The organism is Schaalia canis (assembly GCF_003858455.1).
Taxonomy (GTDB): domain Bacteria; phylum Actinomycetota; class Actinomycetes; order Actinomycetales; family Actinomycetaceae; genus Pauljensenia; species Pauljensenia canis.
Genome location: NZ_RQZF01000001.1, coordinates 115,343 through 173,013 on the forward strand (window position 1 = coordinate 115,343; position 57,671 = coordinate 173,013).

46 protein-coding genes and 1 tRNA gene (1 of these 47 cut by a window edge) are annotated in these 57,671 nt (G+C 56.6%); 13 read left to right on the forward strand and 34 right to left on the reverse strand.

Features of this window, described 5'->3' with window-relative positions; genetic code table 11:
* The first annotated feature begins 86 nt into the window (after nucleotides 1-86).
* The 3 genes from EII11_RS00505 (at nucleotide 87) to EII11_RS00515 (ending at nucleotide 4,136) form a co-directional block, all read left to right on the forward strand.
* The gene (locus EII11_RS00505; protein ID WP_124867533.1) at nucleotides 87-1,664 is read left to right on the forward strand and encodes a UDP-N-acetylmuramoyl-L-alanyl-D-glutamate--2,6-diaminopimelate ligase; all 1,578 of its coding nucleotides are present in this window, start codon (nucleotides 87-89) and stop codon (nucleotides 1,662-1,664) included.
* Between the two features lie 212 nt (nucleotides 1,665-1,876).
* On the forward strand, nucleotides 1,877-3,301 hold the full coding sequence (gene der, locus EII11_RS00510; protein ID WP_124868224.1) for a ribosome biogenesis GTPase Der: 1,425 nt from the start codon (nucleotides 1,877-1,879) through the stop codon (nucleotides 3,299-3,301).
* Between the two features lie 508 nt (nucleotides 3,302-3,809).
* Nucleotides 3,810-4,136, forward strand: a complete 327-nt coding sequence (locus EII11_RS00515; protein ID WP_124867535.1) for a TfoX/Sxy family protein — start codon at nucleotides 3,810-3,812, stop codon at nucleotides 4,134-4,136.
* 16 nt (nucleotides 4,137-4,152) lie between these two features.
* Here EII11_RS00515 and EII11_RS00520 read toward each other — a convergent pair whose 3' ends face one another.
* The 10 genes from EII11_RS00520 to xerD all read right to left on the reverse strand — a co-directional run bounded on the left by EII11_RS00520 (nucleotide 4,153) and on the right by xerD (nucleotide 12,383).
* Nucleotides 4,153-5,010: a class I SAM-dependent methyltransferase gene (locus EII11_RS00520; RefSeq protein WP_124868226.1), complete on the reverse strand. Its 858-nt coding sequence runs from the start codon at nucleotides 5,008-5,010 to the stop codon at nucleotides 4,153-4,155.
* A 195-nt stretch (nucleotides 5,011-5,205) separates the two neighbouring features.
* Nucleotides 5,206-5,787, reverse strand: coding sequence for an NAD(P)H-dependent oxidoreductase (locus tag EII11_RS00525; RefSeq protein ID WP_124867537.1), 582 nt, complete (start codon nucleotides 5,785-5,787; stop codon nucleotides 5,206-5,208).
* Between the two features lie 298 nt (nucleotides 5,788-6,085).
* Nucleotides 6,086-6,159: transfer RNA gene (locus tag EII11_RS00530), tRNA-Pro, on the reverse strand.
* A gap of 164 nt (nucleotides 6,160-6,323) precedes the next feature.
* Nucleotides 6,324-7,055, reverse strand: coding sequence for a (d)CMP kinase (gene cmk, locus EII11_RS00535; protein ID WP_124867539.1), 732 nt, complete (start codon nucleotides 7,053-7,055; stop codon nucleotides 6,324-6,326).
* Nucleotides 7,056-7,118: 63 nt separating this feature from the next.
* Nucleotides 7,119-8,285 carry a prephenate dehydrogenase gene (locus EII11_RS00540; protein WP_124868228.1) on the reverse strand — a complete coding sequence of 389 codons (1,167 nt, stop codon included), beginning with the start codon at nucleotides 8,283-8,285 and terminating at the stop codon, nucleotides 7,119-7,121.
* Nucleotides 8,286-8,353: 68 nt separating this feature from the next.
* Nucleotides 8,354-9,103, reverse strand: coding sequence for a pseudouridine synthase (locus EII11_RS00545; RefSeq protein ID WP_124867541.1), 750 nt, complete (start codon nucleotides 9,101-9,103; stop codon nucleotides 8,354-8,356).
* The gene (scpB, locus tag EII11_RS00550; RefSeq protein ID WP_276310945.1) at nucleotides 9,100-9,741 is read right to left on the reverse strand and encodes an SMC-Scp complex subunit ScpB; all 642 of its coding nucleotides are present in this window, start codon (nucleotides 9,739-9,741) and stop codon (nucleotides 9,100-9,102) included. Before scpB ends, EII11_RS00545 begins: the two co-directional genes overlap by 4 nt.
* Nucleotides 9,738-10,571 (reverse strand): segregation and condensation protein A, encoded by an 834-nt coding sequence (locus tag EII11_RS00555; RefSeq protein ID WP_420820430.1) that lies wholly within the window; start codon nucleotides 10,569-10,571, stop codon nucleotides 9,738-9,740. Before EII11_RS00555 ends, scpB begins: the two co-directional genes overlap by 4 nt.
* Complete coding sequence (locus tag EII11_RS00560; RefSeq protein ID WP_124867543.1) at nucleotides 10,555-11,418, reverse strand: ParA family protein; 864 nt, start codon at nucleotides 11,416-11,418, stop codon at nucleotides 10,555-10,557. Before EII11_RS00560 ends, EII11_RS00555 begins: the two co-directional genes overlap by 17 nt.
* Nucleotides 11,415-12,383, reverse strand: coding sequence for a site-specific tyrosine recombinase XerD (gene xerD, locus EII11_RS00565; protein ID WP_124868234.1), 969 nt, complete (start codon nucleotides 12,381-12,383; stop codon nucleotides 11,415-11,417). Before xerD ends, EII11_RS00560 begins: the two co-directional genes overlap by 4 nt.
* Nucleotides 12,384-12,474: 91 nt before the next feature.
* Here xerD and tkt point away from each other — a divergent pair, with 91 nt between their 5' ends.
* The 4 genes from tkt to pgl all read left to right on the forward strand — a co-directional run bounded on the left by tkt (nucleotide 12,475) and on the right by pgl (nucleotide 17,924).
* Nucleotides 12,475-14,607 carry a transketolase gene (gene tkt / locus EII11_RS00570; protein ID WP_124868236.1) on the forward strand — a complete coding sequence of 711 codons (2,133 nt, stop codon included), beginning with the start codon at nucleotides 12,475-12,477 and terminating at the stop codon, nucleotides 14,605-14,607.
* Between the two features lie 91 nt (nucleotides 14,608-14,698).
* The gene (zwf, locus tag EII11_RS00575) at nucleotides 14,699-16,225 is read left to right on the forward strand and encodes a glucose-6-phosphate dehydrogenase (RefSeq protein ID WP_124867545.1); all 1,527 of its coding nucleotides are present in this window, start codon (nucleotides 14,699-14,701) and stop codon (nucleotides 16,223-16,225) included.
* Nucleotides 16,222-17,199, forward strand: a complete 978-nt coding sequence (locus EII11_RS00580) for a glucose-6-phosphate dehydrogenase assembly protein OpcA (RefSeq protein WP_124867547.1) — start codon at nucleotides 16,222-16,224, stop codon at nucleotides 17,197-17,199. The genes zwf and EII11_RS00580 overlap by 4 nt, the downstream gene beginning before the upstream one ends.
* Nucleotides 17,196-17,924: a 6-phosphogluconolactonase gene (gene pgl, locus EII11_RS00585; protein ID WP_165867013.1), complete on the forward strand. Its 729-nt coding sequence runs from the start codon at nucleotides 17,196-17,198 to the stop codon at nucleotides 17,922-17,924. Before EII11_RS00580 ends, pgl begins: the two co-directional genes overlap by 4 nt.
* 163 nt (nucleotides 17,925-18,087) lie before the next feature.
* Here pgl and secG read toward each other — a convergent pair whose 3' ends face one another.
* The 8 genes from secG to uvrC all read right to left on the reverse strand — a co-directional run bounded on the left by secG (nucleotide 18,088) and on the right by uvrC (nucleotide 26,910).
* A complete protein-coding gene (gene secG, locus EII11_RS00590; RefSeq protein ID WP_124867551.1) occupies nucleotides 18,088-18,333 on the reverse strand; it encodes a preprotein translocase subunit SecG in 246 nt (81 codons plus the stop codon).
* 168 nt (nucleotides 18,334-18,501) lie between these two features.
* Nucleotides 18,502-19,281, reverse strand: a complete 780-nt coding sequence (gene tpiA / locus EII11_RS00595; RefSeq protein WP_124867553.1) for a triose-phosphate isomerase — start codon at nucleotides 19,279-19,281, stop codon at nucleotides 18,502-18,504.
* 3 nt (nucleotides 19,282-19,284) lie between these two features.
* Nucleotides 19,285-20,475 (reverse strand): phosphoglycerate kinase, encoded by a 1,191-nt coding sequence (locus tag EII11_RS00600; protein WP_124867555.1) that lies wholly within the window; start codon nucleotides 20,473-20,475, stop codon nucleotides 19,285-19,287.
* 128 nt (nucleotides 20,476-20,603) lie between these two features.
* Nucleotides 20,604-21,608, reverse strand: a complete 1,005-nt coding sequence (gene gap, locus EII11_RS00605; RefSeq protein WP_124867557.1) for a type I glyceraldehyde-3-phosphate dehydrogenase — start codon at nucleotides 21,606-21,608, stop codon at nucleotides 20,604-20,606.
* Between the two features lie 218 nt (nucleotides 21,609-21,826).
* Nucleotides 21,827-22,810 (reverse strand): DNA-binding protein WhiA, encoded by a 984-nt coding sequence (gene whiA, locus EII11_RS00610; protein ID WP_124867559.1) that lies wholly within the window; start codon nucleotides 22,808-22,810, stop codon nucleotides 21,827-21,829.
* A gap of 26 nt (nucleotides 22,811-22,836) precedes the next feature.
* Nucleotides 22,837-23,841, reverse strand: a complete 1,005-nt coding sequence (locus EII11_RS00615) for a gluconeogenesis factor YvcK family protein (RefSeq protein ID WP_124867561.1) — start codon at nucleotides 23,839-23,841, stop codon at nucleotides 22,837-22,839.
* A 1-nt stretch (nucleotide 23,842) separates the two neighbouring features.
* Entirely contained in the window at nucleotides 23,843-24,790 is a 948-nt protein-coding gene (rapZ, locus tag EII11_RS00620; RefSeq protein ID WP_124867563.1) for an RNase adapter RapZ, read from the reverse strand.
* Nucleotides 24,791-24,849: 59 nt separating this feature from the next.
* Nucleotides 24,850-26,910 carry an excinuclease ABC subunit UvrC gene (gene uvrC, locus EII11_RS00625; protein ID WP_124867565.1) on the reverse strand — a complete coding sequence of 687 codons (2,061 nt, stop codon included), beginning with the start codon at nucleotides 26,908-26,910 and terminating at the stop codon, nucleotides 24,850-24,852.
* Nucleotides 26,911-27,072: 162 nt separating this feature from the next.
* On the opposite strand from uvrC, the gene glnA reads away from it, so the two are divergent.
* Both glnA and EII11_RS00635 read left to right on the forward strand, forming a co-directional pair.
* The gene (gene glnA, locus EII11_RS00630) at nucleotides 27,073-28,497 is read left to right on the forward strand and encodes a type I glutamate--ammonia ligase (RefSeq protein ID WP_124867567.1); all 1,425 of its coding nucleotides are present in this window, start codon (nucleotides 27,073-27,075) and stop codon (nucleotides 28,495-28,497) included.
* 100 nt (nucleotides 28,498-28,597) lie between these two features.
* Nucleotides 28,598-30,442: an AMP-dependent synthetase/ligase gene (locus tag EII11_RS00635; protein ID WP_124867569.1), complete on the forward strand. Its 1,845-nt coding sequence runs from the start codon at nucleotides 28,598-28,600 to the stop codon at nucleotides 30,440-30,442.
* A 76-nt stretch (nucleotides 30,443-30,518) separates the two neighbouring features.
* On the opposite strand, the gene uvrA is transcribed toward EII11_RS00635, so the two are convergent.
* From uvrA to EII11_RS00655, 4 genes are all read right to left on the reverse strand, one after another.
* Nucleotides 30,519-33,380, reverse strand: coding sequence for an excinuclease ABC subunit UvrA (uvrA, locus tag EII11_RS00640; RefSeq protein ID WP_124867571.1), 2,862 nt, complete (start codon nucleotides 33,378-33,380; stop codon nucleotides 30,519-30,521).
* 19 nt (nucleotides 33,381-33,399) lie between these two features.
* Entirely contained in the window at nucleotides 33,400-34,242 is an 843-nt protein-coding gene (locus EII11_RS00645; RefSeq protein ID WP_165867014.1) for an alpha/beta fold hydrolase, read from the reverse strand.
* A 102-nt stretch (nucleotides 34,243-34,344) separates the two neighbouring features.
* Nucleotides 34,345-36,771, reverse strand: coding sequence for a cation-translocating P-type ATPase (locus tag EII11_RS00650; protein ID WP_124867575.1), 2,427 nt, complete (start codon nucleotides 36,769-36,771; stop codon nucleotides 34,345-34,347).
* A gap of 84 nt (nucleotides 36,772-36,855) precedes the next feature.
* Complete coding sequence (locus EII11_RS00655) at nucleotides 36,856-37,866, reverse strand: TerC family protein (RefSeq protein WP_124868238.1); 1,011 nt, start codon at nucleotides 37,864-37,866, stop codon at nucleotides 36,856-36,858.
* A 386-nt stretch (nucleotides 37,867-38,252) separates the two neighbouring features.
* On the opposite strand from EII11_RS00655, the gene EII11_RS00660 reads away from it, so the two are divergent.
* Nucleotides 38,253-39,164, forward strand: a complete 912-nt coding sequence (locus tag EII11_RS00660; RefSeq protein WP_124867577.1) for a hypothetical protein — start codon at nucleotides 38,253-38,255, stop codon at nucleotides 39,162-39,164.
* Here EII11_RS00660 and EII11_RS00665 read toward each other — a convergent pair.
* Nucleotides 39,112-39,864, reverse strand: a complete 753-nt coding sequence (locus EII11_RS00665; RefSeq protein ID WP_124867579.1) for a CDP-alcohol phosphatidyltransferase family protein — start codon at nucleotides 39,862-39,864, stop codon at nucleotides 39,112-39,114. The two genes, EII11_RS00660 and EII11_RS00665, sit on opposite strands and share 53 nt — an antisense overlap.
* 234 nt (nucleotides 39,865-40,098) lie before the next feature.
* Between EII11_RS00665 and uvrB the strand changes: the two genes are divergently transcribed.
* Nucleotides 40,099-42,192, forward strand: coding sequence for an excinuclease ABC subunit UvrB (uvrB, locus tag EII11_RS00670; protein ID WP_124867581.1), 2,094 nt, complete (start codon nucleotides 40,099-40,101; stop codon nucleotides 42,190-42,192).
* 55 nt (nucleotides 42,193-42,247) lie between these two features.
* On the opposite strand, the gene EII11_RS10895 is transcribed toward uvrB, so the two are convergent.
* Nucleotides 42,248-42,379, reverse strand: a complete 132-nt coding sequence (locus tag EII11_RS10895; protein ID WP_276310946.1) for a hypothetical protein — start codon at nucleotides 42,377-42,379, stop codon at nucleotides 42,248-42,250.
* A 33-nt stretch (nucleotides 42,380-42,412) separates the two neighbouring features.
* Here EII11_RS10895 and EII11_RS00675 point away from each other — a divergent pair, with 33 nt between their 5' ends.
* Nucleotides 42,413-44,116, forward strand: coding sequence for an alpha-glucosidase (locus tag EII11_RS00675; protein ID WP_124867583.1), 1,704 nt, complete (start codon nucleotides 42,413-42,415; stop codon nucleotides 44,114-44,116).
* 58 nt (nucleotides 44,117-44,174) lie between these two features.
* Here the strand turns inward: EII11_RS00675 and coaE are convergent, their stop codons facing one another.
* The 7 genes from coaE to EII11_RS00710 all read right to left on the reverse strand — a co-directional run bounded on the left by coaE (nucleotide 44,175) and on the right by EII11_RS00710 (nucleotide 51,144).
* On the reverse strand, nucleotides 44,175-44,849 hold the full coding sequence (coaE, locus tag EII11_RS00680) for a dephospho-CoA kinase (RefSeq protein WP_124867585.1): 675 nt from the start codon (nucleotides 44,847-44,849) through the stop codon (nucleotides 44,175-44,177).
* Nucleotides 44,850-44,858: 9 nt separating this feature from the next.
* Complete coding sequence (locus tag EII11_RS00685) at nucleotides 44,859-45,563, reverse strand: copper homeostasis protein CutC (RefSeq protein ID WP_124867587.1); 705 nt, start codon at nucleotides 45,561-45,563, stop codon at nucleotides 44,859-44,861.
* Nucleotides 45,560-46,468, reverse strand: coding sequence for an ROK family protein (locus tag EII11_RS00690; RefSeq protein WP_124867588.1), 909 nt, complete (start codon nucleotides 46,466-46,468; stop codon nucleotides 45,560-45,562). The genes EII11_RS00685 and EII11_RS00690 overlap by 4 nt, the downstream gene beginning before the upstream one ends.
* Nucleotides 46,465-47,922 (reverse strand): M81 family metallopeptidase, encoded by a 1,458-nt coding sequence (locus EII11_RS00695; RefSeq protein WP_124867590.1) that lies wholly within the window; start codon nucleotides 47,920-47,922, stop codon nucleotides 46,465-46,467. Before EII11_RS00695 ends, EII11_RS00690 begins: the two co-directional genes overlap by 4 nt.
* Nucleotides 47,923-48,014: 92 nt before the next feature.
* Nucleotides 48,015-48,917, reverse strand: coding sequence for a carbohydrate ABC transporter permease (locus tag EII11_RS00700; RefSeq protein WP_124867592.1), 903 nt, complete (start codon nucleotides 48,915-48,917; stop codon nucleotides 48,015-48,017).
* Complete coding sequence (locus tag EII11_RS00705) at nucleotides 48,907-49,821, reverse strand: carbohydrate ABC transporter permease (RefSeq protein ID WP_124867594.1); 915 nt, start codon at nucleotides 49,819-49,821, stop codon at nucleotides 48,907-48,909. The genes EII11_RS00700 and EII11_RS00705 overlap by 11 nt, the downstream gene beginning before the upstream one ends.
* A gap of 24 nt (nucleotides 49,822-49,845) precedes the next feature.
* Nucleotides 49,846-51,144, reverse strand: a complete 1,299-nt coding sequence (locus EII11_RS00710; protein ID WP_205649183.1) for an ABC transporter substrate-binding protein — start codon at nucleotides 51,142-51,144, stop codon at nucleotides 49,846-49,848.
* 434 nt (nucleotides 51,145-51,578) lie between these two features.
* On the opposite strand from EII11_RS00710, the gene EII11_RS00715 reads away from it, so the two are divergent.
* A complete protein-coding gene (locus tag EII11_RS00715; protein ID WP_124867596.1) occupies nucleotides 51,579-52,754 on the forward strand; it encodes an ROK family protein in 1,176 nt (391 codons plus the stop codon).
* Here the strand turns inward: EII11_RS00715 and EII11_RS00720 are convergent.
* The 3 genes from EII11_RS00720 to polA all read right to left on the reverse strand — a co-directional run.
* Complete coding sequence (locus EII11_RS00720) at nucleotides 52,741-53,157, reverse strand: rhodanese-like domain-containing protein (protein ID WP_240622992.1); 417 nt, start codon at nucleotides 53,155-53,157, stop codon at nucleotides 52,741-52,743. The genes EII11_RS00715 and EII11_RS00720 overlap by 14 nt on opposite strands.
* Nucleotides 53,158-53,378: 221 nt before the next feature.
* Nucleotides 53,379-54,839: a 30S ribosomal protein S1 gene (gene rpsA, locus EII11_RS00725; protein ID WP_124867598.1), complete on the reverse strand. Its 1,461-nt coding sequence runs from the start codon at nucleotides 54,837-54,839 to the stop codon at nucleotides 53,379-53,381.
* Nucleotides 54,840-54,981: 142 nt separating this feature from the next.
* Nucleotides 54,982-57,671: the 3' portion of a DNA polymerase I gene (gene polA / locus EII11_RS00730; RefSeq protein ID WP_205649184.1), read on the reverse strand. The gene runs 79 nt beyond the window's last position; only the last 2,690 of its 2,769 coding nucleotides appear in the window; its start codon lies beyond the right edge, outside the window — the gene reads right to left on this strand; its stop codon occupies nucleotides 54,982-54,984.

Below are 57,671 nucleotides of genomic sequence, written 5' to 3' on the forward strand. Positions count from 1 at the left end.
GGTGCCACTGTGAAAACGAGGGGAAGGGATGATTCCACACTCCGTTATTCTTCATGCGTGGCCTGCGCGCACTACAGTAGAGGCTCATGAGTTCTGTTTTGGATATTCGTCCCACGGTTGACACTCTCTCCTTCGCTGAATCTATGGAGGGTATCGACGTCCTACGGTGGATTGACGCTACAGGAGCGCCCGAATTTTCAGCCTCGCAGACGCAGGTCAGGGGTGTGACGGTATCCAGCAATGACCTTGAAGAGGGATGGATTTTTATTGCGATCCCTGGCCTGGTGAAGCACGGTGTCCGTTTTGCCGCTGCCGCAGAACGCAAGGGCGCTGCCGCTATCGTCACTGACGAGGCAGGTGCCGCTGAACTTCAGCAAATGGGCGTGACACTGCCGGTGGCGGTTATTGCCAATCCGCGCGAGGCTGCCGCGCAAATCTCAGCCCGTGTCTATAACTTCCCTGCCAGCAGGCTGTCTACGATGGCCATTATCGGAACGAATGGTAAGACGACGACCTCGTATCTGATGCGTGCAGCACTTCAATGCCGCTACCCCGATCCTGCCCTCTGCGGTACCGTCGAGAGCCGCATCGGTGACCTGAGATTTGTGTCAGACCAGACCACCGCTGAAGCCCCCGTCGTTGAGCGTTTGCTTGCTCTGGCCGAGCAGAAAGGTTTGGGAGCAGCCGTCGTCGAAACCTCAGCTCATGCACTGAGCCTCAACCGCGTCGATGGCATCATTTTTGACGTCGTCGGTTTCACCAACCTACAGCACGATCACCTTGACTACTACGGCACAATGGAGAACTACTTCGAGGCAAAGAAACTCCTGTTTACGCCCGAACATGCCGCGCGTGGTGTTGTATGCGTTGATGACGAGTGGGGCCAGCGCCTGGCCAGCGAAGCCACTATCCCTGTTGCCACAGTTTCAGCGTTGACTGATACGCCGGCCGAATGGACCGTCCGTGACATTCACCCTGATAAAGAGACTTCGCGCACGGTCTTTACCCTTGTTGATCCTGAAGGCAAGGGTCACCGCGTAGCGATGCCGATTCTTGGCGAGGTCAACGTTCAAAATACGGCGTTGGCGATTGTCTGCGGTGTTCAGGCCGGATTTGGTCTTGACGAGGTCATCGCAGCCATCGAAGCTGCCGAGCAGATCCCCGGTCGCATGGAGAAGGTGAATCCCGAGCCCGGTAATCAACCTCTTGTTGTTGTTGATTATGCTCATACGCCAGAGGGGCTGGAATGGACCCTCAAGTCCACTCGTGAACTCACCAAGGGGCGTTTAGTTCTTGTCTTTGGTACTGACGGTGACCGCGACGCTACTAAACGTGAATATCTTGCCGAACTGGCGGCCCAGCACGCAGACATCCTATGGGTCACTGATGAGAATCCTCGCACGGAGGATCCTCAGTCCATTCGTGATTACCTCTTGCGGGGTATTGCTCGCGTTCGCCCTGACATGCATGATGTGATTGAGATCAAGACAAGCCGTCGCGACGCTGTTCGCAAGGCTATCCTCGCAGCAGAAGCCGGTGACACAATCCTCATCACTGGTAAGGGGTCGGAGTGGTATCAAGACATTGACGGTATCAAGCATGAATACAACGATGTGCCCGTCAGCCGTGAGGTGCTTGCCCAAGACATCCGAGCCTCCCTCTAGAGCCCTTCTGAAGAATTCAATTATCCTCACTCCCCCACACGATCGACCCCACTGACCCCACAGGGCTGGTGTCGTGTTGCCATAAGGGCGTTGCCGTGGATCTTCGTAGTAACACCCTCAATCGGGGCTGGCACCTGCTTTCCCGTAGAATAAAGGGCGTGAATGACAACTTTTATGCTGATGGCCTCTCTGAGGACGAGATTGAACTTCAGATGCGCTCCATGCGCGCGAGCCTGGATCAGTTCGAGCTTGATGATGAAGATCTTGCCCTTCTTGACGAGGAATACGAGTTTGATGAAGTAGAGGAGGTCCGCCCGGGCCTACCCGTACTCGCCGTCGTGGGGCGACCCAACGTCGGAAAGTCAACTCTGGTGAACCGTATTTTGGGCCGTCGCGAAGCAGTTGTCCAAGACACACCTGGGGTGACTCGTGACCGCGTCTCCTACCAAGCAGAATGGGCAGGCCGTGACTTTACCCTTGTCGATACCGGCGGTTGGGAAGTTGATGTCGAAGGACTGGACCGCTCCGTTGCAGAACAGGCAGAGGTTGCCGTTGACCTCGCCGACGCTGTCGTCCTCGTCGTTGATGCCAATGTTGGCGTGACCGCCACGGACGAGCGTGTCGTGGAAATGCTGCGCCGCAAGGGCAAGCCCATTGTCCTCGCCGCCAATAAGGTCGATTCAGCGATGCAAGAATCCGATGCCGCCTACCTGTGGTCCCTCGGCATCGGCGAACCTTTCCCCATCTCTGCACTTCATGGACGCGGCACCGGTGATCTGCTTGATGCCATTATGGAGGTGCTCCCTGAAGAATCGGCTGTCGCCACGGCAATGCCTGTTGGTGGCCCCCGTAGGGTCGCTCTTGTTGGTCGGCCGAATGTTGGCAAGTCCTCCCTTCTTAACGCTCTGGCTGGCTCCTCCCGAGTTGTCGTTAATGAGCTGGCGGGCACCACACGCGATCCCGTTGATGAACTTATCGAACTGGATGATCGTGAATGGTGGTTTGTCGACACCGCTGGTATCCGTCGCAAGATGCACCGCACCACGGGTGCCGACTACTACGCCTCGATTCGTACACAGGCAGCCATTGAGAAGGCAGAGGTTGCCCTCGTCCTCTTTGATGCCTCAGAGCCTTTGACTGAGCAGGATATTCGCGTCGTCCAGCAGGTCGTGGATGCGGGGCGTGCCCTTGTGATCGTCAATAACAAGTGGGACCTTGTTGATGAGGAACGCCAGCAATTCCTGCGCGCTGAACTTGAACGTGAACTCGTCCAGATCCCCTGGGCACAACGCATCAATCTTTCAGCTAAGACCACCTGGCACACCAACCGCATTGCGCGTGCACTGGATGCCGCTCTGGAGGGGTGGGAAACCCGCATCCCCACGGGCAAACTTAATGCTTTCCTCGGTCAGCTTGTCGCCGCACACCCCCACCCGGTCCGCGGCGGTAAACAGCCGCGTATTCTCTTTGCTACGCAGGTTGGTTCCAAGCCACCGCGTTTTGTCCTCTTCACCACCGGATTCCTTGATCCGGCTTACCGCCGTTTTATTGAGCGACGACTACGTGAGGACTTCGGTTTCGTTGGGACGCCAATTCAGTTGTCGGTTCGAGTCCGCGAAAAGCGTAAGAAGCGCTGAGGCGCCCTGTCGTCCTCAACGTCACTGGCGAGGTGTGCCGCTCCCGCTGGCAATGCCATCACCGGCGAGCCCTGCCTACGCCGACTGCGCTGCGAACTGCGGGGCTCTGCCCCTAGGCTTTGACCGGCGAGGCTCCGTCTGCGTCGAGTGCGCTGCGACTGGCGAGGTGAGCCGCTTGTGCGCCGACTGGCTACACCGCGACCGGCGAGGTGAGCCGCTCCTACACCGCGACCGGCGAGGTGAGCCGCTCCTACACCGCGACCGGCGAGGCGAGCCGCTTGTGCCCATGAGCCTGCGCTTCGCTTCGGCTCATATGCCCAACCGCGCCGCAAGCGGCTCACCTCACCAGCCTCTTCTGTTGCTGGTTCTTCTGTCTCAGCGCTTGACGACTTGCTGCACTCGTTTTCTACCTGAGAGGGGTCAGCCCAGCGCACTTGGCAGGGAGCTTCGAGGGGACTGGTGCAGCCGAGCTGTTGAATGCTGACACAGTGCGGTATAGGGTGCCGATATGGCTTCTTCGGTCGAATTCATTGAGTTTGTGTGTGAACAGCTTGAGGGGACTGGTGCTGTCCGATATCGCAAGATGTTCGGGGAGTATATGGTCTACGTCAATGATCGCCCCGTCGTTCTTGTCTGCGATGATGTTGCCTACGTTGCCATACATGACGAGCTTAAGGAATTGCTCTCAGAGGCACCTACTGGCGTCGCCTACCCCGGTGCGAAGGAACGTTACATTCTTGATGTTGATAACCGTGAACTCGCCCATGAGGTGATCACTATTCTGTTGCCGCTAACGCCTCTTCCTCAGAAGAAAGCAAAGAAGAAGACCAGCTAACGAGCAAGTGATTCTGTCAGTGGAGCGGCTTGTGCGCACTCAGAGTGAAGGTCAAAGGGATCTTGGGTGAGCCCTCAGGCGGAGCGTATTGCGCATTGCTGATCTTCACGCTAGCCTGACCAAAACGCGGCCACATCGCGTATTCATGCTCCTCGAAAGAATCGATGACTAAACCGGCATTGATGAGAGCCATCATGATGTCCTGCAGCGGGTGATTCCACCAATGACTTCGTTGATGAACGATTTCCGGTGCCCCATCAGGCGTATCCGTGTAGCTGGCCGCCTCATCCTCTGACAGAACTCCTGTGTTGAAATAGTCGTATCCGACGCGTAGGCCATCGGCGGGCTCATCGGCCAACATGAGGGAGGTGGGGTGATCCTCTCGGATAAAGAAACGCGCACCAGGGCGCATGAGCCCAGCGACGACTTGGCCCCACTGCGCAAGGTCAGGGAGCCATCCGAGGGCGCCAATGCCGGTATACACCAAATCGAAACGGTCCCCGTCACTATGCGCCCCAAGAGCATCAACAGCGTCGTAGACGTTTGCCTTCACGAACTCCACCTGCGCTCCGGCGCGATGCGCAATGTCTGCTCCTAGACGCAGCGACTCGCCTGAAAGGTCAAGGCCGACAACACGCCGAGCGCCTAAACGATCAAAACAGAGAGTATCCGTCCCGAGATGGCACTGTAGGTGAACAATATCTTTCCCCGTCAAGTCACCTAAACGTTCTCGATCAATCGCGACACAGGCCTCAATGTGTGTGCGCTCTGAAATAAGCGTTTCAACATCGTACATCTCAGAGAGAACATGCACCTTCGCACGATCATCCCAATTTGCCTCATTGTCAAGGAAATAATGCTCGTATTGTGTCATCACGGTAAAAACCATAACACACGGAATAATGCGGAATTCTCACCAATGAAGGTGGGTGACGCTGTCTCAATGGTGCACCATCGTGAACTGAGAATGACTTCCTGTGCTGGCAATAACAAAAGGTCGGGCGCTCACCATACGGTGAGCGCCCGACCTTAAGCTCAGACTCTATGGTGCCGTCTTAACGGCGATGCGTCACTTGCCGATGAAGGCGAGGAAGGCGTCAACCTGAGCTCCGAGAACCTTGGCGTCCTCATCGCTGACAGTCCAGGAGCCTTCGGCCCATGCTTCGCCGGGAAGAACGAAGCCAGCCTGGCCGTCGGTCATGACGTTCATGCCGATGAAAGCGGTGAGATCGTTGACAGCAGCGCGTGCTTCAGCGGTGGCGGCGGGGCCGGAAGCGCCAGAAGCGGTCACAGGCATGCCGCGCACAACGGTCTCCTGCATGGAGCCGTTGGGGGTGGTGGGACGGGAGAGCCAGTCGAAGAAGTTCTTCACCTGAGCGGGCATCTGGGCGTTGTACTGAGGGGTGAAAACCCACAGAGCGTCAACGGCGCCAACCTGCTCGCGAACGTTCGCAACAACGGCGGGGGTGGGGAACTCTTCGTCCTGGTTGACGAAGGGGAGGCCATCGAACTCGATGTAGGTGACGTTAGCGCGGCCTTCGAGCAGTTCCTGGGCCTTCTCAGCGAGGCTGCGGTTGAAGGAGTTCTTGCGGAGGGAGCCAACGACAAAGCCAATGGTTGGGAGCGACAAGATAGTACCTTTCTCAATCATTTGGTGATGATCCTTTAGTATAAGCACCGCCTATTTACTGCTGTCCTCTTGGGAGGCTGTGATCTACACCCCTTCTAGAGCAATAATATTATAAATATCAATAGCGAAAATGGCCTAACAATGCGCTCGCACGAAGATTGCTGACCAAAGCTAGCTGAAAACTATGACGGATGACACTACTGATGCAGGGGGCAGGCTTCCAGATTCAGTGTAAGCCACTTTTAAAAGTTTGCTGTCTTGATGGCATATAGAGAAAGAGGAAGGCCGCAACGCATTCGCGTTGCGGCCTTCCAAACCGTCGGGCTGGCGGGATTTGAACCCACGACCCCTTGACCCCCAGTCAAGTGCGCTACCAAGCTGCGCCACAGCCCGATTCTTTTGTTGTCCCGCTCTCGCGGCGACCTGATAACTATAGATCATGTGGGGGGTGGGATACCAAATCCGTCGAGCGCGAGGCGGGTCACATTTATGCTTGTCATCGGCGGTAAAAAGATCTTACCCACGAAAAAACGTCGAAAATGCTTGCAGCCTGGCCTCTACCCGCCAGCTCTTTGCTGAAGATCATCCTCCACAAGGGCAACAACAGCAGCTAAGACCCCCGGAATATCCAAACCCGATGAATCTACCTCGCGTACACCTTCTGCGGCCGTCATGAACTCCGAAACCGTCGAATCGGCCGCATCGCGTTCATCGATCTGTTTGCGGGTTGCTTCGAGAAGTTCAGGGGTGACCTGACCGTAGAGCTCGCGAGTACGGCGTTCCAAGCGAGCCTGTGGATTGGCGAGCAACAGTACGCGAACGTCGGCGTCCGGGCAGACAACGGTCGTGATGTCGCGTCCTTCAGCCACCATACCCGAACCAGAATTGCGGGCCTCCAACATGCGACGTCGCTGTTCGATAGCCATCCATCGGCGCACGGCCAGATTCGTCGACACGTGCATGACGTTCTCTGACACGCGTGGCTCACGAATTGCGGCCGTAATCTCCGTATCCCCTACCCAGTAATGAGGATCCTCAGGATCGGAGAACATGCGTAATGGCATCTCGTCAGCAATTGCCGCTACTGCTTCGTGATCTCGCAAATCAATACCACGATCCAGCGCATACCAGGTCAGTGCCCGATACATCGCCCCAGTGTCGAGATATCCAATGCCGAGTTCCTTTGCGAGGAGGCGCGAAACTGTGGATTTACCCGAGCCGGCCGGGCCATCAATAGCGATTGTTGTGCCAACACGGGTAATTAAATCTTGGCGTTGTGCGCGATCCATCCAGACTCTCCTTTGCATCTCTTCAACGGCGCCAGCGCCGATCATTATTCATCATTCACACCTTCACGCCCCGTGATGAGCAATAATCCGCCACCCGCGGCCCTCCAGATCTCGTTCTGCTTGACGGGCCACACCAGGATCCACCATTAGTCGTGCGAGGCCAACCCGCTGCCCAGCAGAGTGCTCAAGCACGAGATCTTCGATATTGACCCCCAGCTCACCCAATTCGCTAAAGAGGCGTCCCAACTCCCCCGGTTCGTCAGGGACCAACACCTCAACCTCGGCATAACGCCGAGGGGCACCACCATGCTTACCAGGAATACGTGCCACTCCCCTATTGCCTGCTGTCATCACACGATTCACCGCACCAACGCTCCCGCCCTCTAAGGGGCCCTGAGCTGCCGCTGCGTCCAGGTGAGAGAGCAGATCGTCAACATCATCGCGCAGTGCGTGAAGCACATCGGCAACAGGTCCAGCGTTACCGGCAAGAATTGCTGTCCACAGGCGCGGATCGGAAGCAGCGATACGCGTCGTATCCCTCAAGCCCTGTCCTGCCAACCCCAGCGCCTCAGCAGGAGCTTCCTCCAAGCGGGCCGCCAACATGGAGGCCACCAGTTGGGGAACGTGAGATACCAGCGCAACCGACTGATCATGGGTAGCGGCATCCATCTCCACGGGGACGCTCCCCACATCCATCGCCAGAGTACGCACCATGAGCACAGCCCGCGCATCGCAGTCAGACCCAGCTACCAACACCCAAGGGCGGCCAACAAAAAGATCAGCGTCAGCAGCTCCCGCTCCCGAACGCTCACGACCCGCCATCGGGTGAGAACCAACATAGCGAGCAGCCAATGAAGGGTCACCAGCGGCCTTAGCCTCGTCAAGAACATCTTGAAGGACGGCTGACTTCACCGAGGCCACATCGGTGACCACCGCCTGCGGAAAACGCCGTAGAGCCTTAACCGCCGTTGTACCAGCAACATCGGGGGGCGTTGCGATAACGACAAGCGAGGGCGCCTCGACCGTGCCACCGGGAATAAAGAAAGTGTCCTCTATAGACAGCACCTCCGCCCCGGCAGGCAACCCAGCACCCATGTCGGCACCGAGACGTTCAGAGGTCGGGGAAATATCAGAGAGGTAGACAGGGACTCCCCCGGCCTGCAGACACAAGCCCAAGGAGGCACCCAAAAGGCCAGTCCCCACAATAAGAACTGGCCCTTCAGTAGCCATGACGCGGCCAGGAGAAAGACTCACTGCGTTATGCTCCCATCGTCATCGCACGAGGCCCAACTGGTGCTTTACAGGCCCACAGAAGAGTAGAGCGCAACAAGGGCATTGCCCTTCACGCGCCGGGTCGTCCCAGGCTGAAGGCGTTCAAGCTTGACCGGGCCAAACTTTGTACGGACGAGTTCACGGACCGGGTAGCCAACAGCGTCCATCATGCGTCGCACAATGCGGTTACGGCCTTCATGAACCACGATCTCAACGGTGGTGATATCGCCGTAAGTTTCCATGACGCGGAAGGAATCCGCCCGAATCGGACCATCCTCCAATTCGATGCCTTCAAGCAGGCGACGGCGTGCACCAGGCTTGACCTCACCGTGGACGCGAGCAATATAAGTCTTGGGCACCTCGTACTTGGGGTGCATGAGACGATTAGCTAGCTCGCCATCATTGGTCAACAGAATCAGGCCCGAGGTGTCAATATCCAAGCGCCCCACATGGTAAAGACGGTCGTGACGGTCGACAATCAAATCAGACAGGGTGGGGCGGCCTTCGGGATCGCTCATTGTCGATACAACGCCGACCGGCTTATTGACAGCCAAGACAATGTGGCGTTGCTCGTCAAGGATAAGACGCTCACCATCAACATGGATCACCTGACGCTGCGGATCAACACGCAGCCCCAGGGTGCGCACCACCTTGCCATCGACCTGGACGCGGCCGTCTTCAATGAGCTCTTCGGAGGCGCGACGTGATGCCACACCTGCTTGGGCCAGCACCTTCTGCAGGCGGATACCGTCGGGTACGTGGGGATCATTCCTCACAGTGTTTCCTCCAAGTCGTCAAGCTCTTCTGCAGAGGGCAGATAGGGAGCCAGGGGAACAAGATCATTTAGGGATTCAAAACCCATTCTCTCAAGGAATGTGTCGGTGGTGCCATAGAGCCTCGCTCCAGAGTCCGTCCACCCCACTTCTTCAATGAGACCTCTAGCAACAAGCGTACGCACCACAGCGTCAACATTCACCCCACGAATGTGCGAGATACGCGACCTTGAAACAGGTTGGCGGTAGGCAACAACAGCTAAAGTCTCCAACGCTGCTTGAGAAAGTTTGGCCTGCGCAGTACCAACAATGAAGCGGCCAACAACATCTGCCCACGCTGGTGCTGAGTAAATACGCCATCCGCCCGCCGCGCGACGTAGCTCAAATCCACGAGGGCGAAGCTCGTGTTCTCCCCGATATTCGGCACTAAGGTACTCCAGAGCTTCATCAATAAGCTCGCCCGAGACATCGAAAGTCGCGCCAAGTTCTCCGGCTGTGACAGGCCGGTCGACAACCATCAGGATCGCTTCGAGCGCAGGAAGAAGCGCCCGCACCTCGTCAGAGAGTCCGCCCACGCCAGTGCCATCCAAAAAAGAGACGTCAACCTGCTCTGAGAGTGGATAGGACATGGAGTCTGTCATTGTGGAGGATCCTCTCCGTTATATTCCTCAACGATGTAGTCTGACGCAACGGTATTTTGCCCAATCCACACAATGACGAGGTCATCCCGCGGCTGTTCCTGCTCGAATTCGATAGCACGCTGTCGGTAGAGTTCGAGCAGGGCAAGGAAACGAGAGACAACAACAGCCCGCGTGCCCGCATCCTCCACAAGTTCACGAAAATGGGCGCTCCCAAGACGCTCCAGTTTTCGGACCAGCACTTGAAGTTGTTCAGCCACAGGCACCACAGGATCGTGAAGATGCGTGACGGTGACCTCGGTTGGCGTCGCTGACAAAGCATCAGCCGCAGCGCGAGCCAGATCCTCAGGAGTTGCTAACCACAAAAGCTCGGGCAGAAGCGCGGCAAAATGCGCCTCCATTGGCACCTCGCGGGCATACAGGCCCGCGTGTGCCTCCAGACGTTCTTCGATGACGGTGGAGGCCTCTTTAAAGGCACGATATTGCAAGAGCCGAGAAAAAAGTAGGTCACGAGCCTCAAGGTCTTCTCGCGAACGTTCGTCCTCGCCGAGTTCGCGCGGCAGTAAATGCGCCGCTTTCATATCGAGCAAGGTTGCAGCAACAACGAGAAACTCGGTTGTACGTGACAGATCAGGGAAAGCTCGCATATGAGCGATAAACTCATCCGTGACCTGCGCTAACGCGACCTGCGTAATATCCAGACGTTGACGGCTGATGAGTTGGAGAAGCAAATCGAAGGGCCCCTGGAATACCTCCAGGCTCACCTGAAACTCGTCAATGGCGGCCTGCGTAGGCGCAGCCATATCACGGAGGGTTTCAGGCGGCGTCACCACGAGCGATTACCTCACGCGCCAGGCGCCGGTAGGCCTTAGCACCTGCGTGGTTGGGAGCGTAGGACGTGATCGGTTCTGTTGCGACAGAGGCGTCCGGGAACTTAACCGTTCGCCCGATGCGTGTCGTGTAGACAAGGTCGCCAAACACCTCATCGAGACGATCAAGAACTTCACGTGAATGTAACGTGCGGCTGTCGACCATTGTGGCAACAATGCCATCAATCTTCAGACGGGGGTTAATACGATCACGGATCGTTTCAATCGTATCGACAAGTAGAGCCACACCACGTAAGGCAAAGAACTCAGCCTCCATCGGGACGATTACCCCATGAGCGGCTGTAAGGGCATTGACAGTCAGTAAACCTAGGGAGGGCTGGCAGTCAATGAGGATGATGTCGTAATCATCGCTCACCTGACGCAAAGCGCGATCAAGGGCTGACTCGCGTGCAACCTCGTTGACAAGCTGAACTTCGGCGGCAGAAAGGTCAATATTGGCGGGAATAATGTCGAGGTTGTCCACCGATGTGGAGATAATGGCGTCGCGCGTTGAGGTGCGTGCCTGAATAAGGAGGTTATAGACGGTTAAGTCGAGCTCAAGGGAATTGATACCCAGTCCGGCCGAAGCTGCACCTTGAGGGTCAAAATCGACGATAAGAACGCGACGACCATACTCAGCAAGCGCAGCCCCAAGATTGATCGTTGTCGTTGTCTTACCGACTCCGCCTTTTTGGTTACACATCGCGATCACGCGGGCGGGTCCGTGGCCTGCAAGCGGGGTAGGAATGGGGAAATCCTCGGCGTCGAGGCCGAGTTCGCCAGTCAAAGTCGGTTGAGCGTCGTGATTCACGTCTCTAAGCCTAGTGCATGGTCCTGTGAAAACGCCGTATCCATCGCGCGTGGATGGGCCATTCGGTGCACCTCGCGTAAGGTCTGTGCTGTCACCTTCGTGTAAATCTGCGTCGTTTGCACCGAGGCATGGCCAAGGAGCTCTTGTACATCTCGCACATTGGCACCCCCCTCAAGCAAGTGAGTCGCGAAAGAGTGACGCAGGGTGTGAGGAGAGACGTGCTCCTCAATACCAGCAGCTTTGGCGTAGAGGCCAATAGCTTCCCACGCTGATTGGCGTGAGAGAGGTGCTCCTCGTTTATTCAGAAAAACCGTCACCGCACCCCCACCTCGGGAAGCAAGAATGGGGCGCGAGCGCACAAGATAAGCGCCCAAAGCCTCCCTCGCGTAAGAGCCAATAGGCACGAGGCGCTCCTTTCGCCCCTTACCAAAGAGGCGCACAACAGGAAGCTCAGCATCGAGATCAATGTCATCCATGGCAAGCTCAATTGCTTCACTAATACGCGCTCCCGTCGCATAAAGGATCTCGATAAGGGCAGCGTCTCGGATACTCACAGGGTCATCTGAGGCGTGGGCAGCAGCCAAGAGGGCACTCACCTGATTGATGGTCAAAGCTTTTGGTAGACGGAGGGCCTGCTTAGGGATCACGAGCTGAGCGGAGGGATCCACTGCCGTCAATCCTTCGCGCAGACAGAAACGATGAAAGCTCCGAATAGACGATGCTGCCCGTGCAACAGAGGAAGCTGCGGCAGGACGGCCGGTTAAAGCACCGGAACGTAAGGCAGCAAGATGAGCTTCAATGATCTCAGCGGATATGTCATCAAAATTCTCTATCCCCTGTGCTTCGAGGTCCTCACAGTAGCGATCAATATCGCGTTGATAATTCGACACCGTATGGACGGATGCCCCTCTTTCGCTTCTGAGGTGATCACACCACTCGCGGGCAGCATCAGAGAACACAGGCATAGAGGTAATAGTAACTGCACAGATGTTCACCACGCTGAGTTCCTGGGACCTTTGCGTTCAAGAAAATGTGGGGACCCCGGTAGACTTCACTATGGAAACCGATACGCCCCATTGGCGGGGCCCGAGCGGCTTGGAGGCCGAAGTGACACTTAAGTGGGATCAGCTCGACGATCGTGCAGTCACCACTGCAAAAATTCTTTCCGCAGACGCTGTCGAAAAAGTGGGCTCGGGCCACCCCGGTGCAGCTATTTCCCTGGCACCTGCGGCATACCTTCTCTACCAGCGCCACATGCACATCGATCCCGCCGATGACCGCTGGCTCGGTCGCGACCGTTTCGTCCTATCCGCAGGGCACTCATCCCTCACCCAGTACATTCAGCTCTACATGGGCGGTCTGGGTCTGGAACTGTCCGACATTGAGTCTCTTCGTACCTTTGGTGCACTGACCCCCGCTCACCCCGAGTACGGTCACACCAAGCATGTCGAGATCACCACCGGACCTCTGGGAACCGGCATTGCGGCAGCAGTGGGCTTTGCCATGTCGGCACGCCGCACGCACGGCATGTTCGACCCCGAAACTCCCCTGGGTGAGTCCATCTTCGACCACCACGTCTACGCCATTGCAGGCGATGGCTGCCTTCAAGAAGGTGTCGCATCCGAAGCTGCATCCTTGGCAGGTACTCAAAAGCTGGGCAACCTCACGCTCATTTATGACGACAACCACATCTCCATTGAGGATGACACTTCCATCGCTTTCGATGAAGACGTCCTTGCACGCTTTGAGGCCTACGGTTGGCATGTGCAGCGCGTGCAGTGGCTAGCTGACAACGGTGACTACACCGAAGACGTCGCCGCACTTGATGCCGCCATTAAGACCGCTCGTGAAGAGACTGAACGTCCCTCAATCATTGCCCTGCGCACCATCATTGGCTGGCCGACCCCCGGCAAACAAGACACCGGCGGCATCCACGGTTCCAAGCTCGGTAGTGACGCTTTACGCGGCTTGAAGGAAGCCCTCGGTGCCGACCCCGACGCCATGTTCGATGTCGACGTAGAAGCCGTTGAGGCTGCGCGCGCAAACATGGCCGAACGCGGCCGCACCTTCCGTGCTGAGTGGGATGAGCGCTACAACGCATGGCGTGCGGCGAATCCTGAACGTGCTGAACTCCTCGATCGCGTGCTTGAGCACCGTCTGCCCGAAGGATGGGAAGAATCCCTGCCCACCTTCGAAGAAGGCACGTCTATCGCTACCCGCGCAGCATCAGGCCAGGTTCTCAATGCCATCGCGGACGTACTTCCTGAACTGTGGGGTGGCTCAGCCGACCTCGCAGGCTCCAACAACACCTTCATGAAGGGCCACCCCTCCTTCATCCCCGAGGAGAAGTCATCGAAGGCATTCCAAGGCAATGCTTTCGGACGCAACCTGCACTTCGGCGTCCGTGAGTTCGCGATGGGTGCCACCATGAACGGCATTGCGGCTGACGGTTTGACCCGCGTCTACGGCGGTACCTTCTTCGTATTCTCTGATTTCATGCGAGGTGCCGTCCGCCTGGCAGCACTCATGGATCTACCCGTCACCTACGTGTGGACTCACGACTCTATTGGTGTTGGCGAAGACGGCCCGACACACCAGCCGGTCGAACACCTTGCCTCCTACCGCGCGATTCCCAACCTTGCTGTCGTTCGCCCGGCGGATGCTGCTGAGACTGCTCAGGCATGGAAGGCAATCCTTGAACAGCGTCACCCGGCAGCACTGGTTCTGTCCCGCCAGAATCTTCCCAACCCGGTGCGCGGTGAAGGTGCTTTCGCCTCAGCTACGAACGTTGCCAAGGGCGCCTACGTCCTTTCGGACTGTGAGGGAACTCCCGATGTAATTCTTCTGGCATCAGGTTCTGAAGTGCAGATCGCCGTGGAGGCACAAAAGACTCTTACAGAGGAAGGCATTGCTGCACGAGTGGTGTCCGTGCCCTGCATGGAATGGTTCGACGAACAGAGCGCTGAATACCGCGAATCCGTGCTTCCTGCGGCTGTCCGCGCCCGCGTGAGCGTCGAGGCCGGCATTGCTCTGTCATGGCATCGCCTTGTCGGTGACGCAGGCCGTTGTGTCTCTATTGAATCCTTCGGCGCCCCCGGCGCTGCCGATGAGCTCTTCGCTCATTTCGGTATCGACACGGCTCATGTTGTTGCCGCTGCGAAGGAATCTCTTGAGGCTGCACGAGTCTGAATCCGGCGTAGACTAAGCCTGCGGGGGCTGATGGGCAGATCCCATCAGCCCCCGCGGTGCGTTTAATTGTCCATTACCTGAAAGGACCGCTGTGGAACGCCCACTTCTGCGTTTGCACGACGAGGATGACCGCCGTCTCCCTCGTATTGCCCCACCCTGTTCCCTGGTCATTTTCGGCATCACGGGTGATCTTGCCCGTAAGAAACTACTGCCGGCCATCTATGACCTCGTTAATCGCGGCCTCCTCAACCCAGCATTCGCTCTGACTGGCTTTGCGCGACGCGATTGGGATAACGGCGACTTTGAAGACTTCGTTCGTCAAGCCATCGAAAAACACGCTCGTACAGAGTTCAATGAGCGCACCTGGCGACAGCTTGCCGACGGACTACGCTTTGTGTCCGGCTCTTTCGACGATCCAGAAGGCTACCGCCGACTGGCCGAAACGGTCGCTGAGCTTGACCGCTCACGAGGCACCGGCGGTAACCACGCCTTCTACCTGTCGATTCCTCCAGCCTACTTCCCAGTTGTCTGCGAACGGCTTGCTGAATCTGGCCTTAACGCACGCCAAGGTAAGGAATGGCGTCGCGTCATCATCGAAAAGCCTTTTGGCCACGATCTTGAATCAGCGCAGGAACTTTCTGAAGTTGTTGGTCGCGTCTTCGATGAGTCGGATGTCTTCCGCATCGATCACTACCTCGGCAAAGAAACAGTGCAGAACCTGTTCGCTATGCGCTTCGCGAACGCTATGTTCGAACCGCTGTGGAACGCGAACTACGTCGATCATGTTCAGATCACCATGGCTGAAGAAATCGGTATCGGCACCCGCGCAGGCTACTACGACGGTATCGGCGCAGCCCGCGATATTATCCAAAACCACCTGCTGCAGCTCCTGGCGTTGACTGCCATGGAGGAGCCGGTTCGTCTTACCCAAAGCGAATTACGGGCGGAGAAAGAAAAAGTCTTGTCTGCCGTTCGCCTACCCGAGGATCTCAGTACCTCAACAGCCCGCGGGCAGTACGCCGCCGGCTGGCAGGGCGGGATGGAAGTGAAGGGTTTCCTTGACGAAGATGGCATTGACGAACATTCCCACACTGAAACCTTCGCCGCTATTAAGGTCTTCGTCGATACGCGGCGCTGGGCTGGGGTGCCTTTCTACCTACGCTCCGGTAAGCGTTTAGGCAAGCGTGTGACTGAAATTGCGATTGTCTTTAAGAAGTCTCCACACACGCCTTTTGAGAATTCCGATGCTGGCGAGGCCGGGCAGAACGTTCTCGTGGTGCGGGTTCAGCCTGACGAAGGTATGACCCTGCGCTTTGGGGCGAAGGTACCGGGTACTCAGATGCAGGTTCGTGACGTGACTATGGACTTCGGCTACGGACATGCCTTCACTGAAGACTCCCCCGAAGCCTACGAGCGCCTCATCCTTGACGCCTTGGTCGGTTCTGCACCGCTATTCCCCCATCAGAGGGAAGTTGAGTTGTCGTGGAAGATCCTCGACCCCGTACTCAACTACTGGCAAAGCGCAAGTGCCCCCGAACAGTACAACCCAGGATCCTGGGGTCCTGAATCCGCTCACGAAATGATGGCCCGCGATGGCCGCGCCTGGAGGAACCCGTGATTATTACCCTGAAAGACACCACTTCCTCTGAGATTGCCTCCCGAATCATCGCTCTGCGAGAAGAGGGCGGCTCAGCGACGCTCGCCCGCGTTCTCACGCTCATTGTCGTGGTTTCTGACGCACTTGATGTGGAACGCGCCATCGAGATTTCAGATGCGGCTTCCCGCGAACACCCCTGTCGAGTTATTGTCGTCGTGGACTCGGGAAGCACCGATGGTCCTGCGCGTTTCAACGCACAGATTCGTGTCGGTGACTCAGCGGGAGCCTCTGATGTTGTCGTGCTGGAACCTCGAGGGGCTGCAGCAACAGATCTGGCCTCACTCGTTGCGCCCTTGCTTTTGCCTGATACGCCGGTCGTCACCTACTGGCCTGACACTCCCCCATCAAGCCCCAGCAACCATCCGCTTGGGAGTTTGGCCGTTCGTCGTATTACCGATAGCCGTTCTGCAGAATGTCCGATGGACGCTATCCGTGCTCTCGGAGACGTCTACGCGCCTGGCGACACAGATCTGGCATGGTCAGGAGTCACACTGTGGCGTGCTCTTCTTGCCACCATTGTTGAGGACTTTGACATGGTTCCCGAACGCATTCGCGTGACGGGGCATGCCACCCATCCGTCATCCTTCCTCATTGCTGCCTGGCTGAACTATAAGCTCGGTATTCCGACGGCACATGAGGTCGATCCTGATGCGCAGACCATTACCGGCGTTCATTTTGAGTTCAGTGACGGACGCGAGGTCGCACTCACCCGCCGTGCGGGCTCATCAGTGGCGCATCTTCAACGCAGCGGCTTTGATACAGCCTTCGTGAACCTGCCACGTCGTGCTGTTCAGGACTGCCTCATGGAGGAACTGCGCCGCCTCGACCCGGATATCTTCTACGGCAGTATTCTTGCAGCCTTGGATCAGATTCCATTGGTGCCAGCAGACACCGTGAAGCAGGACGCTACGGCGCAGGAAGGATTCGGGCAGTGACCCCACAGGCGGACAAGACGTTCATCTCGCCCGATGCTACTGCGCTTGCGCGCCATCTTGCTCAAGACCTCGCCCATCACATTCAGGTGCAAGCTGAACGCCGTAGTGACGAAACACCGGTGGAAATCGCCATTGCTGGTGGTTTCGTCGCAACCCACGTCCTGCCTGCACTCGGTGAAGAAGGCCAAGGGGTTGATTGGAGTAAGGTTCGTTTCTGGTGGTGTGACGAACGTTTTGTCCCTGCAGGTCATCCTGATCGTAACGATGAGGAAGCTCGCCGACACCTTCTTGACCATCTTGATGGTGTCCGCTTTATTCCGATGCCAAGCGATGAAGGACAAGGTCTTCCTACTGCGTGCGTAGAGTTCACTGAGCAATGGAAGACCCTCATGGCAACGCGCAGCCTGGATGTTGTTGTGCTGGGAATGGGCCCCGATGGACATATCGCCAGTCTTTTCCCTGGCATGTACTCTCCTGAGGAAAGCCAAGCGATCGTTTCCGTCGAAGACTCTCCCAAACCTCCGCCACAGCGGCTCTCGCTCAGCATGCCGGTGATTTTGGCAGCGCAGCGTATCTACCTAGCTGCAGCCGGTGAAGCCAAGTCAGAGATACTTGGACAAGCATTCACCACGGACGTCGACATTCGTGATTGTCCAGTGGCGGCCCTGCGTCAGCGCAGTGACTGCCGGTGGTATCTCGACGAGGCATCCGCTTCACAGCTCTGAAAAGAGGAAATCCCCCAGAACTTGAGCGTCTACGCTTCTGAAGAAGCAGCGTAAACATCAAGCGCTGGGGGATTTCCTATGTAAAGTGACTGGGGCTTATGTGTCGATGAACGCGTTGGTGCCGTTGACCTTCAAGGTCAACGGCACCAACATGAAAGGCTGATCAGAGGCCGAACTTCAAAAGGACTCCATAGGCAACGATGCAGGTAGTCCAGACGGTGAGGATACCAATGGTGATGCGGTTAAGGTTGCGTTCTGCCACACCAGAGGAACCGGCAGTCGAGGAAATACCACCACCGAACATGTCCGAGATGCCGCCGCCACGACCCTTATGCATGAGAACAGTCAGCATAAGCAGCAAGCTGGAGAGGACGATGAGCACCAGGAGGGTGACCTTGATAACTGCCACGGTGTAAATCCGATCCGATGAGATGAATAACGGCCCGAGCGATCTTCGACGCAAGATCGCACAACGTGACCAGTGTAGTCGCTCAATAGCACTGTGGGCCAACCGGACATGCCGGTTGGCCCACAGGCCCGCTATTGAGCTGTCAGCCTATGTGGCTAACAAGGCTGATCAGGAAGCGTAGTAGGTGCACATCTGAGCGAAGGAATCCGCCTTCAGGGATGCGCCACCAATGAGAGCTCCGTCAATGTCAGGCTGAGCCATGAGGTCCTTGATATTGCCGGGGTTAGCGGAGCCGCCGTAAAGTACGCGAGTGCTGCCAGCGGTAGCATCACCGTAGTCAGCGCGCAGAGCCTCACGGATCGCACCGCAAACCTCCTGTGCGTCTTCGGCGGTGGCGGTTTCGCCAGTGCCAATAGCCCAGATAGGTTCGTAGGCGATGACAATCTTTGCGACGTCCTCAGCAGACCAGCCTTCAAGAGCGGCGCGGATCTGGCCGAGAACGAACTCAACGTGGGTGCCAGCCTTGCGAATGTCAAGGGCCTCACCGCAGCAGAGCACGGGGGTCATGCCGGCATCAAGCACCTTGCGGGCCTTAGCGCCGACGAGCTGATCGGACTCATTGTGGTACTCACGACGCTCAGAGTGACCCATGAGGACATAGGTGCAACCGAGCTTGCTCAGCATAGCGGTGGAGATTTCACCGGTGTATGCGCCATTGTCGTGAATAGAGACATCCTGAGCGCCGTAATTCACGGCGAGTTCGTCAGCCTCAACGACCGTCTGAACGGTGCGGATGTCGGTGAAAGGAGGAACGACGAGGACCTCACACTTGGTGACGTCGTGCTCGCGATCCTTCAGTTCCATTGCCAGGCCTTGGATGAGGTGATTGGCCTCAAGATGATCAAGGTTCATCTTCCAGTTGCCGGCCATCAGTGGGGTACGTGCCATGTTTCAGTCCTCCAGAACTGCGATACCGGGCAGAACCTTGCCTTCGAGGAGTTCGAGGGAGGCGCCACCACCGGTGGAAATGTGAGAGAAGGTGGCCTCATCGAAGCCGAGGAGACGGACAGCAGCAGCAGAGTCGCCACCACCGATGACCGAGAACATGTCGCCAGAGGAGAGTGCTTCGGCGACAGCGCGAGTACCACCAGAGAAGGTGTCGAACTCGAAGACTCCCATGGGGCCATTCCATGCGACGGTCTTAGCGGTGGAGAGCTTGTCGGCAAAGAGCTTCTGCGACTCGGGACCGATATCCAGACCCATTTGGTCAGCGGGAATGGCGTCGACAGGGACTACAGTTGCGGGTGCGTCGGCGGCAAACTCGGGGGCAACCAGGGTGTCGACAGGCAGAACAAGGTCAACGCCGCGTTCGGCAGCCTCAGCGATGTAGCCCTTCACTGTCTCGATCTGGTCTTCTTCGAGCAGAGACTTACCCACGGAGTAGCCCTTGGCTGCGAGGAAGGTGTATGCCATACCGCCACCGATGAAGAGCATGTCCGCCTTGGTCAGCAGGTTGGCAATAACGCCGAGCTTGTCGGAAACCTTTGAGCCGCCGAGGACAACGGCGTAGGGCCGTTCGGGGTTGTCGGTCGCACGACGCAGGGAGTCAATCTCCTTGAGAACAAGCAGGCCCGAGGCTGAGGGAACGAGCTTGGCAATGTCGTAGACTGATGCCTGCTTGCGGTGAACGACACCAAAACCGTCAGAGACAAAGACATCGCCAAGGGCGGCGAACTCGCGTGCGAGTTCTTCACGTTCCTCGTCAACCTTGGAGGTTTCACGGGGGTCGAAGCGAACGTTTTCAAGAAGGGCGATCTCGCCGTCCTCAAGGGCGTCAACGGTAGCTTTCGCTGATTCGCCGGTCACGTCACCAGCGAGGGTGACCTTGGTGTCAACGAGTTCGCCGAGGCGTTGTGCGACGGGGGCAAGAGAGAAGGCGGGGTTAACTTCACCCTTAGGACGGCCCATGTGAGCCATGATGACAACCTTTGCACCAGCTTCGAGCAGAGTGTTCAGGGTCGGGAGTGCTGCACGGATGCGGCCGTCGTCGGTGATGACGCCATCCTTGAGCGGAACGTTGAAATCGGAACGGACGAGGACGCGCTTTCCGCGCAGATCGCCGAGGGTTTCGATGGTCCTCATGAACCATGCCTTTCACGCAGGGGCACTCAGTGGGTAGTGCCGATGAAGAGATGAAGAGACGAGGAACGCCCGCGCACGCGGTGCGTGCGCGGGCGCCCTCATGTACTCGTCACGTTATGACGTGAGAATCAGAGCTTGGAGCCGACGAGGACGGTGAGGTCCACGAGACGGTTCGAGTAGCCCCATTCGTTGTCGTACCAGGAGACAACCTTGACCTGATCGTCGATCACCTTGGTGAGCTGGGAATCGAAGATCGAGGAGTGGGGATCGGTCACGATGTCGGTGGAGACGATGGGCTCTTCGGTGTAGGCGAGGATGCCCTTCAGTTCACCTTCAGCAGCAGCCTTAACGGCGGCGTTGACCTCTTCAGCGGTGCAAGGCTTGGAGGGCTTGAAGGTGAGGTCGGTGACGGAACCGGTGGGAACCGGAACGCGCATGGCGTAGCCGTCGAGCTTGCCCTTGAGCTGGGGAAGAACGAGGGCAACAGCCTTTGCAGCACCGGTGGAGGTGGGAACGATGTTCAGAGCTGCAGCGCGGGCGCGACGCAGGTCGGAGTGAGGAGCGTCGTGGATCCGCTGATCGCCGGTGTAGGCGTGGATGGTGACCATGAGGCCGGCTTCAATGCCGAAGTTCTCGTCGAGAACCTTAGCCAGAGGAGCGAGGCAGTTCGTGGTGCACGAAGCGTTCGAGATGATGTGGTGAACCTCGGGGTCGTAGGACTTGCAGTTCACGCCGATAACGAAAGTGCCGTCTTCGTTCTTCGCGGGAGCGGAGATGATGACCTTCTTGGCGCCGCCGTCGATGTGGGCCTTAGCCTTGGCAGCGTCGGTGAAGAAGCCGGTGGACTCGATCACGATGTCAGCGCCAAGCTCGCCCCAGGGGAGGTTGGCAGGATCGCGCTCAGCGAGGGCAACGATGCGGTGGCCGTTGACGGTGATGGACTCGTCATCGTAGCTAACTTCGGCATCGAGACGACCCAGGATGGAGTCGTACTTGAGCAGGTGTGCGAGGGTCTTGTTGTCGGTGAGGTCGTTGATGGCAACGATCTCGATATCGGCGCCCTGCTGCAGAGCAGCGCGGAAGAAGTTACGGCCGATGCGGCCAAAGCCATTGATACCAACGCGGGTGGTCACTATTGTCCTCCTGCTAGTGCCCCTAATCGGGCACAGTTTCTGAGCTACCGCCCCATCGGGCTGATGAAGCGGCTCGCAGATGTCCTGCGATTTGTGCACCTCTAAATCTACACCCCTTCGGGGTGTTTAACCGGGCCGTACGGCCCTTCTTGGCATATGTTGAGGTCCTCGCCACATTCTAGCGGCGAGGACCTCACAGCGAAAGAGGTGTCATTTACTTAGTCATCTTCGAGCATGTCCAAAGTCAGGACAGCCTCGGTGTCAGGAATCCCTCGTTCGTGGGCGGCTTTGTCAGCCATCGCCAGCAAACGCCGAATACGACCCGCAACAGCATCTTTGGTAAGCGGCGGATCAGTGTGCTTTCCAAGCTCTTCCAGGGATGCCTGTTTGTGTTCCAAACGCAGTTGACCTGCTTCTCGCAGGTGCTCAGGAATGTCATCTCCGAGGATTTCAAAGGCGCGTTGTACTCGAGCACCAGCCGCAACCGCTGCCCTGGCGGAACGCCGAAGATTCGCATCGTCAAAGTTTGCCAGGCGGTTTGCAGAACCGCGTGCCTCACGTCGGACCTTACGCTCTTGCCACACCTTGTGGGTTTCCACACCACCCATAGCGGCAATCAGGACGCCGATGGCGTCGGCATCCCGGACGGAGACTCTGTCGGTGCCGCGCACTTCCTTCGAACGTGCCGGGGCGCCCAAACGGCGGGCGCACCCAACGAGGGCGAGGGCAGCTTCTGGGCCCGGGCAGGTAACTTCAAGGGAGGATGAACGGCCAGGTTCTAGCAAAGATCCGCGAGCAAGGAAAGCACCACGCCATGCGGCAGCGGCTTCTTCATTTCCTGAAGCGACCAATGAAGGTGGGAGACCTCGAACAGGACGGCCAAAACTGTCAATCAAACCGGTCATCCGAGCAAGCTGATCCGCTTCTTTGACGACGCGAACGACGTAACGGTTGCCACGGCGCAGCCCGCCAGCAGAAACGATGACAATGTCAGATTCCGCGTTGTACATGCCGGCAATAAAACGCATCAGACGTTGGGCAGCGATATGCGTGTCGAGCTCAGCCTCAACAATGATTCTGCCGGCGACCAGATGGAGACCGCCGGAAAAACGCAGAGTCGTGGCGACTTCGGCAGCCATGGCCGACAGCGAGCTCACGCGGGTGCGCGCGAGTTCTTCTTTCATGTCGGTCGTTAGTGACACAGGCGGTCCTTCCCCAAACGTCGAATCTATGCGAGCCAAGGCTCGTGTTTACCGACCTCACCAAGAAATCCATCAAAGGCATCACGCAATACAGCAGCCAAGCGCAAAGGATCATGATGGGGTTGCCCATCCCCTGTTCGCACCTGACGTAGCAGCACGCGCGCGCCCATCTGGCTTGCGGCCGCGATGAGATCGTCAATGTCATCAGTGACCGTCGGGTCAGCAACAACAACATCAAGCTTTAAGTCTGGAGCATAGTGTGCCAGAACCCGAATATGATCCGCTGTGGTCATTGCCTCAGTTTCATCGGTATGAGAGGCAAGATTCATAATGAGTGCCCGATGCGCATCGGTTGTGACAAGCACACGGCGAAGTTCAGGCACCATCAGGTGTGGCAAGACTGACGTGTACCACGACCCAGGGCCGAGGATGACCCAATCGGCGTCGTGAATGGCATCAATGACATCTTGATGGACGGGTGGATTTTCCGGCAGAAGTCGAACATGCTCAACAACTCCCGGAGCCTTAGCAACATGGCTTTGCCCACGAACAGTTCGAAGAGTATCTCCCTGACGCATCTGCGCTTCAATATCGAGAGGAACCGCGGCCATTGGCAAGACCCTGCCTTGAGCACCCAGAAGCCGCCCAACCCAGTCAAGCCCTTCTACAGTGTCACCCAGCAGTTGCCACAGCCCTGTGATGAGAAGGTTTCCGAGGGCATGTCCCTCAAGAGGGCCCGAGGAGTCGAGACGATGCTGCATGACATCACGCCAGGTAAGTCCCCATTCGGATTCCTCGCACAAGCTTGCCAGTGCCATTCGTAAATCTCCTGGTGGCAAGATATCCATCTCAGACCGCAGGCGACCGGAGGAACCACCATCATCAGCGACGGTGACGACGGCAGTGAGTGAACGAGTGATATGGCGAAGTGCGCGCAAGGTCGCTGACAATCCGTGTCCGCCGCCGAGAGCAACAACTGCTTGGCCAACTTCTCCGCGCACCGGCCAGCCATCTTTATCGAGGTAGGACATATCACTCTCTTCCTAGGTCACGGTGGGAGATGCGTACCGTGAAACCGTGCTGGCGCAGTCGTTCAGCAATAAGTTCAGCGAGTGCGACGGAGCGGTGCTTTCCGCCAGTACAACCAACGGCAACGGTGGCGAAAGGCTTGAGTTCCGAAAGGTAGCCGCGCAGCATAGGGGCAAGCAGATCAGCGTATTGCAGTCCAAAATCACGTGCGCCCGGTTGATTAAGCACATACTCGGCGACGGGGGCATCACGACCGGTCAGGTGGCGCAGCTCCCCCACCCAGTAGGGATTTTTGAGGAAGCGCACGTCAAGGACATGGTTGGCGTCCATCGGCAGGCCGTACTTGAAGCCGAAAGACATGACTGTCAGTTGAAGGGGACGATCTTTTTCTCCGGCAACAACATCACGAATATGCCGAGAGAGGTCGTGCACGTTCATGTGAGTGGTGTCGATAATCTCATCGGCGCGAGCACGAATTGGAGCTAAGAGACGATCCTCAGCGTGAATCCCGTCAAGAATGGTGCCCTCGTCCTGCAGTGGATGCGGTCGACGATTCGATTCATAGCGGCGAACGATGGTTTCATCGTCAGCCTCGAGAAAGATCAATCTGTAGGGCAGGCCCCCGTCACGGAGCTCATCCAAGATGGTAAGGAGGTCGTTAAAGAATGCGCCCGAACGGACGTCAACAACAAGACCAAGACGGTGGACACCCTCACCTGAGGGGGTCATCATGCCAATGACGGCTGGGATGAGTGTGGGGGGAAGATTGTCAACGACATACCAGTCGAGGTCCTCAAGTGCGCGGGCAGCGCCGCTCCTTCCGGCTCCTGAACGGCCGGTGATAATGAGGATCTCGTTGTCCGCAGGGTGCGGAGCCTGTGCAGCTTTATCAAGAAGAGGGATGCCGCTGGGGAATGTTAGAGGATTGGGATCATCGCCAGGGTAGGTCATTGCGTCATCGCTCCTTCCTGTGAGGTGTGTGTCAAGGCTACCGTGTTCGCGGGATGGATTCATGGGGCATTCGATCCTTCAGCGGTATTGGACTGGGCAGATGCCGATGTACCCGAAGAATCCGTTGGTGCCAGGGCATCAACGATTGTGCGTGCGAGTTGTTGACCGATTCCCGGAACAGAGCATATTTCATCAACGCTGGCACTACGAAGACGCTTGACGGAACCAAAGTGGTGAAGAAGTGCCTTTTGTCGGGCCGGTCCGAGTCCGGGGATAGTGTCGAGGAACGAACGTGTTTGGGCGCGCCCCCTCTGTGCGCGGTGTTTAGTAATGGCAAATCGGTGGGACTCATCGCGGATGTACTGAAGCAAATACAGGCCTGCAGAGGCGCGCGACAAGATGAGTGGATAGGGGTCGTCAGGAATCCACACCTCTTCAAGACGTTTCGCCAGCCCCACTAGCGGGATATCGATTCCGAGTTCATCGAGGGTGGCGCGCGCCGCGTTGACCTGGGGAAGACCGCCATCAACGACAAGAAGATCGGGGCGATAGGAGAATCGTCGAGGCCGTCCCGTCGTGGGATCAACGGGGCCACTGTTGTAGGCAACTCCTTCGTCGTCCTCACCATTCTGGCCAGCTTCCTCAGCGAGAAGGCGCTTAAAGCGGCGAGTGAGCGTTTCAGCCATTGCCGCAGTATCGTCGAGGGGGCGTCCATTCACCGGAGCGAGGTTGAAGCTACGGTAGGCGTCTTTTCGGGGCATGCCGTCTTCAAAGACGACCATCGAAGCAACCTGGTGCTGACCTTGAGTGTGGGAGATATCGAAACATTCGATACGTAACGGGGCTGCGGGTAAATCGAGTTCTCGGGCAAGTTCTTCAAGAGCTTTGGCACGTTCGCTGAGATCTCCTGCTCTTCGGGTTTTATATATCTCGAGAGCATGTTGAGCATTTTTGAGCACGGTTGCCATGAGGTCTGCGACTTTTCCCCTACGCGGAACTGAAATGCCGACTTTGGCACCTCGAATTTGGGTCAGCCACGCCTGGAGTGAGTCAGCATCTTCAGGTTCGATCGAGACATAGACATTGCGCGGCAGCGCAGAGGTTGGTGTGTGCGCGACATCGTCCACTGACATGGCTTCAGATTGTTGAGAGGGGCGCCCGCGCAAAGGGGACGAGGCAGGGGGAACGTCAGCGTAGACCTGTTCAAGGAGGCGGGCCATCAGTGAGTGTTCATCGGCGTCATCGAGACGGTCAAGCACCCAGCCTCGTGTTCCTCGAATACGGCCACCTCGGACGTAAAAAACGTGCACTGCAGCATTGAGCTCGTCGTAAGCCAGCGCAAAAATGTCGGCGTCAACCCCGTTATTGAGAACGATGGAGTTTTTCTCGAGGACGGTTGTCAATGCGGCGATGTCGTCTCGCAACTTTGCTGCGCGTTCAAAGTCCCATTCCTCAGAGGCTTCCTGCATCTGTTCTTCCAGAGCGCGGATAAAAGGACGGGTGCGACCGTCCATGAAGTCGCACAGATTCTCTGCGAGTTCGCGGTGGTCGGCTTCAGAGATATTCCCGGTGCAGGGGGCAGCACATTTCTCGATATAGCCGAGCAGACAGGGCCGCTGTTGGGCCACTGCGCGATGGAAGACGCCCGCTGAACAGCTTCGCATTGGGAAGGCACGTAGAAGGAGGTCGATGGTTTCTCGAATGGCCCACACATGGGTGTAGGGGCCGTAGTATTTCGTGTCGCGTTGATGGATTTTTCGCGTGATCTGGACGCGTGGGTAGCGTTCACCCATGGAAACAGCAAGGTAGGGGTAGGACTTGTCGTCCTTGAACATCACGTTGAAGCGTGGATTGAATTCTTTAATCCATTGGAACTCAAGGGTGAGGGCTTCAATTTCGGATGCAACGACTGTCCACTGCACTGATTGAGCGGTGGTGACCATCTGCTGGGTGCGGGGGTGCAACTGACTGAGATCCTGAAAGTAGTTGCTCAGGCGTTGCCGAAGGTTCTTTGCTTTTCCCACATAGATGACGCGGCCTTGTTCATCTCGGAATCGATACACCCCTGGTTCGGTGGGAATATCGCCGGTTCGAGGGCGGTAAGTCATCGGGTCAGCCACGCGTGTAAGCCTAGTCGTCTTACGACCAGGATGCGGAATGGTCAGCACTGTGGGGCAGGCCGCAGGAGTAGGATTGCTTTGTTCTCTTTTTGACGTGTCTTTAGGTGGCTGTGGCGGCCATTGACGGGCGCGATTCGTAGCAGTTCCTGTGAAAGGACCCCCATGTTCGCAGATGCGCAAGAAGCTATCGACTTCATCGAAACTCAGGGGATTGAATACGTTGACGTACGATTCTGTGACCTATTGGGCGTCCAGCAGCATCTGACTGTTCCGGCCGAGGAGTTTTGCCGGGCGGGCATTACCGATGGTCTCATGTTCGATGGGTCCTCCATCCGAGGTTTCGCAGCCATCCATGAGTCGGACATGAAACTTATCCCCGACTTGAGCTCCGCCTACGTTGATCCTTTCCGTGCAGCAAAGACTCTTATCATCCTGTTTTCCATTGTCGACCCCTTCACTGATGAACCTTTCTCTCGTGATCCTCGTCAGGTAGCGGCAAAAGCAGAAGCATTCCTCCGTGCGTCGGGTATCGCTGACACCTGCTTCGTTGGTGCCGAAGCAGAGTTCTTTATTTTCGATGACGTTCGCTACCAGGTCAGTCAGAACCACACCTTCTATGCTCTGGATTCTTCAGAGGCCCCATGGAACGCCGCCACCGTTGAGCCTGGAGGTAACCTCGGCTACCGCCTACGTAACAAGGGGGGCTACTCCCCTGTTTCGCCGTCGGATCGCGACCATGATTTGCGTGACCAGATGGCCACGAATCTTCGCCGTGTGGGCTTACATCTTGAGCGTTCTCACCATGAGTGCGGGGCTGCAGGGCAGCATGAGATTAACTATCGCTTCGCGTCGCTCATGGCGGCAGCTGATGACATGATGAAATTCAAGTACGTCATCAAGAACACTGCCTTCCAGTACGGGAAGACGGCGACTTTTATGCCAAAGCCAATCTTTGGTGACAATGGCTCGGGTATGCACACGCACCTGTCGTTGTGGAAGGATGGCGAACCGCTTTTCTATGATGAGCGCGGTTACGGTTCGTTGTCAGATACTGCTCGCTGGTTTATTGGCGGTCTGCTTGCTCACGCTCCGGCACTTCTCGCCTTCACCAACCCGTCACTGAACTCCTACCGACGTTTGGTGCCAGGCTTCGAGGCACCGATTAACCTCGTTTATTCGGCTGGCAATCGTTCGGCGTGCATCCGTATTCCGGTAACCGGCACGTCCCCGAAAGCGAAGCGTATCGAATACCGCGTGCCGGATCCTTCTGCGAACCCCTATCTGGCTTTCGCAGCCTGCTTAATGGCGGGGATTGACGGTATTCGTAATCGTATGGAGCCTGCAGCTCCCATCGATAAGGATCTCTACGAACTGCCACCAGAGGAGTACGAGGATATTGCCAAGCTTCCCCATTCTCTGGAGGCCGCGTTAGACGCCCTGCGTGAGGACCATGAGTTCCTCACCGAGGGAGACGTCTTCACTCAGGATCTCATTGAGACGTGGATCAGCTACAAAATGACCCACGAGGTCGAACCCATGCGCGTCTACCCGCATCCTTTGGAGTATCAGCTCTACTTCGATCTGTAAATGGTTCGTGATATCGACCGTGGAGCTGTAGAATTACACTATTCCAAACTATGAAGTTGATCTTTGTGGATCTCTTCACTCACCAAGATAGCGAGAAACAATGAAGAAGCATCGTGACGGGTCAATCAGCCAGAAAGCTCGTTTCACACTCCAGGCAGACGACACCATCCCTTCGATGCTTCGCAAGCGCGCCGAACGTCACCCCGACGCGGTCGTTGTCGAAAAGACCTCTGCCGTTGGTGCTCGCCAACCCGTGACCGCAGCGGATCTACAACGGCAAGTCGAGGACGTCGCTCGCGGCCTCCTTGGTCTTGGAATCCAGACCGGTGAAAAGGTCGCAATTCTCTCGTCAACCTCCTACGAATGGATGCTCCTCGACCTCGCTATCCTGACGATCGGTGCCGTTACAGTCCCCATCTACGAATCCGATTCCACCACCCAGATTCGACACATCCTTGACGATGCTCACGTGGTGCAAGTCTTTACAGCAACCGCTCAGCAGGCAGAGCTTGTCGAGTCAGTTGAAGCTCCCTCGGTACGTTCAGTGGATGCTCTTGACCGCGGAGCACTGCGTACGATCCTTACCGCCGGACGAGACGTAGCCCCGTCTGCTTTAGACGAGCGTGCTACCCACTTCACCGTCGACGACATGGCTACTATCATCTACACCTCCGGTACAACAGGTGTACCCAAAGGCGTAGTCCTCACCCACGGTAATTTCGTTGGCACTGCTGAAGCCGTCCGCCAAGCCCTTCCCGACGTCATTGACGCTCCTTCCCTGCGTATGCTTCTCTTCTTGCCACTGGCGCATGTCCTTGCACGTTTCGTCATGCATGCTCTCCTGTCAGCGCGTGGCGTAATCGCTTTCTCCCCTGACGTCAAGCGCCTTTTGACGGATATTGAAGCCTTCCAACCCACTATCCTGCTGGCTGTGCCGCGCGTACTTGAAAAGGTCTACAACGCCGCCTCTGCAAAGGCAGGCTCTGGGCTTAAGCGCCAGATCTTCGGCTGGTCCGCTAAGCAATCTCGCCACTGGTCGGCTGCGAAAGAAGGGCTTTTCGGCCCCTCTCCCCTGCTGCGTGCACGCCATAGCATCGCCGATAAGCTCGTCCTATCAAAGGTGCGCAGCGTCCTGGGCCCCAATCTTGAATACATCGTCTGTGGCGGCGCCCCACTTTCCCTTGAGCTTGCCCATTTCTTTGGCGGCACCGGTATCACCGTCATTCAAGGCTACGGCCTATCCGAAACTACCGGCCCTATCGCTGCGCAACTTCCCGGATATAGCCCGATGGGAACGGTCGGCCCGATTCTCCCTGGCAATGCCGTCAAGATCTCCGACGAAGGCGAGATTCTTATCAAGGGCGTGTCCGTCATGCAGGGCTACCACAACCTGCCTGAGGAAACATCCCAGGCCATCCAGGACGGCTGGTTCCATACTGGCGATCTAGGATCAGTTGACCGCAAGGGAAATATCCGTATCACCGGTCGTAAGAAGGAAATTATCGTGACCGCCGGCGGCAAGAATGTGTCGCCCGAAATCCTCGAAGATTCACTGGTGACTCACCCACTGATCGGCCACGTCGTTGCCGTTGGCGAGGCTCGCCCCTACATTGGTGCGCTCATCACCCTTGACCCTGACATGTTGCCCGGTTGGCTGAGCGCACATGGTCTGGACGTTGTCGATGCCTCAACTGCCGCAGACTTGCCTGAGGTGCAAGAATCCCTTCGGAAGGCGATTATGCGCGCTAATAAGAAGGTTTCCCGCGCCGAGTCAATCCGCCGATTCCGCATTGTTGACACAACATTCACCGTGGAAAACGGCTATCTGACGCCCTCGTTGAAGCTACGCCGTTCTGCTGTTGTCGCAGATTTTGCTCACGAGGTTGATGCGGTGTATGAGCACGGTTTCGATGTGCCTCACGAGTCATCTGGTAAGCGCAAGTAGCCAGGTGGCAGATCACCAATGAATTGGCCCGGAAGCGCGTGCTTCCGGGCCATTACTTGTGCAGCGCCTTTACGGACTATGCTGTGCGCGCAGCGTCGCGTTCAAAGGTCTTGGCCAGATACTGTCCAGTGAACGATCCCGGGATACGGGCAACATCCTCAGGAGTACCCTCGGCTACGACAAGGCCACCACCTGAACCACCTTCAGGACCCATATCGATAATCCAATCAGCACATTTGATGACGTCAAGATTATGCTCAATGACGATTACCGTATTGCCCTTGTCAACCAAGGACTGCAAGACGAGCAAGAGCTTGCGAATATCCTCAGAATGTAGGCCAGTTGTTGGCTCATCAAGGACGTACACGCTGCGACCATTTGAACGACGCTGCAATTCGGATGCCAGCTTCACGCGCTGGGCTTCACCGCCCGATAGCGTGGTGGCGGACTGCCCCAAACGCACATAACCCAGGCCGACCTCAACAAGAGTATTGAGATGCCGTGCGATACGAGCGATGGGGGCAAAGAATTCAGCGGCCTCACTAATGGGCATATTCAAAATATCAGCAACGGACTTGCCCTTGTAGAGCACCTCAAGGGTTTCACGGTTGTAACGGGCGCCATGACAGACCTCGCAAGGGACATACACATCGGGCAAGAAATTCATCTCAATCCGAAGCGTTCCATCACCCTTACAGGATTCGCAGCGCCCTCCCTTAACGTTAAAAGAGAAGCGGCCAGGGCCGTATCCTCGGACCTTCGCTTCCTGCGTTTCCGCAAAGAGCTTTCGAATGTGATCCCACACGCCCGTATAAGTCGCCGGATTCGAGCGAGGGGTGCGCCCGATGGGCGATTGATCAACGTGAACGACTTTATCAAGATGCTCCATTCCCGTGACGGTGCGGTGTCGTCCAGGTACAAGCCTCGCCCCGTTCAGCCGCGACGCGAGAGAACGATAAAGAATTGAGTTGACCAGGGTTGATTTGCCCGAACCGGACACGCCCGTGACCGCAGTGAAGCAGGACAGCGGGAAGGACACGGAAACGTTATTGAGGTTGTGTTCACGCGCGCCTTCAACCGTCAACGCCCGAGAGTGGTCAACAGCGCGCCTCTTTGAGGGCGTGTGGATCATGCGTCGACCGGCGAGATAATCTCCGGTGAGCGATCCCGAGGAGGCTAGAAGAGCGTCCAAGGGGCCAGAATGAACAATCTGACCTCCGTGCTCACCTGCCCCTGGACCAATGTCGACAATCCAGTCAGCAGCTTCCATCGTTTCCTCGTCATGTTCCACAACAATGAGAGTGTTTCCCAAATCGCGGAGGCGCTCAAGGGTTTCAATGAGGCGACGGTTGTCACGCTGGTGCAAGCCAATGGAAGGCTCGTCAAGGACATAAAGAACCCCTACGAGGCCTGAGCCAATCTGCGTGGCAAGACGGATGCGTTGAGCCTCTCCACCTGAGAGAGTGCCAGCAGCACGAGAGAGCGTGAGATAGGTGAGGCCGACATCGACAAGGAAATTGAGACGAGCCCGAATCTCTGCGAGCACCGGCGCAGCAATGGCTGCGGCACGTTCGTCCAGTTCCAGATCATTAAGGAAGTCACGAGCCTCAGCGATCGACAGGTCAGACAGGGCGGCAATACTCAAATCGCCCACGCGAACAGCCAGAACCTCAGGGCGTAGGCGCGCGCCGTGGCATGAGGGGCAGGGGACTTCTCGCATGTAGCCATCGAGTTTGTCCATCGACCACTGCGATTCAGTCTCCGCACGTTTACGTTCAACGTAGTTGACAGCACCTTCAAAGCCTGTGGTGAAACGGCGTTCCCGTCCCCAACGGTTGCGGTAGGAAACCTTCACCTCGTAGTCGTGGCCATAGAGAATGATCTGCTGGATGTCCTCAGGAAGATCACGCCACGGCACATCCAGACTAAAACCGAGCTCCTCAGCGAGGGTTGCCAGAATCTTCAACTGGTACTTGTTGTTCACACTCCACGGACTCACCGCGCCGTCACGAAGGGAAAGTTCTTCATCAGGTACGACGAGTTCAGGGTCAACCTCAAGTTTCATGCCAAGGCCCGTGCACTCTGGACAGGCTCCATAAGGCGCATTGAAGGAGAATGTCCTCGGTTCGATTTCTTCCAAAGCAAGGGGGTGATCGTTCGGGCATGCGCGTTTTTCAGAGTAACGGCGTTGCCGTCCCGGGTCATCTTCAGGGAGGTCAACGTAATCAATGATCACTAGGCCGTCAGAGAGCCGCAGAGCAGTTTCGACCGAGTCCGTTAGACGTTGCCGCATTCCATCGCGAACGACAAGACGGTCGACGATGACAGAAATGTCGTGACGGAGCTTCTTTTCCAAGACTGGGAGCTCATCGGTGTCCAGGCGGAGCTGTTGACCGTCAATAATGGCTCGCACATAGCCTGCGGCACGAAGCTCATCCAAGAGATCTTGGTATTCGCCTTTCCTGCCGCGGACCACGGGGGCAAGTACCTGGAAACGGGTGCCCTCGGCGAGGGAACGTACCCTGTCAACGATCTGCTGTGGCGTTTGAGCTTGAATCTGCGCATCACACTTTGGGCAGTGAGCTACACCTGCGCGGGCATAGAGGAGACGCAGGTAGTCATGAATTTCTGTAATGGTGCCAACAGTTGAACGCGGGTTGCGTGAGGTCGACTTTTGGTCGATAGACACCGCAGGTGACAGGCCCTCAATGAAGTCGACATCGGGTTTATCCATTTGCCCGAGGAACTGGCGGGCATAGGAGGATAAGGATTCAACGTAACGCCGCTGGCCTTCAGCAAAGATAGTGTCGAAAGCCAGAGATGATTTACCTGAACCGGACAGGCCCGTGAAGACGATAAGAGAATCACGAGGCAGGTCGAGGTCAACATCCTTGAGGTTATGTTCGCGGGCACCGCGAACGATCAGTTGGTCATGCACACCCCGAGTTTAGTGTGCTTTAACTGGAAAATCCGTCCCCAGTCGTACGTGTGTTCCATTCCACGAGGGCGCGGGCGACAAGCTCCGGTTGCTCAACCGCACACATATGCTTAGCACCTTCGACGTGCAGCGCGCCTCGTGACGGCGAAGCTTCTAAGGCGTCGCACAAGGCACGCGCTGCGGCATTATCAAAGCCGAGATCCTCTGAACCGTTCACGACCAGAGTCGGCACTGTCACCTCAGCGAGGCCAGCGCGCAGATCCGTTGACGCTAAAATCTCACAGCACTGCGCGTAGCCCTCGCTGTCGCAGTTAACAAAGGCATCACGGATGCGCGCCACAGCAGAGGCACCTCTCCCCCACTCACTCTCTGCGGCGGGGGCCTCGTCAAATCCGGCAAACGCAGGTGAGAACCAGCGTTCCATCGTCACATCGACAATCGCCTGCGTACCCTGTGTGCGGACAAGTTCTGCGCGTTCGGCCCACATTTCAGGCGTGCCGTTCACGGGACCGGAAGCCATGACAGTGGAGGACAAGAGGCGCTCTGGCATGCGCTCTGCTGCTGCGAGGGCAATAAGGCCGCCGATAGATAGACCTACCATGTGGAATTGGCCTACACCAAGCTTATTCAAGGACACCTCCAAGGCATGAAGCAGAGCGTCCATGGTGAGTGGTTCGTTGATGGGCGCGGGGGCGGATCCTCCGTGGCCAGGCAAATCAAAGCGCACAACTCGGAAATGCGGAGTCAGCATTGGTAGGCACCAATCCCACATGATGTGGGATGAACCGAGAGAATGACCAAGCACAAGAACTGGCGCGTCGGCCGTTCCGTCGACTGTGAGTTTCAACGTCCATTCAGTCATAGCAATCGCCTCCATTGAACGAATAGCCCTAAAGGTTAAAGGGTCATTGTAAGTGTGAAAGCCTGATGAAAAGGAGAATTTACGGCTGTGGCGTCGTCACGTTTATGCGTTCGGCGCGGTGGTGAAGTGCTGTTGGACGCGGTAGACAACCTCAATAAGCATGCATGCCACGAGCGCCATCACGCCAATAACGCTCCACTGCTCGCCCGTTGGCCACTCCAAAGCAAAGAAATGCCGCGTGATGGGAACGAGGAAACCTAGGACTGCAGCTCCGCCCATCGCTAACAAAAGGCCGATCCGCCAGCCAACAAGTGGGCGTGCTGTGATACTCAACAGCCACAAGGCGCCGGCCATGAGGGACAAGGTCGCAACGCTTTGGCCTTCAATGGTGCCAATACCCACATACCAATAGGCGAGCAAAGCAACACCGGCAAGGATTACACCCGCAGGGATTGCCACGCTCAAGGTGCGCTTGAGGAAACCTGGCACGTATCGTCGAGTATTTGGCCCAAGAGCGATTGCGAAAGCAGGAAGACCGATCGTGAGTACACCGATGTAGGTGAAGTGGCGTGGAAGGAAGGGGTAGGGCCACAGCAACAACGAGGTGGTCAGTGCCAGGACCAGCGAGTACATGGTCTTCGTGAGGAAGAGCGATGATACGCGTTCCATATTCGCGATAATCCGTCTGCCTTCAGCGACAACACCAGGAAGAACAGAAAACTCCCCACCGACAAGCACGATTTGCGATACGGCCTTCGTGGCGGGCGCCCCGTTACCCATCGCAATACCAAGGTCGGCGTCTTTGAGTGCGAGAGCATCGTTGACGCCGTCTCCGGTCATGGCAACGCAGTGGTCATCCTCCTGCAGAGCACGAACCATGGCACGCTTTTGTTCGGGCGTGACACGGCCAAAGACATCGTGATTGCGAATGGCGCTTGCGAAGGCGGCGCTCTCAAGATCCTCAGGCAGGGTGCGGGCGTCACAGACACGCACGGCCTCGCCGCCTGGGGTTGTCAGGCCAACCATCTGTGCAAGAGCAGCGACGGTGGAGGGGTTGTCGCCCGAAATGACGCGCACGCGTACGCCTTGCTCACGGAAGTAAGCGAGGGTGTCAGCAGCATCGGGCCGCAGGTCCTCTTCGAATGTCAGCATCGCAACGGCGTGCAGGTCGCGTGGAAGCTTCTCGTCACGTCCGCCGTCCTCAGTTTCTCCAGGGACGCTCGATGAATGGGCGAGTAGAAGAACACGTCGACCTTGATCTGCGTGCTCAGAAACGGAAGCGCGTAACTGTTCGACAACGGCTGCACCTGGCCCGTCAGCAATGGCATCCAAGAGGATTTCAGGGGCGCCGAAGTACCATGAGGTACCGCTAACGCCAAGGGCAGCCCACTTCCGGGCAGAAGAGAAAGCGATCGACCATTCCTCTTGAGGACGTTGCGTTACGGGGATTGTGTCATTGGCGATAGCTTCCATCACTGCAGCCGCCGTAGCGTTTGAGGACTCCTTATTGAGGAGCGCAAGAATATTGCCCGCATGTTCAGACAGAGCGGCTGCAGTGCCCTCGACGATATGGAGCCCATGAAGGCGAATACCACCGGTTGTGAGGGTGCCGGTTTTATCCAAACAGAGGGCATCAACACGGGCAAGGACCTCAACTGCGGGAAGTTCTTGAACAAGCACGTCTTGGCGGGCAAGTTTAGCTGAGCCGACCGCGAAGTTCATCGAGGTTAAAAGAACGAGGCCCTGAGGAATCATGCCAACAACGCCAGCAACTGCAAGCACCAGTCCGTGACGCCAATCGAAAGTGCCACCGTCAGCGCCCGATACCGTCCATTGCGTCCAGGCCAATAAAGCAACAACTGGAAGAATAAGGAAGGAGATGACCCGCAGCACGGCGTCGATGCCCTTTTGGATTTCTGAGGTTGTCCTCGTGAAGGCTTTGACCTGGCGCGTGATGCCTTGAGCGTAGAGATCTTCCCCTACCGCAGTAGCAACAATCAAGCCTGAGCCTGCAACGACAGAGGTACCTGCGAGCACAGGGTCACCAGGGTTTTTACGGACGGGATGAGATTCGCCCGTCAGCATCGATTCATCAACCTCAAGGCCACTGGCCTCCATGACCGTGCCGTCTACGCCGATACGGTCTCCGAGAGTGAGCTCAACAGCATCGTCGAGAACGACCTCGTCGAAAGGAATCTCAACGCTGTTGCCATCGCGCCACACGGTTGCCCGTGCAGCGTCAACGATAGCGAGTTCATCAAGGGTTCGTTTGGCCTTCCATTCCGACACGATACCAATGACCGCATTGACGATCATCACGCCACCAAAGACAGCGTCTTTCCATGTTCCAACAAGGAGCACGGTGGCCATCGCTCCAACCAAGATCGCGTTGAAGAGCGTAAAAATATTGGCGCGGGCGATCGATGACAGTGACCGGGATGTCTGCTCCTCAACGGCATTGATCTGCCCATTTTGTACGCGGGTGCGTACGTCCTGAGTGCTCAGCCCGTAGGTTGAATAGTCAGCCATGAGTTGCCTTTGTTTGGATTCTGCTGCGTTGGAACGTGTTGTGTCAGGGGCCCTCACGGTGAGGCACCCCTGACACAACTGTGCTCAGTGTCCGCGTGAGAGGGGGACGTCGTGCTTTTGCAGCGAGCGGCTCTTGATGATCGAGGCTACGACTGTGACGGTGATAGTGACACCAATAAACACGAGGGAAGGAACGATGCCAATCTCAGGAGCCCACAGCATGGGTTCGCCACCGTTGAGGAAAGGCAAGGTGTTGGTGTGCATTGCGTGCAAGATGAGCTTCACACCGATAAAGCCGAGGATGGCTGCAAGGCCGTAGTGCAAGTAGACGAGACGTTCAAGCAGTCCATCAACGAGGAAGTAGAGCTGGCGCAAGCCCAGCAGCGCAAAGGCGTTGGCTGCGAAGACGAGGTATGGCTCCTGGGTCAGACCAAAGATCGCTGGGATTGAGTCGAAAGCGAACATGAGGTCGGCAGAGCCGAGTGCAAGCACAACAAGGAAAAGGGGTGTGAGGAAGAGTTTGCCGTTTTCACGGTGGAAGAACTTTTGTCCGTCGAAGCCTTCGGTGATGGGGAAACGGCGACGCATCATGCTGACGAATGCGTTCTCGTGGTATTCCGTAGGTTCGTCGTCAATGGTGATGCCTTCACGCGCTTGCGACCATGCAGTCCATAGCAGCCATGCGCCGAAGATGAAGAACACCCAGGAGAACTTTTCGATGATTGCTGCGCCCACAAGGATGAAGATCAGGCGTAGAACCAGGGCGATGATAATGCCCGAAAGAAGGGCCTTTTGCTGGAACTCACGCGGAATCCGGAAAGAGGCCATGATGATGATAAAGACGAAAAGGTTGTCGAGCGACAAGGCCTTTTCCGTGAGGAAACCTGCGTAGTATTGGCCGGCGTAGACGGCGCCGTAGAAGTACCAGATGATGACGCCGAAACCAAGACCAAGAATGACGTATCCGAGGGACCACCAAGCAGCTTCCTTCAGGCTTGGGGCATGCGGCGTGCGAACGTGGCCAACAATATCAACGGTGATGAGGGCCAGGATAACGGCAGACAAACCGACCCAGCCAAGCAGATGGACATCCACCAGGGAGACCTCTTTCGTGTACAAGGACATGATCATGAGGTCTCTTCCCACCCTGATGCGCTCCTGGTTTCAGCGCCTGTAGGGCGGTTGTTCCGAGCAGAAAAACACTGCCGTGATGACGAAACAACGCTTGATGGGATTACTCCCCTCGGCGCTCAATTTTAGCTGGAGCACGCAAAATGGGCCTGACGGTCTGGTTTTTTGTGGCCTTTCATGACTGCGGTATTACTCACGCTTGCGATACGAGACTGAGCGAAAGGGACTGTTCAGAGCCGCATTCTGGGAGGATTTGTCCTGTTTAAGGGGTCCTTCTCAGGGGTGATGGGGGGATGAATCAGGGTGTGCCAATCCCTTTTTCAGGACTAGAAGCTACTACTATCTCACCTATGAGCCGAAAGAATGTGTCCCGCCGTGAACGACTGTCACGCCTTCTTGACGCCTTCTTCGGTTCCCCGTTCGCACCTCTTGAACTACCTGCCCTTCGGGATGCGTCGATTGATTATGAGGCTGTCCTTCGGACCGCCCGCGTTCATCAGCTCGCTGAATTGGGACGCCGAGAGGTGCGCGAGGTATCCGTAGCTGACCTAACTAATTTGAACCGTCTGCTCGACCACCTGCGTGACTCTATTGAGGATCGTTGCATCCTTTGGGTGTGCGTTGTCGACTCGGCTGCAGATCGGGACGCCATTGACGAGGTTTTGCCTGGCTTGGTTCGCGTGCTGGGCACCCATCACAGTGGGGCGACTGTTATCGGTATGCACACTGCGTCAATCACGCGTAGTGTCATCGTTGAGCATCCTCAGAAACTAGAGGTCTTTACCGGTATTGACACTGCGTATCTTCCTCGTGACATTGTCCGGTCTTTGACGAAAGCCAAGGTTGCATTAACCCACACGAGCGCTCTCATGCGTTTGGCGCGTGAACCAAAGTCCTGGGTCTATCTGACGATCTTTATCTATTCGTCTTTGCGTGCGCTGCCGGTGATGTTTGTTCCCCAGTTCCACGGTTCATTGCTGTGGCTATGGGTCATTGATATTGGCACTGCTATCCCCTACACCTGGGGGCTCTTAGCAATGTTTACCGCTGCGGTAGCCTGGGTGCGCCTTGCTGGCATGGTGACAACAGTTGTCACGTTCATCGCGCCCTATGTGTACTTCTGGCTGCATGGTGACGATTACCCGCCCTACATTGTGTTGGTCATAGCGGGAATGATTGTTGCCAGTATCGGCGTTGAGGTGTGGCGCTTTAGGCAGGAACGCAAGCTCCAGCAGACTTACGCTGCTTGTGAATCTGCTTGACTGTACGCCACGCACTAATTGCCATGATCCAGCCTCCGGAAATCCACCACACAATGACCAGCCACAGTGGTGAAGCCGGGTAGAGAGCGACAAGCCCAGCCGTAGCGAACACCCATGCGGAAGCGGCCGCAATATTGACGGGGCGCAGTCGTTTGACGCGGAAGGGATGGACGAAGGTGAGCGGGGCAACCGTCAGCACCGCAAGAGTAATGGTCACGATAATGTTCGTGATGGGCGTCAGCTCGAAGATCCACATGATGACAGCGACGACATTCCATGCGGCAGGGAAGCCCATGAAGTAGTGGTCGGAGGTTTTCAGGGCGACGTTGCAGTAACAGAAGAGTGACGACACGGTGATAAGAACCATTGCCGCGAGACCAATGGAGACACTACCGAAGTCGATGTGGAGGTAAATAAAAGCCGCGGGGATGAAGGTCCACGTCAGGTAATCGACGATGAGGTCGAGGGCTGTGCCGTCAAAACCTGGTGCGTAGGTCTTTACCTCTGCCCAGCGGGCAAAGGTGCCGTCAACACCGTCAACGATGAGGGCGATACCAAGCCACAGCCACATGAGTTTGATGTTGTTTTCGAAGAGAGCCACCGTTGCCAGACATGCCCAGAGGGCGCCGGTGAGGGTGAAGATGTGGGTTGCCCATGCGAGGGCCACGCGGTGGCGGGGAAGGCGACTATCGTCGGTCATTGCCTGACTACTCCGTATAGTTGTGGGGGTGGCTATCAGTCGTGACAGCCCCTCTAGGGTACCGTGCATTTGGCGCGCGGCGTCGCATTCGTTCCTCGTGCCACAGGTAGTACCGCTTTTGTATACATCGTATGCGTTTCCCTGGAGAAAAGGAATTAACTTCCCTCCGGAAGTGTTACCAGTATTGTGGTGCCGTTATAGGCATGTGTGTGGTGAGCGCGCTACGGTGGGTATATGATCCAACAACCTGTTCTGCGCCAAGAGCATCCTTTCGAGGTAATTTCGGAATACACACCCTCGGGAGACCAACCTCGCGCAATTGAGGAACTCTCCGAACGTCTGAACAACGGAGAACAAGATATCGTTCTTCTTGGCGCCACAGGTACTGGCAAGTCAGCTACAACCGCGTGGTTGATTGAGAAGGTTCAGCGCCCCGCCCTCGTCATTGAGCCTAATAAGACTCTTGCCGCGCAGCTCGCTGCGGAGTTTCGAGCACTTCTGCCAAATAATGCGGTGGAGTACTTCGTGTCGTACTACGACTACTACCAGCCTGAAGCCTACGTCCCCCAGACTGACACTTATATTGAGAAAGACTCGTCGATTAACGAAGAAGTCGAACGACTGCGGCATTCTGCAACAAATAGTCTGCTTACCCGCCGCGACACCGTTGTTGTTGCCTCAGTATCGTGCATCTACGGCCTTGGTACCCCCGAGGAATATGTCGCACGCATGGCAGAACTACACCGAGGCATGATCGTCGATCGCGATGATCTTTTGCGCACCTTCGTGGGAATGCAGTACGTCCGCAACGACATGGACTTCCAACGAGGCACCTTCCGTGTGCGCGGGGACACGATAGAGATCATTCCCGTTTACGAAGAGCTAGCCATCCGGATCGAAATGTTTGGCGATGAGATTGAAGCATTAGCCGTCCTTCACCCGCTGACCGGTGCAGTGATCAACGAGGTCGACCATGTTTACCTTTTCCCCGCCTCCCACTATGTCGCCGGCGAGGAACGTATGCGCCGAGCGATAGAAGGAATTGAAAGCGAAATGGAAGAGCGGGTCGCCTGGTTTGAGGGGCAAGGCAAACTTCTTGAGGCTCAACGCCTGCGTATGAGAACAACGTACGACCTGGAAATGATGAAGGAGATCGGTACCTGTGCGGGGATCGAGAACTACTCTCGACATATTGACGGCCGCAATGCGGGGACTCCCCCGCATACTCTGTTGGACTACTTCCCCGACGATTTCGTCCTCATTATCGATGAGTCGCATGTGACTGTCCCTCAGATTGGAGCCATGTTCGAGGGCGATATGTCGCGTAAGCGCACGCTCGTTGACCACGGCTTCAGGCTCCCCTCTGCCATGGATAACCGCCCGCTCAAATGGGATGAATTCGTGGAACGCATCGGTCAGACCGTCTACCTATCCGCCACTCCAGGTGACTATGAGATTGAGCGTTCTGATGGTGTCGTCGAACAAATCATCCGCCCCACTGGCCTGGTTGATCCACGCATCGTGGTCAAGCCCACCGAAGGCCAGATAGATGATCTTCTCGAACAGGTACGCGAGCGTGTCGAAAAGGATGAACGCGTTCTAGTGACGACGCTGACCAAGCGCATGGCTGAGGACCTGACCACCTATCTTGCTGAGCGAGGAGTACGCGTCGAGTATCTGCACTCTGATGTTGATACATTGCGACGCGTGGAGCTCCTACGAGAGCTGCGTTCTGGGAAGTTTGACGTATTAGTGGGTATTAATCTCTTGCGTGAAGGCTTGGACCTGCCAGAGGTTTCATTGGTCGCCATCTTGGATGCCGACAAGGAAGGCTTCTTACGCTCGACCCGCTCACTGATTCAGACCATTGGCCGCGCCGCTCGAAACGTATCGGGTGAGGTCCACATGTATGCCGATAACATCACGGACTCGATGCGTGCTGCCATTGATGAGACTGAACGCCGTCGTGCATTGCAGATTGCCCACAACACTGAGCATGGAATCGATCCCCAGCCTTTGCGTAAGAAGATTGCTGACGTGACCGACATGCTCGCTCGTGAGGCAGTAGATACTGCCACCCTTCTTGAAGGCGGCTATCGGAAGGAAGGGAGCGCCTCGCCTGCGTCCCGCAAAGCCGCACACGCCGCTGCCGCACACGAACGTCGTCCGGTACCGGGCGCCGAGGCCGAACTTGTTGCCCTCATCGAGGAAGTTCATGCTCAGATGCGCGGTGCCGCCGAAGAGCTCAAGTTTGAGTTGGCCGCGCGATTACGCGACGAACTCCAAGACCTCAAGAAAGAATTACGCCAAATGCGACAGATGAACTGAGGGAACAAGTGACGCGCCCGACCGTGACCTTAGGCGAGCAGCGAGCACTCTCCCTCTAGTCTTTGGCATCGTCTGACCTCTGCACGTTCTCCCGAAGGAGGCCTGTGAAGGAAGAAGGAATGTCATTCACTTCACCGGTAAGGCCGAGTGCAGCGTAGGATGTTTTGCGCACTTCAACGGCGGTCATGGCACCACTAGCAAGTCTAAGAAGCGAGGAACAATGACACTGGCACACTCCAGCGCAACCCCCTGGTGGAAGGACTCCACCGTCTACCAGGTCTACCCTCGTTCTTTCCAAGACACCAATGGTGACGGCATCGGGGACATTCCTGGCATCACTCGCCGCGTCCCATATCTGGCCGATCTTGGTGTAGAGATCGTGTGGCTCTCGCCCGTCTACCGCTCCCCCATGCGTGACAACGGCTATGACATTGCCGATTACGATGCCATTGACCCCATGTTTGGTTCTATGGATGACATCGATGAACTCATTTCCGCCCTTCACGCACGGGGCATGAAACTAGTCATGGATCTTGTCGTGAACCACACGTCCAGCGATCACCCGTGGTTCATTGAGAGTCAAGACCCTTCGTCACCGAAACGAGACTGGTACATCTGGCGGGCAGCACGTAGCGAATGCCAGCCCGACGAGAACGCAGGGCCCGGTCAGTGGCGCGGTGACGAACCGAATCAGTGGCGAAGCGCCTTCTCCGGGCCGGTGTGGAGCTGGCACAACGAGTCCCAGTCCTACTACATGCACCTTTTTGCTCCTGAACAACCAGATCTCAACTGGGAAAATCCAGAGGTTCGCCAGGCAATCTACGCCATGATGCGTCGCTGGTGCGACCGCGGTGTTGACGGTTTCCGCATGGACGTCATCAATCTCATCTCCAAGCCTGACAACCTGTACGAGGACGGCCCTGGAGGACTGGATCGTGCAATGTTTGGGCCACGTTTCCACGACTACATGCAAGAAATGCATCGAGAGGTCTTTGACGCCTACCCAGATTGCGTGTTTTTCACTGTGGGTGAAGCCCCTGGGGCAACCCCAGATCAAGCATCATTGACCTCCCATCCGGAACGTCGTGAGCTTGACATGGTCTTCCAGTTTGAACACATGGGATTGGACAGCCGCGATGGGGATAAGTTCCATCCGCGCGCCCTCCACCTGCCAGACATGAAGCGTAACCTCGCACACTGGACCAGAAGCCTGCACAACCGCGGCTGGAACTCCCTGTATCTGTCGAATCACGATCAGCCTCGTCCGGTTTCCCGTTACGGAAATGACCTTACCTACCGGCACGAGTCAGCCTGTGCGTGGGGTGCGATGCTGCACGCACACCAGGGAACCCCTTTTGTCTACCAGGGTGAAGAACTCGGAATGGGGAACTTCCCCTGGCAGGACCTCCACCAATTCAACGACCTTGAGACGCTCAATTACTGGCGTGAATGTGTGGAGCTTGGTGGGCAGCAGCCAGACCAGGTGTGGCCAGGAATCGTCGCCATGAGCCGTGATAATGCGCGCACTCCCCTACAGTGGGATGACAGCGACCATGGCGGTTTCACAACAGGGACACCATGGCTTCCCGTCCATCCTGCTTACACGCATGTCAACGCCGCCCAGCAGACCGCTGATCCCTCGTCAACATTTAGCTTCTACCAACGGATGATCGCACTGCGCAAGGAACATCCGATCCTCGTTGACGGCACTTTTATGCTTCTCCACGAGGACGACCAGCGCCTGTGGTGGGTGCGCCGGGAATGGGATGGGCATGTCCTTGAGGCGCTCGCAAATATGTCCGATGAGGCATATGAGATCGAATGCCCTGAGGGTGAGATTCTTCTATCAAACTATCCTGACGCCCACGAGCAGCGCGACAGCGGGGTATTGCGTCCCTGGGAAACCCTGTGGATCCTTCGTTAAAGATCAGCTTGTGACATTGCCAGGATGCCTGCGTAAAACGTGGGCATCCTTGGCGGTATTACATCACGGTTGGAAGAAGCCACGTCTTCACTACCACTTCGGCCAAGCCTTCAAGATCGCTTTGAGTTCCGGTGTTGTCCACCCACACCGAGGCGTACTCACGGCGCGTCGCATCATCAATCTGCGCCGCAATGCGTTGCTGAGCATCGTCAGGTGAAAGGCCGCGGGAAACAAGGCGCGTGAGTTTTTCCTCCAGTGGCGCCCCCACCATGATGACAACATCAAAAGGAGCAGCTTCTTCAGCGTTTCGAATGAGCGGCACATCATATACCGCCATTCCCTCAGCAGGGGCAGTACTGAGTAGGGCACGCGCTTCCTGAGCAATGAGAGGATGCATGATCTGCTCAACCTCGGCGCGTAATGCGGAATCTCCAAAAATGAGTCCGGCCAACTGCTGGCGATTCAAAGTGCCGTCTTCGTTGAGAATTTTACTGCCGAAACGCTCGACTAAGGCCATCAGTCCGGGAGTGCCGGGCATGACAACATCGCGGGCCAATTGATCGGCGTCAGCGTAGGCGGCGGCGAAAGGAGCAAGAGCTCGTGCGAAAGTGGTTTTTCCCGAGCCAATCCCACCCGAGATCGCAACGATTAAGGGGCGCGATGAAGAATTTGCCCACGGGCGAAGGAGATGGGCAGAGGCACCGCCAACATGCAAGGGGGAGGACACAACCATGACGGTAGTCTAAACCCGCTGCTGATCGGCACTCCGAACCTGCTGCATGATTTCCTCCACAGCCTTTTGATCAGTGCCGTAGCCTTGCGGCCCAGGTGCGCGCATGTGCACTTCCAGAACCCCTGTCAACGCGATAGTTTCGGCAACGTTGTGGGCACGTAGCCCTCCCGAGCCGAGGATAATCAGGGCTTCTCCCACCTGTTCCACCATTTGCGCCAGTACCGTGGGCTGTGCAAGCTGCGGGTGACCACCAGTGGTCAAGACTCGCTCATACCCCAGGCGAAGGAGTGTCTCTAGGCCTTTACCAATGTCTGGCACCATATCGAAGGCGCGGTGGAAAGTAAGAGGCCTCTCCCCCGCTGCTTCCCTCATACGCAGCGCCGCGTCCTCATTGATGGTGAAATCGCGGTTCAATGCTCCGACGACGAAGCCAACAGGAATCTCAGCATCCTCTGTCAGAGTGTGTAGGCGCGCAATATCGGTGCATAGGACAGAGACTTCCTCATCTGAATGGAAGAAATCACCTGCCCTCGGGCGAACGAGTATCTGAATTCCACCAGACGGTCCGTACTCAAGTGCGGCGGTAACCACCTCGTCTGTAGGAGTCAGGCCGCCACACTCGATCTCTCGGCAGAGTTCAAGGCGATCCGCGCCGCCATTGTATGCGTTCACCGCGCCTTCAAGATCATCAACACATATCTCGACAAGGGTCACACTGACCACCTCTCATAGTCTGTGGACTCGGACGCTTGACAGCCGAGGATAGCTGCGCCCCAACGTCCTGCCGCACCGCCAAGCTCTGCCGTCACCAAGGGAGGAGCTTCGCGCCATCGTAAAAGCTCATCGAGATGATGCTGGATAGGAAGCAACAGTGTGTCTCCCGCATGCGACAGCCCACCACCGATGATGATTCTTTCAGGATCAACTGCAAGTACAAGATGGGCAAGGCTCATCGCCAGTGCGGCAACCGCAGTAGTCCAGACGTCGCGGGCGATGAGGTCGTCGTCAAGACGTTCTTCAATGGCTTTCGCGCCAATGTCGTGGCCACTCAATCGCGCATAGCGCCGCGCGATCCCTTTGGCCGACGCGTAGACCTCCAAGCAGCCTCGCTGCCCGCAACGGCATTCCTCACCGTCAAGGAATATCGGCGCATGCCCAACTTCGCCCGCGCAAAATGTTTGCCCTGACCACAGTCCCCCATTGAGCATAAGAGCTACGGAGATTCCAGTCCCAATGGGCATCATGATGAAGGATGAAGCTCCCCTACCTGCGCCAAGGACAGCTTCGGCAAGCCCCGCTGCCCGCCCGTCGTGTCCAAGAAACGTTGGCCGCTTCGTGGCGTGTGCAACGGCATCTGCGAGGGGCACACCGGCAAGCTCAAGATTGGCGGCATACACAACTGTGCCGGAGTTTTCATCGACGATTCCCGGGCAAATAACTCCGACACCCGTGATGTGCGGATATTTGGAGACAAGATCAGCAGCAAGAGCTTCGACCTTGGTGACAATATTCCCTTGTGAGTCGTAGTGTCCGTCGGCAACAATCTGACCGGAGCTGTTGACAATCATCCATTTAGTTGAGGTGCCGCCAATGTCGATACCTGCGTATAGGTTTGTCATGGGACGACAACTCTCGCGCGCAAAGGGCCAGGGTCCATCGATGGATCAAAGGGATACATTGGACGGTCAATATGTTGGTGACCGAGACGCAGAAGGTCTTGATCGACCCCTCCGGGGGTGAGGGCCATCAGCCAATCAGCTTGCGCATCGTAGAGATCTGGCTCAAGATAGCCGATCTTGACAACCACTACGTCAGCATTGCGCACGTCTAGTCCCAGCCGTGCAAACTGTTCATGCTCGGTGTATTGATTACGCCGAGTCGTGACAATGAGAGTTAGCCCGCCGGTGACAAGCGCAGCAGTGTGTCCTCCCTGAGGATCGTCTACGAGGGCGGAGACGGTCGCGTCGATGAGCTGAGGGCCGGGGGCGCGCGTATCGATATGGCCACCCACCTCAACTTGAAGCTGCGCTCCAACTCCGGCTTCCCAACAGCGGGCGACCGCATCGGGGTCAACGATGGAGGCATGAATCACTGAGAGTGACGCATTTTGGACCGGTGGCCACTGCAGCAAAGAATGAAGCGCAACGGTGACGTCATCGGCTCCACCAGCACCGGGGTTGTCTCCCGAATCGGAAATGAAGAACGGGCGTGGCGCTGTTAACGCGTGCTCAAGGCACTCTTCCATGGTTGCCACAGGCGCAACAAACACGAAATCCTCGGCGTAGTTCCAGAATGCCTGGCCCAGCGCTTCGGCTTGTGTGGTGACTTTTTCGGGGTCGTCGCCATAGACAACGACTGCCCCCTTGCAGCGCGGCTGATCGGCCCACGCAAAACCAATCCATATGGCTGCGTCCGTGATCCCTTCCATTGCTTCGATGCCCGGGATCATTGCGTAGAGGCTTTTGGCGGGCTCGATACGGGTCGAGGTCTTTTCGCCGGGCAGAAGAATTGGAACGTGAACAAGAGCTTTGGCTGGTTTAGGCTGGCCTGCAAGCAAGCGCTCAACGAGGTTTCGTGCTGCACGTTCGCGAGATTCCCAGGCGTCCTCGTGGGGAGCCATCCGGTAGCAAGTCAAAAGATCGCATCCTTCGAAGAGGGTATGCGAGACGTTACCGTGAAGGTCCATCGAGGCTGACACCATGGGTCCTGTGCCGATGATCGTACGAATGGACGAAATGAGATCGCCTTCGGCGTCGTCAAGCCCTTCAACACTCATTGCTCCGTGAATATCGAAGAAGAGTCCATCGATGTGCCCACAGGCGGCGAGCCCTTGACAGATTTCTGTCTTCCACTCGTCATAGCAGCGGCGCTCGACGACCCCTCCGGGCAGGGCGCGGGCGTGAAGGATGGGAATCCACTCAATTGATTGTGCCCATGCCGTGTCCATCCACTCGTACCGTGCGAGAAGCTGGTCTCCTCGGGTGATGGTGAAGTCTTTTTCCGTGGAAATGTAGGGCGTGAAGGTTGAGCTTTCGATATGAATGCCGCAAATGGCGATGCGAGGTGCAGTCATAATGGCGTCTTTCCTTTAACAGGAGTGAGTGGTAGTGACTGGGTGATGCGGGGCAAGGCAGTTGCGGACTCTGTCCGATCGGTACTGTTTGCTTAGCGTCCGCCCATGCCTGACATGGCAATGCCCTTGATGAGGTGCTTTTGCAGTGCAATGACAAGGATCGTCGTGGGGATCATTGACACGATAGAGGCTGCGATCTGGAGGTCCATCCGTGTGCCTTCCTGTGTGGAGAAGGAGGCAAGACCGATGGGCAGCGTACCCAGGGAGTTGTAGTCAACGGTGACAATCAACGGCCACAGGTAGGAGTTCCAAAAGCCCATGAAGGTGAAGACGGCCAGCACAGCAATTGCTGACTTTGTCAGAGGGAGGATGATGGTGAAGAAGGTGCGGAATGGGCCGGCACCGTCAACGCGCGCGGCCTCTTCAAGTTCGAAGGGGATCCCGCGCATGAATTGGCGCATGAGGAAGGTTCCGAACGCGCCAAAGGCGAAGGGAAAAATCAATGCCTGATAGGTGTTTACCCATCCAAACTTTTGCATGAGGATGAACATGGGAATCACGAGCACCTCAGCTGGCACCATCATGGTGGCGAGGAACAGGAGGAATGCGGTGTCACGTCCGCGCCAACGCAGGCGTGAGAAGGCGTATCCTGCGGTGGTCGAGACGATGAGGACAACGATCGTTCCAAGAATGGCAACGATGAAGGAGTTGGTGATGTAGCGGACGAAGGGGCCGTAGGTGAAGACCTCAATGTAGTTAGACCACCGAAGCTTGGCGCCAAAAAGTGTTGGGGGCACTGCGTAGATCTCGTCTTTGTGTTTGAGAGAGGAGAAGAACGCATAGATAAGGGGAGCAGCGAAGAAGAAGGCTGCAATCCAGACCGTCACATTAGCGACAATGTCCTTGAAGATCGTTGTTTCTCCGCCAAGAAGTCCGGCGTTTGAGAGGAGCCTCCGTTCGGCGCCACGACGCGAGGTTGTCACATCAGACTTCATAGTGCACCCACTTCTTCTGTGCTTGGAACTGGAAGGCTGTGATGAGGATGATGATTGCGAAGAGGATCCATGCCGCTGCAGCAGCCATGCCTAGTTGTTGGAACTTAAAGCCGGTGTTGTAAATGAACATCACCATCGGCAGAGTTGAGTTTCCGGGCCCGCCTCCGGTGAGCATTTGAGGCTGGACAAAGACTTGGAGTGCTCCGATGACAGTCATTACTGCGGCGAAGAAGATCGAGGGTGACATCATTGGCAGAATCACTTTGAACAGCATCGTCATTCCTTTGGCGCCGTCGATGCGTGCGGCTTCCATGACTGATTCTGGGAGCTGTTCAAGTGCGGCTGAGAAGATCAACATGTTATACCCGACGCCTTGCCACACACTCATGACAACGATCATGATCATGGCCCACTGAGGATGCGCGAGGAATGAGGGCAGTTCGATGCCGAACCATGAGATCGCGAGGCCATTAAAAAGGCCTTGAGGTTGTAAGAGCATTCGCCACACGAGAACGTTCGCGACCATGGGGGTGACGACGGGGATGAAGAACAGCACTCGGAAGGCGTTGCGGCCTCGGATACGAGGACCAACGATGAGGGCGAGTGTGAGCGAGACGATGATGTTCGTGGGCACGTACAGCAAAGCAAAAACGATGGAGTTTCTGATTGCGGGCGTGAAGTCGGGGCTTTCGGTGAGCAACCACTTATAGTTGTCGAGTCCAACGAAAGTGCGCTCACCGAAGGCTGGCCAGTTGTACATACTCATCACGATCGAGAGCACCACGGGGACAACTGTGAAGAGGGCGAGGCCCACCAGGGCTGGGCTTGCAAAACCCAGCGCCTGGCGGGACTCGATCTTCGCCAGCTTGCTACGCCGTGGACGTGCAGCAGGTGACGTAGTCATGGGAGTGATTTCTCAGTGGGTGACTCACTTGCCGAACTGGCTTTGAGCCTGTTCGAGCATTTGGGTCATGGTCATTTGGCCGGTGTAAACGGACACGAGGTTCGGAGTGAAGTACTCGTTCACTTGGGTCCACACGCCGGTGGAGTGTTGCCCAACGACGTCGCTGAATGCTGCGTCGAAGGCGTCCTTCACATCATTGCGAATGCCCTCGTCGAGGGATTCGAAGTAGAGGGGCTGGGATTCCTTCAGAGCTGGGTAGGAGCGTCCGGAGGAAGCGAGGTAGTCTTGAGCGTCCTTGGAGACGAGGGAGCCGAGAACCTTCAGTGCGGCTTCTCGTTCCGCACCTTCACAGTTGGCAGCGATGCCGAATCCGGATCCAAGAATGAGGCCCAACGAGCCCTTATCGCCCTTGGGGAGGCGGGTCGCGCCGGCTTTGAATCCGGCTTCGTTGGTGAAGTAGGACTTGGCGTTCCAGGTTCCGTCAACGGCCATGGAGACGTTGCCGGCATTGTATTGGTCCTCACCCCATCCGGCTTCTGATGCGGATGGAACCGGATCAGCAAGCCCATCCTTGACCAGTTTTGCGTACCATTCTGCGGCTTCAACGAAGGCGGGGTTGGTCAGGTCAAGTTCGTTCTTGTCGTTGACGGGCTGAACGCCAGACTTTGCGATGGGCAGCGCCATCCACTGGAATTCGCCCATGCCAACGGCGAAGCCCTTGCGAGCATCGGTGGTAGCGCCCTTGGCGGTGGCAACGAAATCGTCGAAGGTCCAGTCTTTAGAGGGCTCAGGAGTATTCGTTTCTGCCAGGTGGTCTTTGTTGTAATAGACCATCATTGCTGCGACATCGAAGGGCAATCCGTAGAGCTTACCGTCGTAGGAGAGGATGTCGAGGGCACCTTCTGTGAAGGCGGCTTTATCAATACCTGCGATCGCAAGGTCTTCGTCACTGAGGGGCGAGAGTGCCTGGTAGAAGGTGTTGAGTCGCTGGCCGTTCATTGAGGTCACGCATGCAAGGTTGCCAGAGGAAGCATTGGCGGTGAGTTTGGTGAAGTAATCGCCCCATGACGCTGTCTGGGTGGTGAGCTCGATGTCAGGGTTCTGAGCGCGAACAATTTCTGCTGTTTCCTCGACCCACTTTTGGCTTTCCTCGCCGCCTGCCCACATATCCCAGGTGACGGCGATTTTCTCGCTGGATGTGCCACCATCTGTGCTGGCGGCACCACTTGTGCTGCTGTCGGTTCCACTGGCACATGCGGCGAGGCTCATCATGGCAGCGGCTGTGAGAAGCGCTGTCGTGATCTTCGGAGCGCGGTGTGTCATGGTTGTCGTTCCTCTCTTGTAAGGATGCTCATCGTTGAAGCAAATACAGAAAGTCTGTGTCACGAGGGGTATGTCGTGTCACGGTGAAGGTAGGAGTAGTTGCCTCAGTGCAGTCATTGCCTGACGCGGGGTTTCCTACATGCGGTTGAGCGGTTGGGGTGTGAATCCGTATAGCCGGTAGAAAGAAACTGCGATCTCGCAAGATGGCCTCATCACTGAGTCTGCGAGTGCGGTTACTCAACACCTTTTATTCGGACTTGGCAACTTAGTTCGATTAATGTTCCGAACTTTGCTGTTGAAGTGAGCATACAACACAAGTTGCCGAAATGACACCAATATTCTGCCCTTAGGACAGATTTTTATGTAACATTTAGGTGACGGCGAAGACTTCCTTCGACGTCGTGATAAGAACTTTTAGGCAGGAGAATACTCCAATGGTCACCGATAAAGCCGCATCCTCATTGCCCGAAGTAAATGACTCAACCACCTTGCGCATTCTTGACGCCGTACGTACCAAGCAAGCTATTAGTAGAGCTGACCTGGCCCGACTTCTGAATCTTGCCCCATCGACAGTATCTCAAAAAGTTTCCGAACTATTAGATGAGGGACTCCTGGAGGAACAGGGACAGGCAACAACACGAGCCGGCCGTCCACCTCGAATCCTCAAAGCCCCCAACTCGCGTACCTGTTACGCCACGGTGGATCTGGGCACTTCACACGCTCGATACGGCTATTCGGACCTTAACGGACGTTTCCTGTCAGTCGCTGAGCGCCCCATTGACACGAAGAAAGGGCCGTCACACGCTATCGAGGAGATCGTTGCCCACATTCGCCAAGATCTCGCAGACTCCGATGTTCCTCTTCGTCTTGCAGGGCTATGTCTTTCAGTTCCTGCGCCTGTTGATACCGAAAACGGCTGGGTTGAACAGGGCGCCAATCTCCCCCGCTGGAGTCGGTATCCTCTGCAGGAGGTACTCACAACGACCTTGGGTGTCCCAACGCTCGTCATCAACGATGCAAATGCTATGGCAATCGGGGAGCACCTTCAGCATCCCTCATTGCGTCACTCTATCGCCGTTAAAATCGGCCGCGGTATTGGTACCGGCATTGTTATTGACTCACGGCCCTACAACGGTGCAACCGGTGCATCTGGGGATATCTCCCATACCCGCGTCGCCAACAGTGAAGCAGCGCTGCCTTGTGCCTGTGGCAATATGGGTTGCTTGGAAACTCTGGCCTCAGCACAGGCTCTACTCCGGCAATATCAAGAACAGGGCGGCGAAGCGCAGAGTGTTGCAGACTTCGTCCGCCTTGCCCAGGAAGCCGATCCGCTTGCTACGACGCTCGCACGTCAGGCTGGTCATCATCTTGGCAAGATTCTTGCCTCAGTCGTGAGCTTTTTTAATCCTGACGCAGTGTTTCTTGGAGGGCTCATCTCAACAATCGAACCCTTCGTAGCAGCAGTGCGCAGCTCTCTGTATGACCGTTGCCATCCTCTTGTTACACGCAATCTGATCATTGAACATGCAAGTTTGGGGGCCGATGCGGGCATCACAGGAGCTGCGCATATGATTCGAAGGTACGTGGAAGAAACTGCTACTTCACGATAGGTGTCGAGAGAATCTCTGATGCCTCATCTCGTGAACCAAGATTTTGCACCGAGGTGAAGCCAGCGCTTTCCATGAAAGAAACCGCTTGTCCAGATCGGTTTCCCGAACGGCAGTAGACCGCATAGTTCCCTGCGGGGTCAAGGGCTGCAATCTGCTCCTTGAAGTCTTCGGCCTGAATGTCGATATTGACTGCACCTTCCAGATGGCCTTCAGCATATTCTTCAGGTGTGCGCACATCAATGATCGTCATGTCAGACGGTGCAACGTTCTGAGTGCTTGCTGTTGATGATGATTCTGTGTTCACTTCGGCAGCACTGTCTGCGGGTGTACTTGCACATGCGCTCAGTACGATAAGACACGCGCCACACAGGGCAGCAAGAGCAGGACGGCGACGACTCATCATGGGAAACTCTCTCCACTTAATCCAATAGGCAAATATGCGCTATTCATTCTAGCCATGCTTCCGCTACCTGACCGTGCACAGGCAAAGACGCATGGCTCGTGCACACGGTGAAGTAACCCACATCTTCAACAGGGGCTATTAGGCGCGTTGAGAGCAACAAAAGGTGTGGTCCCCAAGTATGACACTTGGGGACCACACCTTTTTACTTAGCGAGGTTTACCTCAGTTGGAGGAGGTCAGCTTCTCGCGCAGTGCTGCAAGAGCTTCATCCGAGGCAAGGGTGCCTGCGGTGTCCACGGGGGTGGAGTAGGAAGCCTGCTCTTCAACGGTGGGGGCAGTCTCGACGTCCTCTTCAAGAGCGCGAGCAACCTGAGCCTTGTGGGCTTCCCAACGTGCCTGAGCTTCTGCGTACTGAGCTTCCCAAGCCTCACGCTGAGCCTCGAAGCCCTCCATCCATTCCTGGGTTTCGGGATCGAAGCCTTCGGGGTACTTGTAGTTGCCGTCTTCGTCGTACTCAGCGGCCATGCCGTAGAGCGAAGGATCGAAGTCATCGGTGGTGGGATCAACACCAACATTGGCCTGCTTGAGAGACAGGGAGATGCGGCGACGCTCAAGGTCAATGTCGATGACCTTCACGAAGACCTCATCGCCAACCTTGGCAACCTGCTCGGGCAGCTCAACGTGACGCTGAGCGAGCTCGGAGATGTGAACCAGGCCCTCGATGCCGTCCTCGACGCGCACAAATGCGCCGAAGGGAACAAGCTTGGTGACCTTACCGGGCACAACCTGGCCGATGGCGTGGGTGCGGGCGAATGCCTGCCACGGATCTTCCTGGGTGGCCTTGAGGGACAGGGAGACGCGCTCGCGATCCATGTCGACGTCGAGAACCTCGACGGTGACTTCCTGGCCAACCTCGACGACCTCTGAAGGGTGGTCGATGTGCTTCCAGGACAGTTCGGAGACGTGAACGAGGCCGTCAACGCCACCGAGGTCAACGAATGCACCGAAGTTAACGATGGAGGAGACGTTGCCCTTACGAACCTGGCCCTTTTGCAGGGTGTGCAGGAAGTTGGTGCGAACCTCGGACTGGGTCTGCTCAAGCCAAGCGCGGCGGGACAGAACCACGTTGTTGCGGTTCTTGTCGAGCTCGATGATCTTTGCTTCAAGCTCACGACCGATGTAGGGCTGGAGGTCGCGGACGCGACGCATCTCAACCAGGGAAGCGGGAAGGAAGCCGCGAAGACCGATGTCAAGGATCAGGCCGCCCTTGACGACCTCAATGACGGTGCCGGTAACGACGCCATCTTCTTCCTTAACCTTCTCAATCTGACCCCAAGCGCGCTCGTACTGTGCACGCTTCTTGGACAGGAGCAGGCGGCCTTCCTTGTCTTCCTTCTGAAGAACAAGAGCCTCGATTTGATCGCCAACAGCAACAACGTCATCGGGATCAACGTCGTGCTTGATGGAGAGCTCACGGGAGAGGATGACACCTTCGGTCTTGTAACCGATGTCGAGGAGGACCTCATCGTGGTCGACCTTGACGACAGTACCCTCGACGATGTCGCCATCGTTGAAGTACTTGATGGTTTCATCAATGGCGGCGAGCAGGTCCTCGGTGGACCCAATGTCGTTCACTGCAACCTGAGGAGTGCTGTTGCCCGGCTGCGAGGTGGTCGTGGTCATGTAGTTGTGTACTCCGAAACGGACTGGATAGATAGATGGACAATTCTGGCGCCTATCCACGGTTACGCACGCAACCCAGATTGGGCACCTCTATCATCCTAACAGCCTTCGCCGATTCCTACACGCACTTGACGCGCGCGTCTCAGTGGGCGGCATCTTTCCAGCTACGTCCCCACCCAACGGCAACCTCCAATGGCACGCTCATCGACACCGCCGCTCCCATGTGCTCACGCACCATGCTCTCGACCGCATCCCGTTCCTCATCACGGACCTCCAGGAGAAGTTCATCATGAATCTGAACAAGTAAACGAGAACGCAGACCCGCGTTGACCAGCGAGTTTTCAACCTCAACCATCGCGATCTTAATGATGTCGGCAGCGCTTCCCTGAATCGGTGCATTAAGCGCAGCGCGTTCAGCCATCTCACGAAGCTGTCGATTAGGCGAGTTCAAATCAGGAAGATAGCGACGCCTACCGAACATGGTCTGGGTGTAACCATCAATGCGCGCCTGCTCAACAATGTCAGCAAGATAACGCTGAACGCCACCGAAGCGTTGGAAGTATCTCTCACGAAGCTCACCAGCCTCCCCCACCGAGATCTTCAACTGCTGAGAAAGACCGAAGGCAGAAAGCCCGTAGGCCAGACCATAAGAGGTTGCCTTAATCCGTGAACGCTGCTCAGGAGTCACCTCGTCAACAGGAGTGTGGAAGACCATTGCTGCCATCGTGCGGTGCAAATCCTCCCCCGAGTTAAACGCCTCAATTAGCCCAGCGTCTTGCGACAGGTGCGCCATAATGCGCATCTCAATCTGTGAATAATCAGCACTCAACAAAGCGTCAAAGCCGACACCAGCTACGAAAGCATCACGGATTTGACGCCCAGCATCGGTACGCGTCGGAATATTTTGAAGATTAGGTTCCGATGAGGCCAAACGTCCGGTCGCGGCCACCACCTGAGAGAACGTTGAATGAATGCGTTCGTCGTCACCTACTGTGTGACGCAACGTCTCCACCATCTGCTTGAGCTTGATGCGATCACGGTGAGCAAGAAGATGCTCAAGGAAAGGATGGCCGGTCTGGTCAAACAGAGCCTGCAATGCCTCAGCATTAGTGGTGTAGCCAGTCTTCGTTTTCTTCGTCTTTGGCAGGTTTAACTCGTCAAAGAGCACCACCTGAAGCTGCTTAGGGCTGGACAAATTCACTTCGTGGCCGATTACCCGCCATGCCTCTGTTTGCGCGCGCTCAACGTCCCGTCCCAACGAGGAGGAAAGATCATCGAGAGCCCCCGTGTCCACCGCAATGCCGCGATCTTCCATAGCGGCAAGCGTGCGTTGAACAGGAAGCTCCATGTCGGTAAGCAGTTGTGCCGCGTTATCCTTCCTTAACTGAGCTGAAAGCACCGGCTCAAGAGCAAGAAGAACCCCTGCATGGGCACCGAGTTGCTGTAGTCCATCTGAGACAACCTGGCCATCCTCGGATAACGCAAATAAGCCACCGTCATCGCCACTGTCAGCACTCACAACGCGGTAATCCAGATAAAGCTCCGCGAGGGTGTCAATGTCGTAGGAACGCTGCTCAGGACGAAGCAGATAGGCAGCAAGCTCAGTGTCGAAGATCGGTGTGGGACATTCAAGACCAATGCCGCGTAGAGCATGCCATGTTGCCTTACCATCGTGAGTCACAAGAGGCACGCGTTCAATGATGTCAGCACAGGCTCGGAGTTGTTCGGCACTAGCCTCGACGCAGTCAAGAACAAAGGCAACACCGTCGCAGGCGAGGGCAAGAGCGTGAGCCTCTCCGCGCGCAGGGGCTGTCTGACCGCGCACAGTCAATGCCCAGGGGTGGCCCTGACGGGCATGCGCATGGGCAGACAAGGACTCTACCTCCAGAGGGAGGATGTCAACCAGAGGGCTCAGAGGATCAGTCTGTGCACCTTCCTGAGCGCTCTCATCCGTTGAGGAGGCCTCAGAACTGGCAACGCTCTCCTCCCTCATCTCGATGGTTGCAGCGGCTGAAGGCAACGAAGTCGCAAACACGCGCTCACGCAACCCACCGAACTCCAACGCATCAAAGCGTGCATTAATCCCCTGACGATTGGTTGGCCCTCTGAGTAAGTCATCGAGGTTCACGCCGACATCCAGGTCGGTCAACAGATGGTTAAGCTGCCGGTTACGGCGCACATCATCGGAGTGCTCTCGTAGTGCTTCCCCACGTTTACCGCCGATTTCATCAGCACGGTTGAGAAGATTCTCAAGCCCGTCATACTTCACGATCCACTGGGCGGCCGTCTTTGGGCCAACGCCAGGAACACCCGGAAGATTATCGGACTTCTCCCCCACCAAGGCGGCTAGCTCGGGATAACGAGAGGGAGGAACTCCGTATTTCGATTCGACAGCCTCAGGCGTCATATAGCGCAGGTCTGCGGTGCTCATACCGGGATAAAGGACCGTGACATTGTCGGTCACAAGCTGGAAGGAATCACGATCCCCTGAGGCAACAAGGACATGCCACTGTCGTTCATTTCCTTGGAACGCTAGGGTCGCAAGGATGTCATCTGCCTCGTACCCTTCTTTCGTCAGTGACTGAATTCCCATGTCGGCAAGGACTTCTTGAATGAGCTCAACCTGTCCCTTGAACTCTTCAGGTGTGGCGTCGCGGGTGCCCTTGTATTCGGGATAAATCTCAGTGCGGAATGAATGACGTGAAAGATCGAAAGCGACGGCGATATGGCTTGGCTTTTCGGTCTCGATGAGGCGAACGAGCATTGAAATAAAGCCATAGACGGCGTTTGTGTGCTGCCCTGTCGATGTGCGGAAGTTTTCAGCCGGCAGAG

What these genes read in the sequence shown, in the direction of transcription:
- xerD (WP_124868234.1), bottom strand. Translation starts at nt 12,383, where the DNA reads ATGCCTGTGTTCTCTGATGCTGCCCGCGAGTGGTGTGATCACCTCAGA.
- EII11_RS00650 (WP_124867575.1), bottom strand. Translation starts at nt 36,771, where the DNA reads ATGGCTGACTATTCAACCTACGGGCTGAGCACTCAGGACGTACGCACC.
- EII11_RS00690 (WP_124867588.1), bottom strand. Translation starts at nt 46,468, where the DNA reads ATGACAAACCTATACGCAGGTATCGACATTGGCGGCACCTCAACTAAA.
- rapZ (WP_124867563.1), bottom strand. Translation starts at nt 24,790, where the DNA reads ATGACCTACCCTGGCGATGATCCCAATCCTCTAACATTCCCCAGCGGC.
- EII11_RS00515 (WP_124867535.1), top strand. Translation starts at nt 3,810, where the DNA reads ATGGCTTCTTCGGTCGAATTCATTGAGTTTGTGTGTGAACAGCTTGAG.
- coaE (WP_124867585.1), bottom strand. Translation starts at nt 44,849, where the DNA reads ATGGTTGTGTCCTCCCCCTTGCATGTTGGCGGTGCCTCTGCCCATCTC.
- scpB (WP_276310945.1), bottom strand. Translation starts at nt 9,741, where the DNA reads ATGACAGACTCCATGTCCTATCCACTCTCAGAGCAGGTTGACGTCTCT.
- EII11_RS00635 (WP_124867569.1), top strand. Translation starts at nt 28,598, where the DNA reads ATGAAGAAGCATCGTGACGGGTCAATCAGCCAGAAAGCTCGTTTCACA.
- EII11_RS10895 (WP_276310946.1), bottom strand. Translation starts at nt 42,379, where the DNA reads ATGACCGCCGTTGAAGTGCGCAAAACATCCTACGCTGCACTCGGCCTT.
- EII11_RS00660 (WP_124867577.1), top strand. Translation starts at nt 38,253, where the DNA reads ATGAGCCGAAAGAATGTGTCCCGCCGTGAACGACTGTCACGCCTTCTT.
- EII11_RS00615 (WP_124867561.1), bottom strand. Translation starts at nt 23,841, where the DNA reads ATGTCCTACCTCGATAAAGATGGCTGGCCGGTGCGCGGAGAAGTTGGC.
- EII11_RS00645 (WP_165867014.1), bottom strand. Translation starts at nt 34,242, where the DNA reads ATGACTGAATGGACGTTGAAACTCACAGTCGACGGAACGGCCGACGCG.
- EII11_RS00710 (WP_205649183.1), bottom strand. Translation starts at nt 51,144, where the DNA reads ATGACACACCGCGCTCCGAAGATCACGACAGCGCTTCTCACAGCCGCT.
- cmk (WP_124867539.1), bottom strand. Translation starts at nt 7,055, where the DNA reads ATGGATCGCGCACAACGCCAAGATTTAATTACCCGTGTTGGCACAACA.
- EII11_RS00505 (WP_124867533.1), top strand. Translation starts at nt 87, where the DNA reads ATGAGTTCTGTTTTGGATATTCGTCCCACGGTTGACACTCTCTCCTTC.
- tkt (WP_124868236.1), top strand. Translation starts at nt 12,475, where the DNA reads ATGGAAACCGATACGCCCCATTGGCGGGGCCCGAGCGGCTTGGAGGCC.
- EII11_RS00720 (WP_240622992.1), bottom strand. Translation starts at nt 53,157, where the DNA reads ATGATGAGTCGTCGCCGTCCTGCTCTTGCTGCCCTGTGTGGCGCGTGT.
- EII11_RS00665 (WP_124867579.1), bottom strand. Translation starts at nt 39,864, where the DNA reads ATGACCGACGATAGTCGCCTTCCCCGCCACCGCGTGGCCCTCGCATGG.
- EII11_RS00695 (WP_124867590.1), bottom strand. Translation starts at nt 47,922, where the DNA reads ATGACTGCACCTCGCATCGCCATTTGCGGCATTCATATCGAAAGCTCA.
- EII11_RS00600 (WP_124867555.1), bottom strand. Translation starts at nt 20,475, where the DNA reads ATGAGGACCATCGAAACCCTCGGCGATCTGCGCGGAAAGCGCGTCCTC.
- glnA (WP_124867567.1), top strand. Translation starts at nt 27,073, where the DNA reads ATGTTCGCAGATGCGCAAGAAGCTATCGACTTCATCGAAACTCAGGGG.
- EII11_RS00520 (WP_124868226.1), bottom strand. Translation starts at nt 5,010, where the DNA reads ATGACACAATACGAGCATTATTTCCTTGACAATGAGGCAAATTGGGAT.
- EII11_RS00715 (WP_124867596.1), top strand. Translation starts at nt 51,579, where the DNA reads ATGGTCACCGATAAAGCCGCATCCTCATTGCCCGAAGTAAATGACTCA.
- EII11_RS00525 (WP_124867537.1), bottom strand. Translation starts at nt 5,787, where the DNA reads ATGATTGAGAAAGGTACTATCTTGTCGCTCCCAACCATTGGCTTTGTC.
- rpsA (WP_124867598.1), bottom strand. Translation starts at nt 54,839, where the DNA reads ATGACCACGACCACCTCGCAGCCGGGCAACAGCACTCCTCAGGTTGCA.
- EII11_RS00705 (WP_124867594.1), bottom strand. Translation starts at nt 49,821, where the DNA reads ATGACTACGTCACCTGCTGCACGTCCACGGCGTAGCAAGCTGGCGAAG.
- tpiA (WP_124867553.1), bottom strand. Translation starts at nt 19,281, where the DNA reads ATGGCACGTACCCCACTGATGGCCGGCAACTGGAAGATGAACCTTGAT.
- EII11_RS00675 (WP_124867583.1), top strand. Translation starts at nt 42,413, where the DNA reads ATGACACTGGCACACTCCAGCGCAACCCCCTGGTGGAAGGACTCCACC.
- EII11_RS00540 (WP_124868228.1), bottom strand. Translation starts at nt 8,285, where the DNA reads ATGGCTACTGAAGGGCCAGTTCTTATTGTGGGGACTGGCCTTTTGGGT.
- EII11_RS00700 (WP_124867592.1), bottom strand. Translation starts at nt 48,917, where the DNA reads ATGAAGTCTGATGTGACAACCTCGCGTCGTGGCGCCGAACGGAGGCTC.
- der (WP_124868224.1), top strand. Translation starts at nt 1,877, where the DNA reads ATGCGCTCCATGCGCGCGAGCCTGGATCAGTTCGAGCTTGATGATGAA.
- uvrB (WP_124867581.1), top strand. Translation starts at nt 40,099, where the DNA reads ATGATCCAACAACCTGTTCTGCGCCAAGAGCATCCTTTCGAGGTAATT.